We start from the raw sequence: 43426 nt of genomic DNA, 5'->3' as shown, positions 1-43426 counted from the left end.
CTCCGCCACCGCCTCCCCCTCCGCCGGCCATCCCCTCCGCGGCCTCGAACGAGTATCTGCGCAACTACGGGGCGGCCAATACGGGAGCCATCGCAGCCTGGCAGACCGGCGCCACGGGTCGCGGGATCACGGTCGGCGTGGTGGACAGCGGCATCAAGCTGAACCACCAGGATCTGGGAGCGAACATCTCGTCGCTCTCGACCGACATCGTCGCGGGGCGCAATCAGCCTCAGGGCAGCGACACGCACGGCACGCGCGTCTCCAGCGTGATCGCCGCCCCGTTCAATGGGTTCGGCACGGTGGGCGTCGCCTTCAATGCGACCATCCTGTCGATCCGGGCCGACATCAGCGAATGCAACGACCCCGATAACGCCGTCTGTTTCCGCGGCTCGGACCTGGCCAATGCCCTGGACTACGCCGTCGCCAACGGGGCCAAGGTCATCAACCTGTCGCTCGGCGGCGAAGGCCCGTTGGGGTTCGCGTTCGAGGCCGCCTTGCAGCGTGCGATCAACGCCGGCGTGGTCTTCGCCATCGCCTCAGGCAACGAGGCCGGGGCCAATCCGGAATGGCCGGGACGCTACGCCAGCGACCCGCGCTTTGCGGGCGGCATCATCGTCACCGGCGCCCACGATTCCGCCAATCAGATCGCCGACTTCTCCAACCGCGCGGGCGTGTCGCAGTCCTGGTTCCTGTCGGCGCCGGGCGTCAGCGTCGTCGTCGATTGCGAGGACACCAGTTGCTGGCGCGTCAACGGCACCTCCTTCGCCTCTCCCGCCGTGGCCGGCGCTCTGGCCCTTTTGCTGGAGGCCTTCCCCAATCTGACGGGCAGGCAGGCCGTCGAAATCCTGCTCCGCACCGGGCGCGAAGCGGGCGACCTGGGCGCCGACGTCGTCTATGGCCGAGGCCTGCTGGACATCGCCAAGGCCTTCCAACCCGTCGGTACGACCTCATCGCCGCAAGTCAAGGGCGCCCCGGTGAATGTCGCCATCGAACCGGGGGCCTATGTCGGCGGGCCGTTCGGCGACGCCATGGGCCGCACGGGCGCGCTGAGCACCATCGGCTATGACGCGTACGAACGCCTGTTCCGCATCGACATGGGCGCCGCCTATCGCATCGCCCCGCGCCGCAGCTATCAGCCGGAAAATCCCACGCCCATGCGTCAGTCGCAGGTGACGATGGACGGCCCCGGCGGGGCGAAGCTGTCGCTGGTCGCGGCCGTGCCGGTCGAGACGCCCGAGCCGATCCTGAACCGTTACACCCCCTTCGACGCCCCCTGGCTGGGCGACGAGGTTAGGCAGGAGGCCCTGTTCGACGTCACCGCCGGGCGGATGTCCTTCGCCGCCTGGCAGGGCAAGGGCGGGTCGCGCTCGCCCTTCCGCACCGGCTCGGGCGACGGCTTCGCCGCCCTGGCCCAGGCTGACCACGCGGTGCGCGGGGCCATGGTCTTCGACGGCCTGGGCTTCGGCCCGCTGACGCTCAGCGCCGAGACCGGCGCCGGCGACCGCCGCGCCCCGCTGCGTTCGGTCGAGCAGGACGTCTCCTCCTATGCCCGCACGGCCCTGGACTGGCGCGGCGAGCATGGCGGGCTTTCGTTCAGCATGGGGGCGCTGGACGAGAAGATGGGACCACTGGGCGCCTATATGCCGACGCGCTCGGACTTCGCCCTGCCGTCACGCACGCGGTTCGCGGCCTTCGGCGGCGACCTGCCCCTGGGTGGCGGCCTGGTATTGAGCGGCGAGGCCGGCTTCGGCCGCACCGAGATCGAGGGTCGTTTCCTTAACCTGTCCAGCGCCGCCGTCAGCTCGACCTGGCGCATGGCCCTGCAATCGGATTGCCCCTCCTGGGCCCTCGGGTGCAGCCGTCTGACCTAGGAGATCTCCCAGCCGCTGCGCATCGAAAGCGGGACCTTCAGCGCCTTCCTGGCCGACGTGCCGCTGGAGTATTTCGATCACGTCACCTTCTCGGAGCGCCGCTTCTCGGCCAGCCCGTCAGGCCGTCAGATCGACTTCAGCGTCCGCAGCCTGCACCCCCTGCCCGGCGGGTCCATGCTGCAACTGGAGGCCGTGGCAAGCCGCGACGAACAGCATCGCGCGGGCGCGCCTACCGGCTACGCCCTGCTGGGCAGCTGGCGACGCGGTTTCTGATCCCGCAGTTCCAGACATGAGAAAGGCCGGCGGATCGCTCCGCCGGCCTTTTGCTTTTCAGCCTGTCAGCGAGGCGTCACCGCTCGACGCACAGGGCCACGCCCATGCCGCCGCCGATGCACAGGGTGGCCAGGCCCTTCTTGGCGCCCGAACGCTTCATCTCGTGCAGCAGGGTGGTCAGGACGCGGGCGCCCGAAGCGCCGACCGGGTGGCCGATGGCGATGGCGCCGCCGTTGACGTTCACCTTGGCCGTATCCAGACCCAGTTCCTTGACCACGCACAGCGACTGGGCGGCGAAGGCTTCGTTGGACTCGATCAGGTCTAGGTCGGCGACGGTCCAGCCGGCCTTCTCCAGCGCCTTCTTCGAGGCCGGGATCGGGCCGGTGCCCATGATCGACGGATCGACGCCCGCCGTGGCCCAGGAGGCGATGCGGGCCAGCGGTTCGAGGCCGCGCGCCTTGGCTTCATCCGCCGACATCAGCACCAGGGCGGCGGCGCCGTCGTTGATGCCCGAGGCGTTGGCCGCCGTGACCGAGCCGTCCTTGACGAAGGCCGGCTTCAGCTTCTCCATCGCCTCGATGGTGGCGCCGTGGCGGATGTATTCGTCCTGATCCACGACCACGTCGCCCTTGCGGGTCGAGATGGTGACGGGGGCGATTTCGTCGACGAACTTGCCGGCCTTCTGGGCGGCCTCGGCCTTGTTCTGCGAGGCGACGGCGAAGGCGTCCTGAGCGGCGCGGTCGATCGACCACTTGTTCGCGATGTTCTCGGCCGTCTGGCCCATGTGATAGCCGTGGAAGGCGTCGATCAGGCCGTCCTGCAACATGCTGTCCTTGAGGCCCAGCTCGCCCATCTTCTGGCCGTTGCGCAATTGGGCGGTGTGAGGCGACTGGCTCATGCTTTCCTGACCGCCGGCGACGACGATCTTCGCATCGCCCTGAGCGATCTGCTGATAGGCCAGGGCCACGGCGCGCAGGCCCGAGCCGCACAGCTGGTTCAGGCTCCAGGCCGGGGTTTCGTTGGGCAGGCCGGCGCCGATCGAGGCCTGACGCGCAGGGCCTTGGCCCGCGCCCGCCTGCAGCACCTGGCCCAGGATGACCTCGTCCACGTCGGCGGCAGCCACGCCGGCGCGTTCCAGCGCCGCCTTGATGGCGACCTCGCCCAGCTTGGAGGCGGGCAGGCTGGACAGGGCGCCGAGGAAGGAGCCGACCGGGGTGCGGGCGGCGGAAACGATCACTACGTCAGTCATGATATTCACTCCGGGGAGAAATCTGGGCGAGGTTGTGCCGCATTCCGCTCACGGCGTCACCTCTCGCAGTTGCGAAGTACAGCACTTCGTCATCCTCCGGGCGCAATCTGTCGGGAACGATAGCCTCGACTGATGCTTTTCGGAGTGATGCTGGTGCGGCTGAAATCCTTGGCGAGCCGGGTTTGTACGCCCGACGACCTCGACATGATCGAGCACTATCAGACGCGCGCCGAGCGTCTGGCCGATCTGTGGGTTCACTTGGTGGGCCTGGGTCTGGCGGCGGTCGGCGGGATCGTCCTGGCGGTGCTGGCGGGGCTCTACAGCGGCATCGGCGCCGTGGTGGCCACCGCCGTCTACGCTCTGTGCTTGATGGCCATGCTGACGGCCTCGACCATCTATAACCAGACCCACCCTTGCGCCGCGCGGCCCGTGCTGCGGCGGCTGGACGAGGCCGCCATCTTCCTGATGATCGCCGGCAGCTACACCCCCTTCACCACCCAGAGGTTCGAGGGCGCCTGGTCCATCGGCTTCACCCTGGCCGTCTGGCTGATGGCCCTGACCGGCGTCGCGGTGAAGATGTTCGCGCCGCGCATCTCCGACGCCTTCTGGAGCGGGGTCTATGTGCTGTTCGGCTGGGTGGCGATCTTTGCGCTGAAGCCGATGATCGAGACGGTGCATCCGCTGGCGCTCGGCCTGCTGGTCGCGGGCGGCCTGATCTACACCTCAGGCGTCTTCGTCTTCATCAGCCAGAAGATGAAATTCCGTCGCGCGATCTGGCACGGCTTCGTCGTCGCCGGGGCCGGCGTTCACTGGGCCGCCATCCTGGTCGGCGTGGTTCTGGCCCCCGGCGCAGCCTGACCTTGCGGCGCCCTCTGGCGTTCGCGCTCGCAACGCGTGATAGTGCGGCGTTGCAACAACGCGAGAACAAGCGTGGCCGACAAGAAATCCGAGGGCGGAAAAACCCGTGACGGCGTCGTCGTCATCAAGAAGTATGCGAACCGGCGGCTCTATAACACCGCCACCAGCGCCTATGTGACGCTGGAAGACCTGGCGCAGATGGTGCGCGAGGGGGTCGAATTCGTCGTCTATGACGCCAAGACCAATGACGAGCTGACACGTCAGATCCTGACGCAGATCATCTTCGAGGAGGAAAGCCGGGGCGAGGCCCTGCTGCCCGTCCAGTTCCTGCGCCAACTGATCGGCTTCTACGGCAACTCGATGCAGGCGGTCCTACCGTCCTATCTGGAGATGTCGTTGGACAGCTTCAGCCGTCAGCAGGAGCAACTTCGCACCCAGTTCACCCGCACCTTCGCCGGCACGCCCGGCGGCGGGCTGATGGAAGAAGCCGTGCGTCAGAACATGGCCATGTTCGAACGCGCCATGAAAATCTTCCCCGGCATGGCGGGCTATGGCCGCCCCGAAGCCGAAACTGAGAAGCCCTCCGAGCCCGAAACCAAGGCTGCGCCGGCCGGCGCCTCGGCGCTGGACGAAATGCGTCGCCAGATGGACGAGATGCGCGCCCAGATCGACCGCCTGGCCGGCGCCGGCAAATGACCGACAGCGTGCGCCCGGTCGGCCCGATCGAGGGCCATACGGTGCACGAGCGCCGCGAAGGCGACCGGCGCGGGCGCGACCGGCGGGCTGCGGAAGCGAAAGCCGAACAAGCCTCGCGGGGCCTGGTCCCGGCGGGCGAGCGGGTCGATCATGCCGCCTCCTCGGCAAAGCCTGCCGTGTCGCCCCCCAATCCTGTGGTGGCGCCGCCCGCCCTGTTCGCCGCCCAGGTGCTGGGCCAGAAGGGACAGAAGCGCGGCCTCAAGGGGGGCCCGCCCGTGCTGGACGCCGCCCGCTCCACCTATCTGGGCGCGGAATATTCGGGCAAGCACGACCGTCGCCCTCGCGTGGGCAAGGCGAGACAGACCGAGGTCTAGCCGGGCCCCAAGCCTGACCTTGGCCCTGACCGGCTGATGGCATGGCGCTTGCGACGGCTCCGGCGTCTTCGACCGGAGTTTCGCCCATGGCCGTCCTCAACCTCGCCGCCCGCCTCTTCGACGTGACCGTGGTCGCCCTGGTCTTCGTCGCCTTCAGCTAGGCTTCAGACCGCTCAGCGCGGGTTCATGTCGAAGTCGCGCCGCGAGGCGATGATGGTGACGATGAAACCCGCCAGAACGTCCAGCAGCACCATGGTCAGGATCAGGAAGAAGACCGATCCGGCAAACCCCGGCAGCAGCAGGAACTCGACCAGGCAGACGACGAACAGCACCATCGACAGGGCGTGATTGACGATGGCGACCCTCTGGCTGGAGGTCGACTTCAACAGCTCCACGAACAGCAGGATCAGCGACAGGAACAGGATCAGGTCGCCTACGCTGATGCTCCACACCGCGCCCGAGGTCATCGGCACGCGAAACAGGACTTCGCTCAGCACCGACGCCGGCCCCAGCACCGCGTCCGGCGCGCTTCCGCCGAGCAGGATCACCAGATTGTAGATCACCACCGGCACGACCAGCAGCGGTATGGCGATCAGCATGGGCGGTCCCTCCAGATCACCCTGCTTACCCCGGTTTCCGGCGCGCGGCCATATGGCCCCCAAGACCAGAATGGCCGGGTCAGAACTCGCTGATCGCGCCCGGACGCCGTGAGCGCGACTTCAGCCACATCACGCCCAGCAGGTCCGAGAAGGAGGCCCGCAGCCGCCCCCAGTTGGTGTATTTCGACCGACCGACTTCGCGATGGCGGTGATCGACCTCTAGGTAGCGGTTCTCATAGCCCTCGCGGATCGTCAGCGCCGGCAGGTAGCGGTGGATGTGATCGAAGTAGGGTAGGCGCAGGAAGACGTCGCGGCGGAAGGCCTTGAGCCCGCAGCCGGTGTCGTCGGCGTCGTCGGACAGCAGCTTCCTGCGGATACGGTTGGCCCAGATCGAAGCCTGACGCTTGGCGTTCGAATCCTGACGCTTGGCGCGGACGCCGCCGACCAGGGCGACATTGGCGGGCGCCGCGATCAGGGCGTCGGCCAGACGCGGAGCGTCGGCGGGCGGGTTCTGGCCGTCGCCGTCCAGGGTGACGATGATGGGCGCGCGCGCCGCCAGGACCCCGGTGCGCACCGCGCGGCTCTGACCCGCATTGGTCGCATGCGACAGCACCCGCAAGGTCGGCAGCTCCGCCATCGCCGCCTGAAGTTCGGCCAGGGTGGAATCCCGGCTGGCGTCGTTGACGAAGATCATCTCATAGGACCGGCCGGCGAAGGCCTCGGCGATCTCCCGCGCCAGAGGCACGGCCGCGCCGGATTCGTCATGCACAGGCACAACGACTGAGATGTCAGGATTAGAGGCAGGGCTGTCGGTCATTTGTCGCTCTGTAGCGCATCGCCGGGCCTTAGGAAAACCGGGCCGCGCGAAGAGGTTACAAGCTGAAGCTTCCGGGGGGCGGCGTCGGCGTGATACGACAGCGCCATGAACCGCCCGAACCTGGATCACCTCATCGCCGGCTGGCGCGGCCCCGTTCTGGCGGCCCTGCTGACCCTGCTCGCCGGCCTGCCCAGCCTGATGCTGCTGCCGCCGCTGGACCGCGACGAAAGCCGCTTCGCCCAGGCGACCGCGCAGATGCTGGAAAGCGGCGACTATGTCGACATCCGCTTCCAGGACGAGCCGCGCTGGAAGAAGCCCGTCGGCATCTACTGGATGCAGGCCGTCGCCGTCGGCCTGACCTCGGACGTCGAGGACCGCAACATCCAGCCCTATCGCCTGCCGTCGCTGTTCGGGGCCATGCTGGCCGCCTGGGCCGTGGCCTGGGCCGGGGCAGCGCTGTTCGGCAATCGCGCGGGCTTTTTGGCGGGCGCCATGCTGGGCGCCACCTTCCTTCTGTCGTCCGAGGCCGGCATCGCCAAGACCGACGCCATGCTGTGCGGCCTGACGACCCTTTCGATGGCGGCGCTGGCGCGGATCTATATGGTGACGCGGGCCAACGAGAAGCCGATCCGCTGGCACAAGCTGCTGTTCTGGCTGGGCATCGGCCTGTCGATCCTGATCAAGGGACCGATCGGCATTCTGGTCGTGGCCCTGTCGATCATCGCCCTGTCGGTCTGGGATCGAAACATCAAATGGCTAGGCAAGCTGGGGTGGGGTTGGGGCCTGCCCCTGGTCGCCCTGCTGGTCGGGCCCTGGGCCATCGCCATCACCATCGCCACCGACGGCGGCTTCTGGCGTGAAGCCATCGGCGGCGACCTCGCCCCCAAGCTGGCCGGCGCTCACGAAAGCCATGGCGGCTTCTTCGGCATGTACGTGCTGCTGTCGCCCCTGCTGTTGTTCCCCGTCACCCTGATGCTGCCCGCCGCCCTGTCGACGGGCTGGCATCGCCGCGCCGAGCCGGCCATCCGCTTCGCCCTCTGCTGGCTGATCCCCGCCTGGCTGATGTTCGAGATCGCCCCGACCAAGCTGTGGCACTACACCCTGCCCACCTTCGGCGCGATCGCCCTGCTGGCCGCGGCCGCCCTGACCCAGCCGATCGGCAAGGTCTCGCGCATTTCCGGCGCCCTGCTCGGCCTGTTCGCCGCTGTCGTCATCTGCGCCATCACCGTCTATGGCCTGACCGAGTTCGGGCGTTCGACGGCCCAGACCTGGGCCACCGTGACCATCGTCTTCGCCGTCATGGCGGCGGCCGTCGGCGGCTTCCTGCTGGTCAATCGAGCGGCGATCACCGGGGTTCTGGCCGCCATCCTGTGCGGCGTCATCGCCCACGCCGGCCTCGCCGGGACCATCCGCCAGCTGCGCCCCCTGTCCATCGCCCCGCGTCTGGTGAAGACGCTGGAATCGGCCGAGCTGAGCCCCGCCCAGGGCCGCTATCCGGGGCCGGTGGCCATCACCACCTTCCATGAGCCCAGCTTCGTCTTCCTGACCGGACGCGACACCCAGCTGACCGACGGCCCCGGCGCCGCCCGCGCCCTGGCCGAGGGCCGCCCCGCCATCGTCGAGGCCCATGACGACGAAGAATTCCGCCGCGCCCTGGCCGACCTCGGGGCCGCCGGGCGCGCCGTCGGCGTGGTCAGCGGCCACAACTATTCCTCGGGCGACGACGTGCGACTGACCGTCTATGCGCCTGCGGGCGCCGGCGAACGGAGCGCACGCTGATGGGGCGTTTCATCCAGATCGTCGAGGTCGGGCCGCGCGACGGCTTGCAGAACGAAAAGGCCGTGCTGACGCCAGACGTCCGCGCCGACTTCGTCCGCCGCCTGGAAGCCGCCGGCGCCAAACGCATTGAGGCCGTCAGCTTCGTCCACCCGAAATACGTGCCCCAGATGGCGGGCGCCGAAGAGGTCATGGCCGCCCTGCCCCCCGCACCGGGCCGCAGCCGCATTGGCCTCGTTTTGAACGGCAAGGGCTATGACCGCGCGCTCGGCACGGCGGTGGACGAGGTCAATGTCGCCATGTCCGCCACCGACGGCTTCGGCCTGAAGAACCAGGGACTGAACGTCGACCAGCAGGTGCAGATGCTGTCCGACATCATGGCGGGTCGTCGCAACGCAGAAGGCGCGCCCGGCGCGACGCCGAAGCTGACGGCCACCCTGTCCTGCGTCTGGGGCTGCCCCTTCGACGGCGAGGTCTCGGTCGAACAGGTCAGCGAACTGGTCGCCCGCATCGCCGCGCTCGGCGTCGAAGAGATCGCCCTGGCCGACACCATCGGCGTCGGCGACCCGTGGAGCGTGACCAAAAAGGTCGAGGCCGCTCGCAAGGCCGCGCCCGACGCCACCCTGCGCCTGCACTTCCACGACACCCGCAACACCGGCCTGGCCAACGCCTACGCCGGGGTCGAGGCCGGCGTGGACATCCTCGACGCCTCAGTCGGCGGCATCGGCGGCTGCCCCTTCGCCCCCGGCGCGACCGGCAATGTGGCAACCGAGGACCTGGTCTATATGCTGGAACGCGCCGGCTTCTCGACCGGCTACGACCTGAACGCCCTGATCAACACCGCCCGCTGGATCGGCGACCAGATCGGGCGCCCTGCGGCGAGCGCGCTGAGCCGGACGGGGAGGTACTAAGGAATCAAGGCCGCTAGAAAGATTCCTCCCTCCACTTGACCGCGGGCGACCCGCCGATGGTAAAAGCGCTTTTGACCCTCGTCTCAGGCGACGCCGCCTCAGTAACGCCATTCGTCCATCGAGACGAAATAGCTTGGGCAGCCAACGCTCTTGTAGAGAGAGATCATGACAACGATTTGTGTCGATGGATTAAATCTGGCGCTGGCACATGGCACAGGCATCCAGACCTATGCGCGCAACCTGTTGTTGGGGGCGACAACAGCAGGCATCAGCACCCAAGTCCTTTTTGGACAGGACATCCCAAACAGCGTCAAGCCGCTTGAACGCGCAGCTTTGCTAGCAGACCGCGACACAACGCCCCCCGCTCGCTCTCGCCTTGATCGCATTGCCCGACGTGCGACACGCATATCGACCCCCATCGGACGCGCCGCCATGGAAGTCTCGATGGCCGACAAGGTCATGTGGCCAAACGGTGCCCCGCCCCCCGCATCAACCGTCTGGCATTGCTCCAACCTCTTCGCAGACAGCAATCGCTCCTTCAGCAAGCATAACGCCATGGCGCCGCTAATATTTAAGGGCGAGGCACAGAAACCCGATGTGGTTCACTGGACCACCTTCTTACCCATCCATGCTCGAAAGCAAGCTAACGTCTATACGTTGCACGACCTCATTCCCCTTCGCGCGCCTTACACGACACGGCATGATCGCGTAAAATACGCAAAACTCTGCCGGGCAGTTTTCGATAAAGCCGACGCCGTTGTTGCGATATCAGAAACCACGCGACGTGACGCCATTGAAATGTTTGGTATTTCTGAAAATAAACTGACCGTAATCCACCAGTCGGTAAATCCGCCCCCCTCTATAGTCAGTCGATCAGAATCAGATATAGAAAGAGATATAGATACGCAGTTCGAACTTGAGTATAAAAATTTCTTTCTTTTCTTTGGCGCAATAGAACCGAAGAAAAATTTACTAAGAACTATAGAGGCTATACTTACCTCAGATACAACAATGCCTCTAGTCATTGTTGGTCACAGAGGATGGCTAAACGATGCGGAAAAATTTCATCTAAAAAATTTCACGCAAAAGAACACAAATTCATCAAATCGCATTATCCACCTAGACTATCTAAGCGAAACTCAACTAGCCACACTAATTCGCGGAGCCCGAGCCACCGTTTTTCCGTCCGTCTACGAGGGCTTCGGCCTGCCGGCCCTGGAATCCATGATGCTAGGAACGCCAGTCCTCGCCTCCCAGACTCCCGCGCTCGCAGAAGTTTGCGGTGAAGCCGCATGCTATGCGGACCCACTTGACATCACCTCGATCCGCAATGCTTTTACCCTCCTAAGCCGCGAAAGCGCCTATTGCGAAGAATTGTCCCGGAATGGAAAAACAAGGTCCGAAGCCTTCTCTCCTTCGATTTACGCGGAAAAACTAGGACAACTATACGCAAACATAAGCTAGCCGGGCTATTCGAACTTCGGAATTAAATAATGAAAAGGCACCGAGCTGGTTGCTCAACAAATAAATACATCGCAACTCAGATCAATCTTCATAAGGCTGAGGTAAAGAATGAATGAACCAAAGATCTACTTTGATGTAGGCGCAAATGATGGTCGATCCAGCTTGCCCATGGCCGGAAATCCAGACTGGGTGGTTTACGCCTTTGAACCCACACCTGAGCTTGCAGACCATTTGCGCCAACGCGCACGCGCATGCACAAACTATCACGTTATACAGAAAGCGGTCTCGGACAAACCAGGCACCGCTAAGTTCAATATCGCTGGGCAGGGAGACTGGGGAACATCTTCTCTTCTAAATTTTAACGACAATATTGAGACCACCTGGAAGGGCCGAACCGACTTCAAGGTCACCAAGCAAATTGATGTAGAAATAATCACCCTTAGAGATTTCTGCCTAGAGAAAAATATCAATCAGATAGACCACCTACATACTGATGTTCAAGGACTTGACTACCAAGTTCTCATTGGACTCGGCGACATGATCAGCATAGTCCAAGGCGGCGACATCGAATGCAGCCGAAACCATGACACAAAACTCTACAAGGATGAAAAATTCGTCTTTGAAGACGTATGCCTTGGTCTCTACCAGTCGGGCTTCATGATCGAAGCGATTAATCCAAATGACGATCACGGCCACCTATGCACCCCAGATTCAAGGCTATCGGACGCCAATGAACTGAGCATCTGGTATCGTCGCCGTTAAGGCCACACGGACGTCGGTCAGCTGACAACGATCAGCCAACCGACGTTCGAGAGGCGGTGCTTGAACGGAATTTTGCCGTCTGTTATGGGGGGGGCTTAGGATGTGGCGGCCGTAGCTCATGCATCATTGACAGCGGTCATCATCATTTGTTTCAGGCTCCATTCAAAAGTTTGCGTAGACACGGGCGCATCATCGTCGCGCTAATGATGCGCGAGATCATGACGCGGTTCGGTCGGCAAGGCCTCGGCTTCCTCTGGCTTGTTGGTGAACCCCTTTTGTTCTGCCTCGGCGTTGTAGCCATGTGGACAGTTATCAAGCCTCCCTATGAGCACGGCATACGTGTCGGTGCCTTCGTCATGACAGGATACATGTGCCTTCTGCTGCTACGACATCAGATCGCTTACTGTCTGCATGCCGTCGGAGCAAACACGGGCCTACTTTATCATAGGCAAGTTAGGCCTATACATATCTACGCCTCACGCGGGCTTCTCGAATTCGCAGGAAGTACATTAGCATTTGCTATCGTCTACGCCATTCTTCTAGCCATGGGGCAGGTCGGGCTCCCGCAAGATCTGGGCTTGCTTTACACCGGATGGGCGACGCTAGGTCTGCTCAGCTTTGGTATGGGTTTAACTATCAGCGCCCTAGCAATGCGATACGAGACCTTTGAGCGACTAACGCAACTTCTGACATATTTACTGATCCCACTGTCCGGCGCGTTCTTCATGGCGTCAGCCGTCCCCTCCCAGTATCGTGATCAATTTCTGCTGATACCGCTTCCACATACCGTGGAGATGGTACGTGCGGGCATATTCGGCGAGTTCGTTGAAACCCACTACAATCCAATCTATCCACTTGCTTGGGCAGGAGGCCTTATCTTCCTAGGGCTACTGCTCCTTTCCGTCGTGCGGAACCATATAGATGTCGAATAACGCACCACAGTCCCCCTCCCCAAAGCTTACCTATCTCGGAGTGGCCAACAGTACGGCCCAACGGGATCGCAAGGGGATACTGCGACGACTGCCGCTTGGCTTCATGATCGTCGTTATCGCACCGACTATAGCTTCGGCATTATATTATCTGCTGGCGGCGCCCCCCATTTATGTATCTGAAGCGCGCTTCGTGGTGCGATCCCAGAATGACCGCACGCCCAATGCACTGGGCATCGCATTGCAGAGCGTCGGCATGAATTCCTCATCCAGCGACGCCTTCATGGTGCACGCCTACATGAAGTCCCGTGATGCGGTTCAAGATGTCGCGCACGCTGTAAAAATGGGCGCCCTGGTTCCCGATAGCGCGCGCATGTCGAACGAGGACCTTTTCAAAGCATTCCAAAAGCGGATCACCGTTGGGTTCGATTCCACGAATGGTTTGAGCACTATACGTGTACGCGCCTTCGACGCGCACTCAGCTCAGCGCGCAGCCGACACCCTGCTCGACGGAGGAGAACGCATCGTGAACCAACTTAATAAGCGATCCGCCGAGCAAGCCATCCAGGAAGCCAGGCAAACGCTCACACTAGCCGAGCAAGAGAGCCTTAGCGCCCGCGAGGCGATCGCTCGTTTCCGTAATGACAATCGTATGGTGGATCCGGCACGGATGGCGACCGAAACAGGGCAGGTTGTCGGAGCCCTCATGACTGCGCTGGCTGAAACGCGCGCAGAAAGAGCCCAGGTAGCGAGCCAAGCGCCGAACAGCCCACTGCTAGCAACCATGGATGCCCGCATTCGCGCGATCGAGGGGCAAATTGATTCTGAACGTACGAGGACCACGAGTGGCCCCGATGCCTTGGCCCCACAGGTCGGCGCCTACGAGAATCTCGAGTTTCAGCGAAAGATCGCTGAACAAGCGCTAATCGCTGCGCGCGTGTCCTATGAGGAGGCTGCATCAGATGCCCGGCGCCAAAAACTGTATCTTGACCGCGTCGTAGAACCCAACCTTGCTGACAAGGCGATGCTGCCTCGTCGAGGGTTGTCCATTCTTCTGACCTTCCTATCCTGCCTTCTTGCCTACGGCATCGGGGCATTAATCTGGGCAGGGGTACGCGAGCATCGGCAGACGTAGCATGCAATCTGCAGAAGCAAAGGCGCAAAAGATCGCCTTATCTGTCGACTCCCTGTCTAAAGTATACCCCGGGGCACAAGACAGGCAGGTATTCAAAGGATTGAGCTTCGACCTGGAACACTCCGGACGCCTCGCCTTGCTCGGGCGAAATGGCCAAGGGAAATCGACGCTAATCAAGATACTTGGTGGCGCCCTGCAACAGACTAGCGGCCATGTGCGGTGGAACGCTGCACCTTCTTGGCCGATCGGATTCGGGGGCGGCTTTCAGGGCAGCTTGTCAGGATTGGATAACATTCGATTTCTGGCAAGACTTTACGATAGAGACTTCAACACGCTCAAAGACAGAGTCGATGGTTTTGCTGAACTCGGCTCAAAACTTCTTGACCCCGTGAAGCACTATTCTTCAGGCATGAGAGCAAGATTGGCATTTGGCTTATCCCTCGCAATTGAATTCGATTGCTATCTTATTGACGAACTGGTCGCTGTTGGCGACGCGCGCTTTCAACAAAAATGCCAGACAGAGCTTTTTGAGCGCCGATGCGAGCGTACTTTCATTATGGCCTCTCATGACGTTCATCTGATCGCGCGCCTATGTGACCGCGCCCTGATTATCGAGAGCGGTCGAGCCCGCATGTTCGACGACATTGAGGAAGCCTTGGACATCTATTCTTGGCTCCGAGCAGCATGACGATGGGACCGATTTGCGTACTCATTCTTCCCAACCTAGCCGCTGAAGAATGGAGACGCCGCATTTCAGCGGCAGGGCAAGAGGCTGGCTGGAACACGCTCCTCGTCGCCGAAAGCCTTGATGTCACCGTCGATCTATCTCGCTCCATACTTATCAGTGAAAGCACCTCCGCTTTTCAGGCGTTTTCGCCCGACAAGGTGGCTATCATTCATGCTGACGCAGAGGATGTCGTCGAACTGCTTGCGCGTATGGATCCTGCTGGCAGAGAATATGTGGTGGGTCGCGCCTCGATCTATCTAGCTAACGCTGAGGCATTGGTGCGTAACGGCGCACGACACATAAAAATTCCCGGGAGGCTTGCTTTGGGAGGCGGTATACCGCCTATCGAGCTGCCCTCCCCGCCCCAAATATCCGCTGGCTATCTCGGCATGTTCGACATCATGCCCTCGCCAAAGGTCTTTGAAACAGAATGGCCAGCAGGGTTGTTTCGTTATGCGCCCAATCGCACCAAGACCATGGAGGCTGGCGATATCGAACTGATCGGACCACCACGTGTCCTCGCCTTCGGCCCCTATATTCATCTGCCCTGCGGCCAATGGGATTTGACCGTCGACATGGAAGTCGACATCGACGACATGCCCATCACCCTCGATATGGCGTGGGGCGATCACTTCGACCATCCCGCGGCATCGACACGTTTCGAACGTAGCGGCAGGTACAGGGTAGAGTTCTCGTCTATATTCGCTTCAACTCGACCTTCGGAACTGAGAATCAGCCTTCCCAACGCGCTCCTGCATGGCCGAATTCGGGTTGAGAAGGCGATACTGCGTCGTGGCCCCTAGGCCGTTTTAATATCCTGGATCAACCTGACCGGCTTTCGAAGGACCTCAAGGCCTAACGCTTTCACCCCATTAAAGACAGGGCACACATAGTGAAGCCCCCTGTGACGATAGTCCGTGTCGCCGGCCAGCATGCCATGCAAGGCGCCGAGATAGGTAGCCGGACGACGATAGATGTAGACACCAGCGGACGCATGGTTGGACACTACCCGCTTCTCCACCGCCTCTACGAACAAGCCATCTTCTTCGCGGATGTAGCTGTAGCAATCGAGTTGCGATTCGAACGTCAAAGCCAGCGCGCCAACACCGACACCCTCACTGAACAAGCGCTTCAGATCGAGAGCGGGCGCGTCAAACTCAATATCCGCTAGGTCTATAATTAGCGGTTGATCTTGCTGCGCCAAAGCCGCGCCAGCCAAGGCTGAGAGGGCGGCGCCTTCAGTAAAATTGCTTAGATAAATCCGCCGCGCGTGGGGATACCATCGCGCTAGCGGGCCCTCAGCAAAGCTTCGCGAGTTCTTCGAATCTTTAAAGACAAACACATAGCCCCCCCCCCGCTTGCCAGCCAGGCCTGACCAGGGGCGGCTCTCCAAGCAGCGCTGTAACAAGGGCACCCCGCCCACCATCAAGTCTGGCTTGACCCCGCCATCTGCCAGATCGAAATCTGGACCTGCCAGAGGAACGATAATCGTCATGCTGCGGGCTGGCGCATCAAATAGGTCGCAAGATCAGCAGGCGTACCCAATCCATGCATGGCAGAAGCGGGTATTTCATACACCCCAATTCGAGCTCCGTTACGAATCATGTAGTTATAAACTGGGCAAGTATAGAACTCGCCATTTACACGATCATTGTTCGCCATCATATCGACAGCTGCGCGAACAAATTCATCACCGCGCGTGAACAAGTATACGCCTACCGTCGCAAGGTCAGAGATCGGATTTTTCTCGGCGACTTCCGTAACGAGATTTTCGGCATCAACCTTGGCGAACGACCACTTCGGATCTTTATGGGGGTCACGGAAAACTAGAATGGACCCATCCAAACCGCGATCACGGCAGTCTTTCACAAAAGTATCGACATCAAATTCGACATACTGATCCGAGTTCGCCACCAACAGCGGGGCTGAGCTATCGAACGCACGCCTCGCCAAAAGAATCGTGCAAGCTGTACCTTCCGTCAGCCTGTCCACGGCGTGAATTACGGCGCCGCTCGCCTCAACCTTAGCAACAGACTCCGGCTCTGACTGCATGTGCTCACGCCGAAACAGAAGATGCACGTGCGCGCCTTCCGGCTTGATATTGTCGATCACCCTCTCAACCATCGCTTTACCAGCAACATCGATAAACGGTTTTGCCTTCACAAAACCAGCTTCACGAAAACGACTGCCTTCGCCCGCGGCAGGTATGACAACATTCATAGATTGAGTTCCGAAATTGGAGGAAATCGCTCGCCTCAAGTTTTCATCCTCGAACGCACGTATTTTATCTGCCGTATAAAAGCTGTGATACTGAGCTTCAGACACGGGCCAAGAACCAACACGACCACCTTCGAGAATCACTTCATTCAAGGTGAGCGACGTGTAGAATCGCCCATCCACTCGAGCATCATTTCTCATGCACCTGAAGGCGCTCTCAACAAAGTGTCGCGCGGTCTTGAAATAGTAGAAGCCCGCAATAGCATGCCGGCTGATCACACGCTTTTCCGCTGCTTGGGCGACGTACCCATCGCCCTTCAAATCAACGTAAGACCATCTAGGGTGAACGCTAGGGAAAGTAACAACTCCGGCATCATCCCCCCTTGCCCGAAATCTATCTATAATTTTTGAATAATCGCAATCAATTATCTGGTCACCGTTAGCGATAACCAACTCTTCATCTAAATTCAAGGCATCGATCGCCATTAATGCACTGCACAAACCGCCCTGCGTCGACTTTTTTAGCGATATTACAACTGCATCGTCACTCGATAAGAGCCTTAAAACTCGATCAAGAGAGAAGCGCGCGACGTCATCCTGCATCGCAACAAAAATGAAGCGACTATCCTCACCTATACCCTTGAGGTTCTCGACCACACGCTGAACCATAGGAACACCGCCAACATCGATCAGAGGTGTCGGGAAAAAATACTGCTCACTAGGAAAAAAATCTGAACGCCCAGCAATAGGTAGAAGAACTTGCATTAACGCTTCTCCGCCAGTGCAATAAACTCAACAATCCGATCGTAAAGCACATCTTCTGGTGTCCCTATGACCATAACGTGTGCACCCGACGCTCGTGCTGCAGCGATCCCGTGATCATTATCCTCAAGGATCAGCGTTTCTTGAGGGGCCACACCTAACTCCTTCATAGCCTTCAAATACATTTCTGGGTCTGGCTTCGATCGCTCGACGTCTTCGTTCGATACCACGATGTCTAGATAGGATTTTAGTCCAGCGAGACGCATCATCAACTCAACCGACTGCCTCACGGAGTTAGAACAGACGCCGAGCTTCATGCCATCACGCTTCAACCCCGCAAGAGCCTGAGTGTGATTGAACGTGGGACGGCACCGCTGCATCGCAATTTCTGCGGTCCTGTTTTGCTTGAGTTCATTGATGAGCCCATGCAAACCGCGCGGGAAGTTACGCGCCACACTCAGCATCTCAAGTTTTCGACGAGTCGGAAGCCCGTCGTAAGTCGACAGGTGGGCATCGCGATCAATGATCATACCAAAAGCAGCGAGGATGTCGTTGAGCGCCTCGTAGTGCCACTCCTTAGCGTCGATCAAGACACCGTCCATGTCGAAAAGAACCGCCTTAATCATCATTCAAAACCGTATCAGCGCCAAAGCGGTTGAAGAAACGGTCCGCTTCTTCAGGAAAATCTGTGCACAGCATCAACGTGGATCGCCCCGAGGCCCCGCCGATGTCATCGCGCCAAGTCCGCCAGACCTCGTCATGCTGTCGATGATGAAGCTCGGGGGAAACAAGCACACCTGCCTTACCCGACCGGAGCGCCGATCCAGCCAAGAGCGCATCACCCGCCCCCTCAAAACAATCCCACCAAATGCCCGCAGCTTCGGCATCCAGCGAAGATCCGAGCTCATATTCGCTACGGCGCGTAAATGTGGTCAACCCGTGCTTTAAATAATGAAGAGTGTCCGGAACGGACATGTCGAACATGAAATAGCGGTCGATGCCCGCCCCAAGCAAAGCCTCGCCCAAAGCCGCGTGAAGACCGTCGCTCTTCACATTCAGCGCCAGCCAACCCGGCTTCCCATAGGCGTGGTGAATGTCGAGAAAACGCTCAAGCGGCATCGCATCCGTTTGCGCCATGTCATGACTAATCACTAGCCGCCCGTTGAAATCACGGACATCTGTCTCAACCCCATAGCCAGCGGCAAAGGCACGTTCGAAGGCAATGACTTGGTTCTTCTGCGGAGCTTCAAGCCACCACCCTCTGTGAGCGAGGATTTCGACCTTCACGACGGGAGCTCCACGGCCACTTTGGTCGAGCGTGTTTCAGTTCGCGCCTTCAGCTTCGCAGTACGCCCCGCAGCCTTCCGTCGTCGCTCTACCAATATGCGGCAATACTCCACATGGCTCACCATGCGATCAATGCTAGCAAAAGCCTTCATTGTGCGATCAGCAACCTTGTCGAACTCTGCCTTGTCACCGCGCTCAGCCAACTCTCGGATCAGATAGAAGCACAGCTCAAAACCGCGCGCGCCTCGGTCAAAGAGCTTCTGAAGCTCCTCCAGGGCCTCATCGCCCCCTCCCACCAAGAGCTTGGATACGCCCACCAATTCGGCGGCGGCATCAGTAAATGGCGCATCAACTAACGGAGCCGAAGCCACAAGTCCTGAATTTCCGGAAAAATAATTCAGGTAAAGATTATTGTATAGACGCTTTCGTGCCTCAACATCGATATCCGAGACTGAATCCGACGGCATCGAATTAGAATATTTCTCAGACCTAACTAGCCAAGTACGGCAGTACTCGCGCATGTCCCCAATGCGGAAATTCCTAGGAAGCAGACCGAGTTTTTCCAAAACGTCATACTCAGAGCGCTTACCAACAATGTCCGCAGCATCCGACAAGAAGGTCAACTCCTTCGTGACTGCACCAAGATAAAGGCGTACCTGATCTTCATAATGCGGCCCAAAAGCCATGAAGTCATAATCGCAAAATGCCTCACCGAACCCTGCCCGCTGCCGGTAGCGATGGTCATGACGTGCAAACTGCGTATCTACCGCTCCAACAAGCGAAGCATAAAACTGAAATTCTGGGAAAAGATTAAAATAATCAAATCGGTAAGAATCATCAAGCTTCAGATTAGCGAGCCGAACAGCCTGCTTCGGCGACAAAAGAAGCATGCGATCTTCAAAGAAGAATGGAGAAAAGTCGTCCGCCCCACAAACCAAAGCTCGGGAAGCGAGAGACGAGTCCTTCCATACCGCGATCAAAAGATCGATGAATTTTTCAAAATTCTCAATCGACACACAGTCGAAGTCAGCGCGCAAGCGTATAATATGAGCATCTGAGTCCGTAGCAGCGAGCCCCGCAAGGATTTGTCTGTGTTGCGCCACGAAACTAACGACATCACGGTTGCCGATCGTAGCGCCAAAAAATGGGCTGCCCGCATCCACACACTGCAGACCTTCAGGTAGGCACGCCTTAGAGACAAGCGTCGGGAGGCGAGCCAGTTCGTCACTCCAAGTCGAATAGACTATCCTCGCGAACTTTGATCTGAGCGCCTGGACCCCATCCATAAGACGCGCAAAGACGACAGGATCCCTGACCTGGCCGGTCACAAGGATGTTCAACGACATCATTTCCCCCACTGCGCAGCGGCTAACGCCACAACGTCCGTCGCATCCACCGACGCATCTTTTAACATCAACAGCGCCTCGACCGCTGCTGGCGATGCCGCGACTGTCGACAGCAGCTCTACGCGCGCGAGTTCATCTCTGTCACTGTCGCGATACAGCCTGGCAAGTTGCAAATGAGCGTCTGCGTCATGAGGCTGCAGGCGCAACGCCGCCATATAGGCCTCCTCCGCCTCCGCAAACTGCCCTGAATCTTTCAGGCAGTTCCCCATCTGAACTAGGTGCGGGAAACTCTCCGGGCCTTGCGACAACCCACGCCAATAGGCTTTTGCCGCTTCAGCGAATTCCCCCTTGTCACGAAGGGCATCCGCCTGTCGAAACGCCACGCGTGACTGCTTGGTGCTGCGCGGCAGGGCGATTTTCCAGCGCAGGAGACGCAATTTGCGATCGGCGGTCGCGCGCGTCCCCGCTACCGGCGTCACAACCCGCGTCGCCAAATCGACCCCTTGGAAGAACGTGTCAGAGACCCCGGAACGCTTAACTCGCGCACGAAACTCCAGGACTTCGGACTCGCGCAAGACGTCGAAGTCGAGATCCACCCGTTCAGGGCCTGACTGAATCTTGACTTCCTTACGCGAAAGCACAGCTCGACCATCAGAAAAAACATCCAGACGAAGCAAGCCGCCCCCGCTAGCCTCGCCCCTGAAACGGAACGTCGCGCGGTAGCGCCCGCGTGCAACCGGAACATAGGGCCCGAAAACAACATGTCCTCCGTCTCCGGCCGCTGCGGGGATACGGATTTCACCTTCTTCCGCGACCCCACCGATCGTGGCGAACTGCTTGGCCGAAAATTCAAAAGGTCCAGCCAAGCCTACAGCCGGTCGATCTCGTGACCCACCCTGGTCCAGCAAGGCCCGGAATGAAAGAAGATCATGCCGCGTCACGACGTTCTCGCCATACTCGAGCGCCGACGTCAAAGACACCGGCATGACGCTTGTGGCAATTTCTTCCGCACGATCAACAATGCCTCGCCGTAATTCTGCAATTTCCTGCGTCTGGACGACGCCTCCAAAATCGACATGCCCCCCCTTATTCAGGGCTGCTTCGATCTGGGAACGAATAAGGTCCCGACGGTAACTCTTCACCAAATCAAACTGGAGTTTTACAACCTGCTCCGTCGCAGCAGGATCACCCAAAGCCTGGACTGCCGCCGAGAATGAGGCGAGATCAAAATGCTCAAAACAGAGAGGGTGCCCATACAAAAGTTCACCCAAAGCCGTCCGTGACCAAGCAACGACCGGAAGGCCACACCGCATAGCTTCGAATACAGGCAGGCCGAAACCTTCATGCTCCGAAAAACAGACAAATACGCTCGCCTCTTCATAGAGGCGCCGCAGGTCAGATTCGTCGACTTCCCCGTGGAACCGCACCTCCACACCACTCTCGGCGGCGACCGCGGATAGAGTTTCATTAAAGGATGTCGAAGATGTATCTCGGCGACCCGCGAAATCAACTTGTACCGCGATCCCGAAATTCTCTTTGAGGAATTTAGCGAACTCCACAATATGGGTGTGGCCCTTATGGGCCACCACACGCCCCACAAACAGCAGGCGCAAGACATCGCCAGCTCTCGCTTCACGCCGCTCTATCGGCGCAGCGTCTAGGTATCGGCTGGCAGGGAAAACGACCGCCGACGCCATACGACACCCACCCAAAGCATCTAGTTGGCGAGCCGTGAAGGCCGAGTTCACCCAAAACTCAAGTCCTGGGCGCGCCGTCATAGCTAGAACAGCTTCAAATCCCCTAACGCAACGATCCGCCAACCTAAGATTATGAGAAGCATAAAACCAGGGAGGTGTATTATTGTGCCACCGGACAATCGATCGTCGCTTCCTTTTTAAAATATAATTATCAAATTCCGACCAACCGTCGCAGTAATGGTAAACGACTAAATCGTACTCATCACCATCGCCATTAATAAGATAATCTGATGATCTGATATCTAGACCAGGGTAACGATCTGAATCGAATTTTTCAGCGAACAAATTTACAGAATTAGATCCATAAATATTGCAAAGTAACTCGTACTGGAAAACGGCGTCATAGCCAATAGAATCGCTTTTCTCAAAAAGTCCCTGAACGACTACAGCAACTCTGAGCGGGTCGTTCACTCTGCTGGCGCTAGACGGCATCCTGAAACTTCTTTTTGATTCGTTAGGAGATCAACCGCTCCAAGCGAACGGTCACTCCCTGTTAAAGCCATCTCCGTGGGAAGCGCAAACCCTCATAGGTTCAACAGCGCCGGATCGCCGCCCTGCGCCGCGATGTTGACGCTGATGGCCTTTTCGGCGGCGTAGCGGATCAGGCTGTTGGGGCCGCCGGCTTTCGGGCCGGTGCCCGACAGGCCTTCGCCGCCAAAGGGTTGCACGCCGACGACGGCGCCGATGATCGAGCGGTTCACATAGACGTTGCCAGCAGGGACCAGACGCACGACCTCGTCGGCGAAGGCCTCGATGCGGCTGTGGACGCCCAGGGTTAGGCCATAGCCGCGCGCGGCCAGCTTGGCGGCGACCGACTTCAGGTCCTTCGAGTCATAGCGATAGACATGCAGGATCGGCCCGAAGACCTCGCGCTCGAGGAAATCGGGGGTCGGGATCTCGGCGATGGTCGGGGCGAACAGGTCGCCCTTGTCCGAACCAGCAGCCAGTTCGGCGCGGGCGACGATCTTGGCTTCTTTCGACAGGCGTTCGACGTGGGCTTCCAGGTTGGCGCGGCTTTCGGCGTCGATGACGGGACCGATGTCGGTCTTGGGGTCAGTCGGGTCGCCGATCACCTGGGTCGCCAGCGCGCCCTTCAGGCCTTCGATCAGGGCGTCGGCGGCTTCCTTGGGGGCGTAGAGGATGCGCAGGGCCGAGCAGCGCTGGCCGGCTGAACCGAAGGCGGACAGGATGACGTCGTCGATGACCTGTTCCTTCAGCGCCGTGGTGTCGACGAACATGGCGTTCAGCCCGCCGGTCTCGGCGATGAAGGGGATGATGGCGCCGGGACGCGCGGCGAGGCCGCGGTTGATGGCGCTGGCGGTGTCGGTGCCGCCCGTGAAGGCCACGCCGTCGATGCCCGGATGGTTGGTCAGGGCCGCGCCGACCACCTCGCCGCGACCGGGGGCCAGGGCCAGCAGGTCGGGGTTCAGACCGGCCTTGTAGAAGAGGCGGACGGCCTCGGCGGCGATCAGCGGGGTCTGCTCGGCGGGCTTGGCCACCACGGCGTTGCCGGCGGCGAGCGCAGCCGCAATCTGGCCGGTGAAGATGGCCAGGGGGAAGTTCCACGGGCTGATGGCGGCGAAGACGCCGCGGCCATGCAGGACCAACTGGTTGGTCTCGCCGGTCGGGCCCTTCAGCGTCTGGGCGCCGCCGAAGTCGCGCTCGGCCAGCAGGGCGTAGTAGCGGCAGAAGTCGGCGGCTTCGCGCACCTCGGCCACGCCGTCGTTCAGCGTCTTGCCCGCTTCGCGTGACAGCAGGGCGACTAGACGGTCCATGTCGGCTTCCAGCACGTCGGCCATGGCGCGCAGGATGGGGGCGCGCCCCGAACCGCCGATGCGGTCCCAGGCGACCTGGGCGTTTCCGGCAGCGGCGACAGCAGCGTCCACGTCCTCGACCGAGGCTTCGGACACATGACCCAGGACCTGCGAACGGTCAGCGGGGTTCGTCACGTCCTGCGGATTGATCCCGGCGCGCAGCTTGCCGCCGATGATCGGGCCCGAGGTCAGCTTCTCGCTGTCGACACGCTCAAGAGACTTGGAGTGACGCTCACGGTCGGCGGCCTGCGAATAGTCGCGGCCAAGGGAGTTCTGACGATCGCCGTAGATGTTCATGGGAACCGGAATCCTGGGGTGACGGTCGGGCTGGGCCTCGACGGCGGTGATGGGGTCGGCGGCGACGGCGGCCGCAGGCACGCGCTCGTCCAGCAGGGCGTGGACGAAGGAGGAGTTGGCGCCGTTTTCCAGCAGGCGGCGCACCAGATAGGGCAGCAGTTCTTCGTGACCGCCGACGGGGGCGTAGGCGCGGACGATGACGTTCTCGTCGGCCCAGGCCTCGTGCGCCGCATCATAGAGGGCCTCGCCCATGCCGTGCAGGCGCTGATGCTCGATGGTCACGTTGCGATCGCGGGCCATGCGCCGCACCGCGGCCAGGGTGTGGGCGTTGTGGGTGGCGAACTGGGCGTAGATGTAGGGCGAGGCCTCGATCAGGGCCTTGGCGCAGACCAGATAGTTGAGGTCGGTGGCCGGCTTGGTGGTGAAGACCGGATAGTCGGTGCGCCCGTTGACCTGGGCCAGCTTGATCTCGGTGTCCCAATAGGCGCCCTTGACCAGACGCACCATCAGGCGACGCCCCGAGGACCTGGCCAGTTCAGCCAGTTTTTGAACCGTCTCGGTCGTGCGCTTCTGATAGGCCTGAACGGCCAGGCCCAGGCCCTTCCAGTCGCCCAGCTCCGGCTCACGGGCCAGCCGCTCCAGCAGCTTCAGCGACAGGGCCAGGCGATCAGCCTCTTCGGCGTCGATGGTGTAGTTGATGTCGTACTTGGCCGCGATCAGGGCCAGACGCAGGATGCGGGGATAGAGCTCCTCCCAGACGCGGTCTTCCTGCACCGCCTGATAGCGGGGCGACAGGGCCGACAGCTTGACCGAGACGCCGTGCCCGGCCTCCGGCCCCTGACCCTTGGCGGTCTTGCCCACGGCCTTGATGGCGTCGGCGTAGATCTTTTCATAGCGCTCGGCGTCGGCGACGGTGCGGGCGCCCTCGCCCAGCATGTCGAAGCTGCACAGCCAGCCCTCGCGGTCCGAACGTTTCAGCGCCGCCTCGATGGTGCGGCCGACCACGAACTGCTCGCCCATGATCTTGACGGCGGTGGCGACGGCCTGACGGATGACCGGCTCGCCCAGACGACCGGCGATGCGCTTGAGGAAGCCCGACAGATCGGTCTTGGCTTCGTCGTCGGCGTCGACCAGCTTGCCGGTCAGCATCAGGCCCCAGGTCGAGGCGTTGACGAACAGGCTGTCCGACTGACCCAGGTGCGAGGCCCAGTCGGCCGAGCCGATCTTTTCGGCGATCAGGCGGTCGCGCGTGTCGGCGTCGGGGGTGCGCAGCAGGGCCTCAGCCAGGCACATCAGGGCCAGACCCTCGCGCGTGCCCAGCGAAAACTCCTGCAGGAAGCTCTCGACCACGCCCTGTTTTTTCTGGCTGGCGCGAGCCTGATCGACCAGGGCCACGGCGTCGCGGAAGACGTCAGCGCGCTCGGCCGTCGTCAGACCGGGGTTAGCCAGCAGCTCGGCGACCACGGCGCGTTCGTCGCGGAACTTGTTCCGGTCCAGATCGTCCCAGTGCTTGAGGTCGGTCGGCGTCATGCATCTCACCCTGGGATCAAACCCTTCGATTTACGGCGTATATGGCGGACTTTGCCGAATGTGCATTGTATGATGATGGACTGAACCAGAGATCCTTCGGCAATCAGGCTCATTCGCCATGCAAATTCTTGACGATACCGACCGGCGATTGCTGCGCGTTTTGCAGATTGACGGCCGCATCTCCAACGCGGAACTCGCCCGAAGGTGCAATCTGTCGCCCGCCGCCTGCTTCGAGCGGGTCAAGCGGCTGAAGGACCGGAAGGTCATCACCGGCTACGCGGCCCTGATCGACCCGGCCTCGGCGGAGCGGGCCCTGCTGATCTTCATCGAGGTGCTGCTGGACCGCACCACCGGCGACGTCTTCGACGCCTTCGCCGACGCCGTGCGTCGCCAGCCCGAGGTGCTGGAGTGCCACATGGTCGCCGGCGGCTTCGACTATCTGATCAAGGCGCGGGTGGCCGACATGGACGCCTATCGCGTCTTCCTCGGCGACATTCTGGTGCGGATGCCCGGCGTGCGGGAGACACGAACCTATGCCGTTCTCGAAGAGGTGAAGTCGACGACGGTGCTGCCGCTCTAACCCGTCTCGCCTTCGTCATGCGAAGCGGCTAGAACTTCCGGCTCAGCGAAACGGCCCGGGCCCACTCGACTTCATGCGCATTGTTCTGGTCACCGACGCCTGGGAGCCCCAGGTCAACGGCGTCGTCCGCACCCTGACCCGCACCGTGGCCGAATGCCGCGCCATGGGCCATGAGGTCGAGGTCATCGAACCCAGCCAATTCAAGACCATCCCCTGCCCCACCTATCCCGAGATCCGGCTGGCGCTGGGCGCCGAAGAAGAGATTCGCGAACGCCTGCGCGCCTTCGAGCCCGAGGCCGTCCACATCGCCACCGAAGGCCCCCTGGGCATCGCCACGCGCCGCATCTGCGTGGAGTGGAAGCTGCCGTTCACGACCAGCTATCACACCAAGTTCCCGGAATATGTCTCCGCCCGGTTCCCGATCCCGGTTCAGGTCGGCTACGCCTACATGAAGTGGTTCCACAAGCCGTCGGGCCGGCTGATGGTGGCGACGCCGACCCTGCGCGACGAACTGGTCGAGCACGGCTTTCGCAACGTCTCGCCGTGGACGCGTGGCGTGGACACCGACCTGTTCCGCCCTGACCTTGAGCCCATCTACAAGGAGATGGGCGGCGACGCCTGGCCCCGGCCCTTCTTCCTCAACGTCGGCCGCGTGGCGGTCGAGAAGAACATCGAGGCCTTCCTCGAACTGGACCTACCGGGCACCAAGATCGTGGTCGGCGACGGCCCGGCCCGCGCCGAGCTGGAAGTGAAATATCCCGAGGCCAAGTTCCTCGGCGTCCGCTTCGGCGAGGAACTGGCGCGCTGCTTCGCCGACGCCGACGTCTTCGTCTTCCCCAGCTGGACCGACACCTTCGGCCTGGTGATCCTGGAGGCCATGGGCGCCGGCACCCCGGTCGCGGCCTATCCGGCCCACGGCCCCATCGACATCATCCCCGGCTCCAACGCTGGTATCATCGACGACGACCTGACGACCGCCTGCCTGAAATGCCTGGAGCTGGATCGCAAGGACGTGCGCGCCTACGCCGAGAAGTTCAGCTGGCGCGCCTCGGCCGAGCAGTTCGTCGAGAACCTGCAACCCTATCCCGAACCCGCGCGCGGCCGCTTCTGGCGCCGCCTGCGCCGCATCGCCCGGCTAAGGCGCAGGGCGGCGGCCTAACCTTCCTTCTCCGCTTGCGGGAGAAGACAGCTCGCGCAGCGAGACGGATGAGGAGTCTCTCCGCTTCATTCGCCTGACGCGCAAAGAAAAGCGCCGCGATCATCCGACCGCGGCGCTCACACCCCTCATCCGAGCACCTTCGGCGCCCACCTTCTCCCACAAGGGGAGAAGGGTACTCTCGACGCTGATCTCGCCCTTAGTTCGGACGGGCCATGGAGGTCATGGCGGCGGCCTTGGCGCGTTCGGCGGTCAGCTGGTCGGCGGGCAGCGGCACCAGGCCGCGGTCCTGCAGGTAGCCGCCGCGGCCGGCGGAGCCTTCGGACATGAACTCCTGCACAAACTGCTCCAGCCCCGGCGTCACGCCGATGTGGGCCTTCTTGACGTAGATGTAGAGGCTGCGGGCCAGCGGATAGGTGCCGTCGGCGATGGTCTCGGCCGAGGGGGCGACGCCGTCGATGGTCTCGGCCTTCACCGTGTCCATGTTCTGCTCCAGGAAGGAGAAGCCGAACACGCCCAGCGAACCCGGCGTGCGGGTCAGGGTCTGGACGATGGCGTTGTCGTTCTCGCCGGAATCGACCCAGACGCCGTCTTCGCGAAGGGTGTGGGTCAGGGTCTCGAACTTGGTCTTGTCGTCCTTGAAGGCGGCGACGGCTGGGATCAGCTCGCCGCCCGGGGCCATGCCCAGTTCCAGGAAGGCGTCGCGCGTGCCCGAGGTGGGCGGCGGGCCGTAGACCTGGATGCGCTGGTTCGGCAGGGCCTTGTTGACCTGGTTCCAGGTCGTGGCCGGGTTGGCGACGAAGGTTCCGTTCGGACCGGGAACCTCCTTGGCCAGACCTTCATAGAGGTCGTTCAGCTCGAAGTTGAAGCTGTTGCCGGTGCGGGCCGTGGCGATGACGATGCCGTCGAAGCCGATCTTGATCTCGACGATGTCGGTGACGCCGTTGGCGACGCAGCGGTCGAACTCGCCCTGCTTCATCGGGCGCGAGGCGTTGGCGATGTCGGGGGTCGAGGGGCCGATACCGGCGCAGAAGGCCTGGATGCCGCCGCCGGTGCCCAGGGACTCAACGCGCGGCGCCGAACCGCCCGAGGTGCGGGCGAAGTTCTCGGCCACGCGGGTGGCGAAGGGGAAGACGGTCGAGGAACCGGCGGCCCAGATGCCCGCGCGGGCCTTCTGGCTGCCGGGGGCGCCGCCCTCGTTGTCGCCGCAGGCGGCGAGCGCGACCAGAGCGGCGGCGCAGGCTGTAAACTTCAGGGAACGGATCATTGGCCGGACCTCTCCAGACGTCAGTTGAGACGCTTAGAGCAGCGAAGTGTGACGGTCCGGCCAGACCTTTGTGACAGTCAGAGCAAACCTTAGAGCAGGCGCTTGCGCATGATCTGAGACAGGCTGTCGATCAGGGTCACGGCGATGACCACGATGATGACGATGGCCGAGACGGCGCGGAAGTCGAAGGCGTTCATGCTGTCGAACAGCACCTGACCGATGCCGCCGGCGCCGATCAGGCCGAGGACCGTGGCCGAACGGCTGTTGGACTCGAAGCGATAGAGGGCGAACGAGGTCCACAGCGGCGCGACCTGAGGGATCACGCCCCAGACGATCTCGTGCAGCTTGGACGCGCCGGTGGCGCGCACGCCCTCGACCGGGCCCTTGTCGATCGACTCGACGGCTTCCGAGAACAGCTTGGCCAGAACGCCGGCCGTGTTCAGGGTGATGGCGAGAACGCCGGCCAGGGGGCCGAGGCCCACGGCGGTGACGAACAGCAGGCCGATGACCAGATCGGGCACCGAACGCAGCAGGTTCATGACCCAGCGCACCGGCGTCACGACCCAGGCGGGGGCCATGTTGCGCGCAGCGGCCAGACCCAAAGGAATGCCGACCAGAACGGCCAGGAAGGTGCCCCACAGGGCGATCTGCACCGTCTCCCACATCTTGGCGACGAACATCTTCCAGTCGGAGAAGTCCGGGCGCAGCAGGTCGTGGACGAACAGGCTGGTGCTTTCGTTGCCCGAGAAGAGGCGCGAGATATTGCCCAGATCGACGGCGTCGACGCTGTAGAGCAGGACGGCGATCACGCCGCCCCAGACCAGGATGTCCATCGCCCAGGAGACGGCGGACTTTTGCGGCGCGGCCGGAACCGCTCCCGCCGTCGAAGAGGGGGTCGTCAGCGGAGCGGCGGTCAAGGCTGGACCTCACGCAGGCTGCGAAGACGCTGAAGCTCGGCGGTCGCGGCGGCGGCGGCGGCCTTGTCGCCCTTGGCTTCGGCGTCGCCGCGCTTCTGGTCGGCGATCATTTCGCGGATCGGGTTCAGGTAGCTGTCGTCGGCGGCGGCGAAGCGCGAATATTCCAGTCCGGCCAGAACCTTGCGCTGACGCTCGGCTTCCGGGCCGTCACCCTGGCCATAGGTCAGGAAGAAGCTGCGGATCTTCTCCTTCAGCGCCGGGTCCAGATCCTCGCGCACGACGATGCCGCTTTCCGGGATCGGCGGCGACACCCAGATCTCCTCGATCTGATCGGCCAGCTGCGGATTTTCGCGGCGGATGAAGATAGTGTTGACGCTGTTCGAGGTCGCCACGTCGATCACGCCCGTAGCCACGCCGAAGGCGTTGGCCTGATGGTTGGCCGAGCGGACCGTCTTGAAGCACTGCGACGGCACGACGCCGCGCGCGTTGAACAGGAAGGTCATGGGCGCCAGGGTGCCCGAGGTCGATTGGGCGTCGCCGATGCCGAAATTATACTGCTTGCCGCAAGCCAGGACCTTGTCGAGCGTGATGCCCGAGCCCTTCTTGACGATCAGGGTCGACTGGTAGCTGTCCAGCCCTTCACGGTTGACCGTGCGAGCGATGACCTCAGCCTTGGCGCGGTCGATGGCCTCGACCTCGGGCTTGGCCGAGAACCAGCCCACCTGGGTGTGGTTGCCGCGCATGGCCTCCACCAGAACCGTGTAGTTCGAGCCGAAATAGGGCTTCACCGGCACGCCGATGGCCTTGGACATGTCGTCCAGCAGCGGCTGCCACAGCGGGCCGGACGAGGCCTGCCCCTCGGCGGACAGGATCGAGAAGGTGATCTCGGTCGGGGCGGCGCCGGGCGCCTTGTCTTCACCCTTGCCGCAGGCGGCGAGGCCCAGGCTCAGGGAGACGGCGGCGACGCCCAGAAGGCGGCGGGTGATGGCGGTGCGGGTCATGCCTTGGCTTCCCAGAACGCGTCCTCGTACTCAGGACCGTAAATTTCAATCAGGCGCTTGGAGTCCAGGCCGGTCGAAGGACCGTCATAGACCACCTTGCCCTTCTGCAGGGCGATGACGCGGTCGCAGTAGCGAATGGCGTAGTCGACCTGGTGCAGGGTGACGATCACGCCCATGCCGTCGCGCTTGTTCAGCTCGACCAGCAGTTCCATGACCTTGCGGGCCGACACCGGGTCCAGCGAGGCCACCGGCTCGTCGGCCAGGATGGCTTGCGCGCCCTGGACAATGGCGCGAGCGATGGCGCCGCGCTGCTGCTGACCGCCCGACAGGGTGTTGGCGCGCTGGGCGGCGTAGTCGGACACGCCGACGCGGTGCAGGGCCGCCATGGCCCGCTCGCGATCCGTCTTGGGCCAGACGCCGAAGACGCCCCGCCAGCCGGGCAGACGCCCGAGGGCGCCCAGCATGACATTGGAGAAGAGCGACAGACGCCCCACCAGATTGAACTGCTGGAAGATCATGCCCAGCTTGCCGCGCGCCTTGCGCACGGCGCCGGTGATGCGGCCGTTCTGCTGAACGGTTTCGCCGAACACCTGAATCGTCCCCTTGCCGGGGTCGATCGGATGCAGCCCTGTAATAGAGCGCAGCAGGGTGGACTTGCCCGAACCGGACGGTCCGATCAGGGCGACCATCTCGCCGGCGGCCACTTCGACGGACACGCCGTCGAGCGCCTTTCGGGCTCCGTAGGTCTTCGACACATCCCGTACGGACGCGACGGCGGCGGTTGAAGGATTCATGAACCCGTGGGTGGCGGTTACAACAGGGGGCGCCGCATGACGCGCCACGCGCGTTTCGACAAGTCTTAATGGCATGCCTGCGTCGTTTTCGTCCAGTGCGGGGGCGGGATGGCGGCCCTTTCCGCCCTTTCCCTGTGGATCGCGTCACGAAATTACCGCTTTACATGACAGTCCGACATCCTTACATCGCGCGTTCCGGCGGACCCCGTGGTCTAACCGTTAAGCGCTGCTAACGCCGGTCTGGGTTAACAATTAGCAGGGGGCTACGTGAATTGCGCACGTACCAATTTCCCCTGGACCTGGTCCGCGAGCGGTCCCCTGAACGTCCCGTCGCACTCGTGCGGCCGCGTTCAGTTTCCGTAGCGGCGCGCTGGTTCCAGGATAATCTAAAAGCCGACGTCTTCTATGCTGTGAAGGCGAACCCTTCGCGCTGGGTCATCGAGACCTTGGTGGAACAGGGCGTCAACGCCTTCGACGTCGCGTCTCTGGCCGAGATCGAGCTGGTTCGCTCGGTCAGCCCGAACGCGCGCCTGGCCTTCATGCACCCGGTCAAGAGCCGGGGCGCGATCCGTGCTGCCTATGCCGATCACGGCGTGCGCACCTTCGTGCTCGACAGCCATGACGAGCTGCAGAAGATCCTCGAGGTCACTGATAACGCCGACGACCTGAACCTGGTCGTTCGCATGTCCGTCTCGGCGGACGGCGCAGCCTATTCGCTGTCGGGCAAGTTCGGCGTCTCGCCGGATCAGGCCCCCGCCCTGCTGCTGGCCGTGCGCCAGGCGGTTCAGGACGGCCTGATGGGCGTGTCCTTCCACGTCGGTTCGCAGTGCATGCGTCCGTCGGCCTATGAAGCCGCGATGACCCAGGTCGGTCGCGCCATCAAGAAGGCCGGCGTCTTCGTCGACATCGTCGATGTCGGCGGCGGCTTCCCTTCGGTCTATCCGGGCATGGTCCCGCCGGACCTGAGCGAATACGCCGACGCCATCCATCGCGGCTTCAACGAGATGCCGGTTTCCGAAACGACCGAGCTGTGGTGCGAACCCGGCCGGGCGCTGGTGGCCGAAAGCTCGTCGGTGCTGTGCCGCGTGGACCTGCGCAAGGGCGACGCGCTTTATCTGAACGACGGGTCCTACGGCTCGCTGTTCGACGCCACCCACTCGCGCTGGCCCTTCCCGACCAAGCTGGTTCGGGATGCGGACGCCTCGTCGGAGCTGAAGCCCTTCCGCTTCTACGGCCCGACCTGCGACAGCATCGACCACATGCCAGGCCCGTTCTGGCTGCCGGCCGATGTGCAGGAAGGCGACTTCATCGAGATCGGCATGCTCGGCGCCTATGGCGTGGCCATGACGACCGGCTTCAACGGCTATGGCGAGCACGACATCGCCGTGGTCGAAGACGCCCCGATGGGCTCGATGTACGGCCTGGCCCCGCGCTCCATCCCGACCGTGCGCACCACGGCCGAGGAAACCGCGCGCAAGATCGTCCGCCTGTCGCGCCCCAAGGGCAAGGCCGGCGTGCGCAAGCGCAAGCGCTGATCGTCTGAGCCAAAACCGTCTTCGGACGTTGATATGATCTGCAGCGGCCCGTCGCTCCGTCCGGGCCGCTGCTTCTTCTTGGCGACGGGCGCTCAAATCCAGGGTTAACCTCCGAAATGAACGCTCCCGCTCAAAGCAACGCGAAAGCGCAGCTGCTGCAGAACACCGTCGAGCACGTCGACATGACCAGCTTCGACGCGCGCCCGATCATCGACAGCATGCGCAAGATGTCCTTCAGCAGCCGGGACACGGCCCGCGCCGCCGACATCTTCTCCATGGCCATCGAGGACAAGGACTGCTCGCCCTGGCTGATCCTGGCCGGTTCGACCTCGGCCGGCGGCTGCATGCATGTCTACCGCGACATGGTGAAGTTCGGCATGGTCGACGCCATCGTCGCCACCGGCGCCTCGATCGTGGACATGGATTTCTTCGAGGCCCTGGGCTTCAAGCACTATCAGGCGGCCGGCGAGGTGGACGACAACGTCCTGCGCGAAAACTACATCGACCGGATCTACGACACCTATATCGACGAGGAAGAGCTCCAGGCCTGCGATCACACCATCCTGGAGATCGCCAACCGGCTGGAGCCGCGCGGCTATTCCAGCCGTGAGTTCATCTGGGAGATGGGCAAGTGGCTGTCGGAGGGTAACGCCAAGAAGCCCGGCTCGCTGATCCAGACCGCCTATGAAGAAGGCGTGCCGATCTTCTGCCCGGCCTTCGTCGATAGCTCCGCCGGCTTCGGCCTGGTCAAGCACCAGAAGGAACGCGCCGCGGCTGGCCTGCCCTATCTGATGCTGGACGCCATCGCCGACTTCCGCGAACTGACCGACATCAAGATCGCCGCCGGCGTCACCGGCCTGTTCATGGTCGGCGGCGGCGTGCCCAAGAACTTCGCCCAGGACACCGTCGTCTGCGCCGAGATCCTGGGCGTGGAAGCCGAGATGCACCGCTATGCGGTCCAGATCACGGTCGCCGACGTGCGCGACGGCGCCTGCTCGTCCTCGACGCTGAAAGAAGCCGCCTCCTGGGGCAAGGTCCAGACCACCCACGAGCAGATGGTCTTCGCCGAGGCCACGACCGTCGTGCCGCTGATCGGGTCGGACGCCTATCACCGGGGCGCCTGGAAGACCCGCGAGAAGCGCCGCTGGAACAAGCTGTTCGGGAAGTAATAAGGCCGCGTCGGGTCGAGAAGGCGGAGCCTTCTGACCGCGGCCCACAAGAATGCGCCTTAAGCAGCGCGAAGCGCGTCAGGCGCAAAAAGAATGAGGGCCGGCGGAGAAATCCGTCGGCCTTTTTCTTTGGGGGAACCATCGCCCCACCGCGCCGCGTTGTTCCTGCAACAAGGAGACGACGATGGCCGATCCCAGGACCGATACCGAAGAAGCCCGTGAAGCCGCCGCCATGGGCGAGAAGCCCGATCTGGGCCACACGGAAGACGCCTTGAAGAAGGCGCTGGAGGGCAGCGACATGGGCTCCGACACCCGCGCCGGATCGCTGCGCGGCGGTTCGGCCTCGGGTTCGGACATCGACCCGGATCAGGATGTGATCAACGAAGCCCTGGCCGCCGAAGGGCTTCGGTCCAAGGATGAGGGCTCCAAACCGGCGGGCGGCCCCGCCGAGGCGCGCAAGTCCACCGGCCAGCCCGGCGACGATGTGGACGCCCCAACAGGTTGAACCGCCTTGCTGCCGCCGCACGGATGGGCCACGGTGTTCATCAAGTTGAACAGTCTCAAGGACGTAGGCGGGATGAAGCGTAGCGTGGCAGCCGTCGCCGTGGCCCTCACGGTCGGCCTTATCGGGTGCGACGATCGTAGCGAAGCTGCGCCCGAACCCAGCCCGCCTGCCGCTGACGCCCCTGCCGCGGCGGCGGCTCCCCTAGCCGAAGCCGCTCCTGCCGAAGCCGTCCCCGCGCCCGCCGGCGCAGCGTCGATCGACGGCGCCCCGGCCTTCGCCGCCCTCTATCCCGGCGCCCAGGCGGACGGCCCCGCCACCATCGCCACCGGCCCGACCGGCCCCGGCGGCCTGATCACCTTCACGACCGAGGCCGCACCCGAGGCCGTCGTCGCCTTCTATCGCCAGCGCGCCGAGGCCGCCGGCCTGGCCCCCGTCATGGCCATGAACCAGGGCGAGGCCCGGGCCTATGGCGCAGCCGCGCGCAAGGCGGACGGCCCCACGCTGCAAGTCGTGGCTTCGCCTGGAGAGGACGGACTGACCTCGGTGCAACTGACCTGGAGCGCCGGCGCCTGATGCCTAGGGCGACCGCTGGCCTGATCGCCGTCGCCGCCCTGCTCTCGGCCTGCGCCGGCACTCCCGCCGCCCTGCGCCCCCAGGCGGTTCAAGCTGCAGCGCCTGAAGCCAAGGGCTATCTGAGCGGCGCCTTGATTCAGGCTCTGGCCGACGCCACGCCGCCGCCGCCCGTCGTCGGTTCATCGACAGATCTGGCTGACAAGGCCCGCTCAAGCCACTTCAGGACGCTGGAGGACAGCGACCGCTGGCTGCTGGCCACCGCCCACGCCGAACTGCGCCCGCCGTTGGCCCTGCAGCATTTTGACTGCGCGCTCGGCGTGCGGTTGGGGTCGGCGACGGCGCCGAACCTGAACAAACTGATGCAGCGGCTGTTCGACGATTCAGACGCGGCGGCTGAACGGGTCAAGGCGCGCAGCTTCCGCGCCCGGCCCGTCGGCGACGACGCCGAGCGCCGATCCTGCCAGCGTGTGACCGAGGCGGGCCGCAAGAGCGCTTCCTACCCCTCCGGCAGCTCCACGGTCGCCACCGTCTATGGCGAGGCCTTCGCCGCCCTGGACCCGCAACGCGCGACCGAGGTCCGCCGCATCGCCCATGAGATGGGCCTGAGCCGACTGGTCTGCGGCATGCACTATCCCAGCGACGTCGCCGCGGGCGAGGAACTGGGCAAGGCGGTGTTCGAGGCTGCGTCGGCAACGCCCGATTTCGACGCCGATCTGGCAGCCGCCCGCGCTGAACTGACCGCCGCCCGCGCAACCGGCCTGACCAACCCCGGCTGCGCCGCCGAGCGCCGGGCCCTGGCCACGCCCCTGCCCTGATGACCGCTTGGCTGGCGGCGCTGTTGCTGGGCTCCGCGCCCGACGCCTGGGCTCTGCCCGCCGCCCGCCCCTGCACCGCCGCCGAACTGAGCGCGCTGACCGCCGAGGCGACGACGCCCTATCGCCTGACCTGCCGCGCCGTGCTGACGCCCGACCAGAGCATCCGCCGCCCCCTGCTGATCGAGGGCGCCGAGGCTTCCGGCGCCGGGCTGGACTGCCAGGGCGGCCCAGTCGGACGGCCCGGCGTCGCCACCACCACGCGCCAGCCGACCATCGCCATCTGGTCGCGCCGCGTCTCGGCCCAGCATTGGAGCCGCCCCACCGACATCCGCATCGAGAACTGCACGATCCACGGCGCCGTGCGCGTCTGGGGCATGGGCGCGGACGGCAGCTATGACGACCTGCTCGCCTCGTCGCGCACCGCCCCGCACACGGCGACGGCCCAAGGCGCGGCGCCCAGCCACATCGAACTGGACCGCGTGACCATCGTGGGGACCGGCTCCATCCCCCTCTATGTCGGGCCGGGGGTGACACGCCTCAGCCTGACGAACTCGACCCTGACGGGGCGCAGCGACGCGACCGCCGTCTATCTGGACGCCGAGAGCGCCGACAACCGGATTGAGAACAACACCATCGCCGTCTCAACCCGGCGCGAAGTCCTCGCTGTCGACGGCTCGGCCCGCAACCGCATCACGGGCAACCGCTTCGACTTGAAGGGTCGCCCCGGCGTGTTTCTGTACCGCAACTGCGGCGAGCGCGGCGTGATCCGGCATCAGACGCCGTCTGATAATCAGATCACGGACAATGTCTTTTCCGGCGCCGCGCGGCTGCGCCCTCAACTGGTCGTCGTCGGCGCCCGCGAGGGCCGCCGCGCCTATTGCAGCGCGGATCGCGGCTACCCCTTCGGCAGCAGCGCCGACGACGGCGACCGCGCCACGAACAATGTCGTGGCGCGCAACACCCGCCGCTGATTAGACCGGGCGGCCCGTCGCCAGGGCGCCGTACAGTTCCGGCCGGCGGTCACGGAAGAAGCCCCAGGCGGCGCGGTACTGATCGAGGAAGTCGAGGTCGAAGGTGTGGACCAGCACGCCTTCCTCGCCCGTCAGGCTCTCGACCAGATCGCCGCGATGGTTCGCGATGAAGGAGTGGCCATAGAAGGTCTGGCCCGCCTCGGTCAGGGTCTCATGGCCGATGCGATTGGCGGCCACGACCGGCACGACGTTGGACACGGCATGGCCCTGCATCGCCCGCTGCCACGGCAGGGCGGTGTCCAACTCGGCGTCGTGGGGTTCCGAGCCGATGGCGGTCGGGTACATCAGGATGTCGGCGCCCTGTAGCGCCATGGCGCGGGCGCTCTCGGGATACCACTGGTCCCAGCAGATGCCGACGCCGATGCGGCCGAAGCGCGTGCTCCAGACCTTGAAGCCGGTGTCGCCGGGGCGGAAATAATACTTCTCCTGATAGCCGGGGCCGTCAGGGATGTGGCTCTTGCGATAGACCCCCAGGGCCTCGCCGTCGGCGTCCAGCATGACCATCGAGTTGAAGTAGTGCGGGCCTTCCTTCTCGAAGATGGAGACGGGGATGACCACGCCGAGTTCCTTCGCCACCGGCTGCAGCTGGACCACGGCCGGATGCTCTCGCCACGGATAGGCCGAGGCGAACCAGTGCTCCTCCTGCGTCACGCAGAAATAGGGCCCCTGGAATAGCTCCGACGGCAGGATGACCTGCGCGCCCCTGGCCGCCGCCTGACGGATCAGGCCGATGGTCTTGTCGATATTCGCCTGCATGTCCTCGCCGTACGAGGTCTGGAGGGCGGCGACGGTGACGGTCCTCGACGTGGCGAGTGGCGAGTGACGAGTGGCGAGAGAAGTCATTTACGCCGGTCCTCCAGCTTACCGATAAGGGATGCGAGCATGCGGCTGATCTCATCGGCTGAGTCCAGCAGCAATCGGGCGTCTGAAGCCGCCAGATACGACAATCGTTCAGCCAGGATCAGTTGGGTTTCAGCCTCGCCCAGAGAGCCGCGCGCGATAGAGAGGAAGCGAATAAAGTCCCCTGTAGCACGTCGTGCGCATCCCTCCGCGATGTTCGAAGGCACCGACACGGCGGCGCGTCGAATCTGACTAGCCAGACCGAAACGCTCCTCGCTCGGCCAGTCCCGGCTCAACGCATAAACGCTTTCAACCCAGACCATCGCCTTCTGCCAGACGAGCAAGTCGCGATAGTGACGTATCTCGCCACTCGCCACTCGCTGCTCGCCACTCATTCTGGCTCCTGCTGGCTGATGCAGTGGAAGGAACCGCCCCCAGTCAGGACGGCGTTCGACGGCGACAGGACGATTTCGCGGTCGGGGAAGACCGTGGCCAGGGCCTCGCCCGCCAGACGCGCAGCGACATCATCGCCATAGGTCGGCACCACGACGGCGCCGTTGGCGATCAGGAAATTCATGTGGCTGGCCGGGATCGGACGCTCGTCGGCGTCCAGCACCAGACCCGGCGACGGAATGCGCAGGACCTTGAGCTTGCGGCCCATGGCGTCGGTCGTTTCCGCCAGCAGGCGGGCGGTCTCGTCATAGACCTCGGCGTTCGGATCCTTGCGACCGAAGGCGATGGGGCAGGCCACGACGCCCGGCGCGACGAAGCGGGCCAGGTTGTCGACGTGACCGTCGGTGTGGTCGTTCAGCAGGCCGTCGCCTAGCCAGACCACCACCTTGGCGCCGACCGAAGCGGCCAGGGCGGCCTCGGCGTCGGCCTGAGTCCAGGTCTTGTTGCGGTTCTTGTTCAGCAGGCACTGGCGGGTGGTCAGGACCGTACCCTCGCCGTCGTGATCCAGAGCGCCGCCTTCGAGGATGAAGTCATGGCGAGTGGTTGGCACGCCCGAGAAGGCGGCGATCTGATCCGCGACCTCGTCGTCATGAGGATAGTCGTACTTGCCGCCCCAGCCGTTGAAGCTGAAAGCCTGAGCCGTCTTCGAGCCGGCGTTGAAGATCGGGCCGGTGTCACGCAGCCAGATGTCGCCGAAACGCGCCGCCACGACCTCGACGCCGTCGACGCCGTCCAGACGCGCGCGGGCGCCCGGCAAGGCCTCGTCATTGCCGACCATCAGCTTGACGTTTTCACGGCCCGGACCGGCCAGGGCGCGGACCAAGGCTTCGACCTCGTTCTGAGCCTGTTCGAAATCCTCGCCCCACAGCTCGGCATGGCTGGGCCAGCCAACCCACATGGCGCGGTGCGGCGTCCATTCGGCGGGGATAGGTTGGGTCATGGGCGAAGTCGATCCGAATGGAAGAAGGGCAGACCGCGCCAGATAGGCCGAGACGTCCCCCGGTTCAATGTTTGCGGGTCATACGCCGCAGCGGCAGTTCACCAAGGGGCCTCAAGCAGCGCGAATGCGCGATAGGCCCAAAAAAGAAAGGGCGGCCCGTTCCCGGACCGCCCTTCCCTGTCTTGAATGACGTTCGCCTGATTAGAAGGCGTAGGTCACGGTGGCTTGCAGCGTGCGCGGCGCGCCGCGGTAGGCATAGGTGGTGCGCGATGCGTTGGTCGCACCCGAGATCGAACCGAAGTACTTCTCGTCCAGCAGGTTCACGACGCGCAGGGCCAGGCTCGAGTTCTTGTAGCCGAAGTAGCCCAGGTCGAACTTGGCGTCAGCATTCACGACCGTATAGGCCTCAGTGTACAGGTCGTTTTCGTCGGTGACCCAACGCTCGCCCGTGTACTTGACCTGAGCGCCGACTTGCAGCGGGCCGGTTTCGTACTGGACGCGACCGCCGAAGGTCCAGTCCGGGGTTTCCGTCAGCGACTTGCCGCCGGTCTTGATGACCGTGGTGCCGTCCAGATAGTCGTTGGCGATTTCCGAGTCCGTGTACGAAGCCGTGGCGTACAGCGACAGACCTTCAACCGGCGACCAGCCGATTTGCGAGTCAAAGCCGTACAGGTCGACGTCACCCACGTTCGAGTCGAACGACACGCCCAGGTCTTGGTCGTAACGCGAAACGATGCGGTTCTGGAACTGGGTGTACCAGATGTTGGCCGACGCGATCAGGACGCCCGTCTGGTAGCGGTAGCCGAAGTCGTAGGTCGTGGTCTTTTCCGGCTCGGTGATCGGCGAGGTGATGTCGCCGTCGGTGTCGAAGAAGACGGTGTACAGGTTGTCGGTGCGCGGCAGGGTCAGCGACTGGGCGAACGAACCATAGACCGAATGAGCGCCCGAGAAGTTCCAGCTGACGTTCACGTTCGGCAGGATGTCGTCGAACTCAACTTCACGCGAGTAAGGCTTGATGTATTCAAGCGGCTGCCCGCTGTTGTTGTTGCGTCCCGCGAAACTCACAGTGCCGTTGGTGTTCGCTATTTCTTTCTCAGTCGTGCAGACAACCGTACTGCTCTTCGACTGCGAATAGCAGTTCTGGTTCATCTCACGTTTGAAGAAGGGAGCGCGGATGCCGACGCTTACGCGCAGCGTGTCTTCCAGGAAGCGCCCGGAATATTCAAGCGCTAGCTGGTTGAGGGTGGCGTAGGATAGACGGTCACGCGAGCGGATTTCGTAACCGTCGCGGTTGACGATGCGGTGTTCCTTGTCGCGCAGACCAGCAAAAGCGTCGAAGAAGCGCGGCTCAGACGGGTTCGAGAAGTCGATCAGGCTGTTCAGACCCGTCTGGCGGTGACGGGCGTCGTCCAGGGTGTAGGCGGCGCGCAGGGTCTGCGAATCCGACAGCTTCCAGATCAGCGATGAGCTGATGCCGTAACGCTGGGTGTGGGTGTTGTTGGTCGAGTGGACGCGAACGCGGTCCAGGATATCGCCGTCGCCATTCAGGTCCACACCGCCGGTCCCGGCGGAACCTGCCAGCGCTAGCCAGGACGTATCCTTGCTGTCCACCGCTCCGGCTACGGATTCAGCCATGACATACTGGCCCGAACCGCCGGTCGCCAAGGTGTACTGGAACGACGGATCGAAGGTGAAGATGAGGTTGTCACGAAGGGTGAAACGCGACTGAGCACGGATATTGCCCGTGTCCGACGGATTCTGACGCAGGGCCCAATAACGGTTGGTCGAGCTGCTGGTGGATTCAAGATCCGGCACATCCTTACGGAAGGTCGGAGCCTTGTAGTAGTTGTTGTCGAAATCGCTTTCCCAGGTCACGCCATCGGCCAGAGTAGCCGAGCCGTCTGGGTTCCGCTTCAACTGCAGATCAGCATAGTTGTTGTTGCGGTTACGGTTCCAGTGACCCGCCAGAGAGACGAAGTCGCCGTTGTCGCGCAGCGGCTGGAAGAACTTGAAGTTGTACTGCGTCTTGTTCAGGTCGCCCTGACCCTTGAACTTGTCGTACGACTGGTCCGAGTAGGCGAACCAGGCGCTGGTGCCAAAGGGACCGACTTCGCCGGTGTTCACGAGCGCGAAGACGCGACGGAAGTTGTCGTCGCCCAGCGAACCCGCGATGCGACCGCCGAATTCCGACGTCGGATTGATCGAGCTCATGTTGATCGTGCCGCCCGAAGCCGAGGCCGTCGGGGAGTCAACGTCGGTCGTGCCGGTGTTGACCGAAGCGCTGGCGATCAGGTCGCTGTCCAGCTGCTGGTTGGTGTAGAGCGAATAGTTGCCGGAGTCGTTCAGCGGCATGCCGTCGAAGGTCTGCGAGATCCGCGGGCCGTCGAAGCCGTGCAGACGAATGTTGCCGCCCGACGAGCCGTAGGCGTCGTTGTTGGTGAAGCTCATGCCGGGCACGAGGTTCAGGACTTCGTTGATCGTTTGACCGGCGGCCTGGGTCTCGATGAACTCCTGCGTGATGGTCGAGCGCGACTTGCCGACCTTTTCCGCAACAATGGCGCCGTCGATGGTGCGCGGGCCGCGCTGGCCGGTGACGACGACTTCGTCGATTTCAACGGCTGCGGTGCCGGTCGACTGGGCCGAAGCGGCGCCGGCCAGGAAGACGCCGCTCATGAGGGCGGTGGTCCCCCAGAACAGCTGTTTGCGGTTGGTCATCAGTCGGTATCCCCAGTGATGTAATCGGAAGGCCACGCACGGCAGGCCCTACGCCTGTCGATATGGGCTGGGCCATAAGGCCCCTGAGGGAAGTTTGGGCGACAGTCGCGTGACAGTGATGTGACGGACCCCAAGGGTGGCCATAACGCCACACCCCTGTGGATTGTCGGAATCAGTCCCGCGTCGAGGCCGGCCGACCGAAAGCGTCAGCGATAGCCGAGGCCGTCCAGACCATGGCTCGCGGCTCGTGATAATTGCCGTTGATCTGGGTCCGGGCGATCACATGGGCGCGGAACCGTGCGAACAGCGACGCATCGGCCGCAACGGGCGCCCGCCAGAATCCGTCCAACGACTGCTGGTCGGTCATGCCCGCGAAATCAAAGAAGGCTTGCCCCAGAACCTTGACCGGGGTGTGGAAACCCAGCGCCGACAGGGCTGCGCTGGAGTTGTTGACCACCATGCCGCACGAGGCGCGGCACAACTGAGCCAGGTTGCCGCCGTCGATGAAGTCGACCCGCCCCGTCAGACCGCGCTCAGCCGCCAGTCGGCGCGTGACGGCGCCCAGGTTGACCAGACCTGGGTCCAGAGGATGGTTCTTGACCACCAACCGGCGATCCGCCGGTGCATGGCGCGCGAAGCTGTCCATCACCTCTGCCAAGAATGCGGCATTGTCAGCGAAACGGGAATAGCGCAGCAACTGAGCATCCCCCTCGCGCTGAAGACAGACGATGAAGAAGGGACCGCGCGCCTGGATGACATCTGCGTCCAACTGGCGTCGTGACTGAAAGGCCAGCCCCAGATAGCGACCGACGTGACCCAGACACTGAAGCCAAGGCGCGACTGAATAGGGCGACCGATAGCGAGGATAGAGGGGGCCGCCCAGCCATGCGACCAAATGATAAAGACTGATGTTGATCACGTGATGCGGCAGAATCTTGCCGATCGGCCGCGTCACCGGCAGCGGCGGGGTCGGGTCCGCGTAGTCACTGTCTTTACGCGGCAGACCGCTGGAGGCGTTCACGCCGTTGCGCTCAACCGTTACCCAGTCGGGACGGAAGTAGCCGTTTTCAAGCACCCAGACATCAGCCTCCAGGCGATCAAGCTGGACCAACACGCCTTGGTTGTAGATCCCGCCTTCACCGAAGACGATAATGTCGGTGAAATTCCGCGAGAGCTCAATCAGCCGCTCAGGCCAGCGACTGGGGCTGTCGGTAAAGACCACTGCGCCGGACCGCCGCCATCCCGCCGCATCACCGGCGTTGAAAATCATGCGAGCGACGTCAGCGCCCCGACGCTCCAGAGCCTGCGCCAGAACCCGATCGAACCGCCCGAAGGGTGCGGTTACGATAAGGAAACGACGGTCTCTTAGGGACGCCATGACCGCTAGGTCAACGGTCAGCTGATCGGGATCAAATGGCGCGAGCAAACGCTGGGGTTCTTTCCAAGGGACGCGGCCTTTTCCTAGTGCCAAGGCTGTACAGATGACAAGGCTGCTAAGCAGAATCAGCGGTATTTGAACAGCAGAAAAGAGAAAGTCGCCGGCTCGAGACCGGGCCAGCGACTAACTGCGTTCAACAATCCAAAGTCTCAGAGGCCCGAGCGTGGCTGAAGGCCGCACTCGGGCCTCTGACCTTAGAAGTTGATGTCGATGGTGGCGCGACGGTTCAGCGGCTCACGCACGCCG

Annotated in this window: 40 protein-coding genes; 21 read left to right on the top strand and 19 right to left on the bottom strand. The window is 62.9% G+C overall.

Annotated elements, in window-relative coordinates:
• Both DXK21_RS12195 and DXK21_RS16965 read left to right on the top strand, forming a co-directional pair.
• A partial coding sequence (locus DXK21_RS12195; protein WP_245945206.1) for a S8 family peptidase occupies window positions 1-1871 on the top strand: 1871 nt, incomplete at its 5' end.
• A gap of 57 nt (window positions 1872-1928) precedes the next feature.
• A complete protein-coding gene (locus DXK21_RS16965) occupies window positions 1929-2144 on the top strand; it encodes a hypothetical protein (RefSeq protein WP_245945205.1) in 216 nt (71 codons plus the stop codon).
• Between the two features lie 76 nt (window positions 2145-2220).
• On the opposite strand, the gene DXK21_RS12190 is transcribed toward DXK21_RS16965, so the two are convergent.
• Entirely contained in the window at window positions 2221-3393 is a 1173-nt protein-coding gene (locus DXK21_RS12190) for an acetyl-CoA C-acetyltransferase (protein ID WP_114818050.1), read from the bottom strand.
• A gap of 147 nt (window positions 3394-3540) precedes the next feature.
• On the opposite strand from DXK21_RS12190, the gene trhA reads away from it, so the two are divergent.
• The 3 genes from trhA (at window position 3541) to DXK21_RS12175 (ending at window position 5321) form a co-directional block, all read left to right on the top strand.
• Window positions 3541-4251, top strand: a complete 711-nt coding sequence (gene trhA, locus DXK21_RS12185) for a PAQR family membrane homeostasis protein TrhA (protein WP_114818049.1) — start codon at window positions 3541-3543, stop codon at window positions 4249-4251.
• A 72-nt stretch (window positions 4252-4323) separates the two neighbouring features.
• A complete protein-coding gene (gene phaR / locus DXK21_RS12180) occupies window positions 4324-4947 on the top strand; it encodes a polyhydroxyalkanoate synthesis repressor PhaR (protein WP_114818048.1) in 624 nt (207 codons plus the stop codon).
• Window positions 4944-5321 (top strand): hypothetical protein, encoded by a 378-nt coding sequence (locus tag DXK21_RS12175; protein ID WP_114818047.1) that lies wholly within the window; start codon window positions 4944-4946, stop codon window positions 5319-5321. The genes phaR and DXK21_RS12175 overlap by 4 nt, the downstream gene beginning before the upstream one ends.
• A gap of 173 nt (window positions 5322-5494) precedes the next feature.
• Here the strand turns inward: DXK21_RS12175 and DXK21_RS12170 are convergent, their stop codons facing one another.
• A complete protein-coding gene (locus DXK21_RS12170; RefSeq protein WP_114818046.1) occupies window positions 5495-5920 on the bottom strand; it encodes a hypothetical protein in 426 nt (141 codons plus the stop codon).
• A 79-nt stretch (window positions 5921-5999) separates the two neighbouring features.
• Entirely contained in the window at window positions 6000-6737 is a 738-nt protein-coding gene (locus DXK21_RS12165) for a glycosyltransferase family 2 protein (protein ID WP_114818045.1), read from the bottom strand.
• Between the two features lie 105 nt (window positions 6738-6842).
• On the opposite strand from DXK21_RS12165, the gene DXK21_RS12160 reads away from it, so the two are divergent.
• The 8 genes from DXK21_RS12160 to DXK21_RS16560 all read left to right on the top strand — a co-directional run bounded on the left by DXK21_RS12160 (window position 6843) and on the right by DXK21_RS16560 (window position 15244).
• Complete coding sequence (locus DXK21_RS12160) at window positions 6843-8516, top strand: ArnT family glycosyltransferase (protein WP_114818044.1); 1674 nt, start codon at window positions 6843-6845, stop codon at window positions 8514-8516.
• On the top strand, window positions 8516-9424 hold the full coding sequence (locus DXK21_RS12155; protein WP_114818043.1) for a hydroxymethylglutaryl-CoA lyase: 909 nt from the start codon (window positions 8516-8518) through the stop codon (window positions 9422-9424). The genes DXK21_RS12160 and DXK21_RS12155 overlap by 1 nt, the downstream gene beginning before the upstream one ends.
• 165 nt (window positions 9425-9589) lie before the next feature.
• Window positions 9590-10888 carry a glycosyltransferase family 4 protein gene (locus DXK21_RS12150; RefSeq protein WP_114818042.1) on the top strand — a complete coding sequence of 433 codons (1299 nt, stop codon included), beginning with the start codon at window positions 9590-9592 and terminating at the stop codon, window positions 10886-10888.
• A 108-nt stretch (window positions 10889-10996) separates the two neighbouring features.
• Window positions 10997-11650: an FkbM family methyltransferase gene (locus DXK21_RS12145; RefSeq protein ID WP_114818041.1), complete on the top strand. Its 654-nt coding sequence runs from the start codon at window positions 10997-10999 to the stop codon at window positions 11648-11650.
• Window positions 11651-11796: 146 nt separating this feature from the next.
• Complete coding sequence (locus DXK21_RS12140) at window positions 11797-12582, top strand: ABC transporter permease (RefSeq protein ID WP_342766895.1); 786 nt, start codon at window positions 11797-11799, stop codon at window positions 12580-12582.
• A 103-nt stretch (window positions 12583-12685) separates the two neighbouring features.
• The gene (locus DXK21_RS12135; RefSeq protein ID WP_162790663.1) at window positions 12686-13714 is read left to right on the top strand and encodes a KpsE/RkpR family capsule polysaccharide export protein; all 1029 of its coding nucleotides are present in this window, start codon (window positions 12686-12688) and stop codon (window positions 13712-13714) included.
• 1 nt (window position 13715) lies between these two features.
• The gene (locus DXK21_RS12130) at window positions 13716-14402 is read left to right on the top strand and encodes an ABC transporter ATP-binding protein (RefSeq protein WP_114818039.1); all 687 of its coding nucleotides are present in this window, start codon (window positions 13716-13718) and stop codon (window positions 14400-14402) included.
• Window positions 14399-15244, top strand: a complete 846-nt coding sequence (locus DXK21_RS16560; protein WP_162790662.1) for a hypothetical protein — start codon at window positions 14399-14401, stop codon at window positions 15242-15244. The genes DXK21_RS12130 and DXK21_RS16560 overlap by 4 nt, the downstream gene beginning before the upstream one ends.
• Here DXK21_RS16560 and DXK21_RS16555 read toward each other — a convergent pair.
• The 7 genes from DXK21_RS16555 to putA all read right to left on the bottom strand — a co-directional run bounded on the left by DXK21_RS16555 (window position 15241) and on the right by putA (window position 25451).
• Window positions 15241-15936 (bottom strand): glycosyltransferase family protein, encoded by a 696-nt coding sequence (locus tag DXK21_RS16555; RefSeq protein WP_162790661.1) that lies wholly within the window; start codon window positions 15934-15936, stop codon window positions 15241-15243. The two genes, DXK21_RS16560 and DXK21_RS16555, sit on opposite strands and share 4 nt — an antisense overlap.
• Window positions 15933-17423 (bottom strand): glycosyltransferase family 2 protein, encoded by a 1491-nt coding sequence (locus DXK21_RS12115; protein WP_114818036.1) that lies wholly within the window; start codon window positions 17421-17423, stop codon window positions 15933-15935. Before DXK21_RS12115 ends, DXK21_RS16555 begins: the two co-directional genes overlap by 4 nt.
• The gene (locus DXK21_RS12110; RefSeq protein ID WP_281269034.1) at window positions 17423-18022 is read right to left on the bottom strand and encodes an HAD family hydrolase; all 600 of its coding nucleotides are present in this window, start codon (window positions 18020-18022) and stop codon (window positions 17423-17425) included. Before DXK21_RS12110 ends, DXK21_RS12115 begins: the two co-directional genes overlap by 1 nt.
• Before the next feature lie 16 nt (window positions 18023-18038).
• Complete coding sequence (locus DXK21_RS12105) at window positions 18039-18707, bottom strand: PI-PLC domain-containing protein (RefSeq protein ID WP_114818035.1); 669 nt, start codon at window positions 18705-18707, stop codon at window positions 18039-18041.
• Window positions 18704-20047 (bottom strand): hypothetical protein, encoded by a 1344-nt coding sequence (locus DXK21_RS16550; protein WP_162790660.1) that lies wholly within the window; start codon window positions 20045-20047, stop codon window positions 18704-18706. Before DXK21_RS16550 ends, DXK21_RS12105 begins: the two co-directional genes overlap by 4 nt.
• A 5-nt stretch (window positions 20048-20052) precedes the next feature.
• Window positions 20053-22221, bottom strand: coding sequence for a glycosyltransferase family 4 protein (locus DXK21_RS12095; RefSeq protein WP_162790659.1), 2169 nt, complete (start codon window positions 22219-22221; stop codon window positions 20053-20055).
• A gap of 113 nt (window positions 22222-22334) precedes the next feature.
• On the bottom strand, window positions 22335-25451 hold the full coding sequence (putA, locus tag DXK21_RS12090) for a bifunctional proline dehydrogenase/L-glutamate gamma-semialdehyde dehydrogenase PutA (protein ID WP_114818032.1): 3117 nt from the start codon (window positions 25449-25451) through the stop codon (window positions 22335-22337).
• Window positions 25452-25569: 118 nt separating this feature from the next.
• Here putA and DXK21_RS12085 point away from each other — a divergent pair, with 118 nt between their 5' ends.
• The gene (locus DXK21_RS12085) at window positions 25570-26031 is read left to right on the top strand and encodes an Lrp/AsnC ligand binding domain-containing protein (RefSeq protein ID WP_114818031.1); all 462 of its coding nucleotides are present in this window, start codon (window positions 25570-25572) and stop codon (window positions 26029-26031) included.
• Between the two features lie 73 nt (window positions 26032-26104).
• Window positions 26105-27190, top strand: coding sequence for a glycosyltransferase family 4 protein (locus DXK21_RS12080; protein ID WP_114818030.1), 1086 nt, complete (start codon window positions 26105-26107; stop codon window positions 27188-27190).
• A 196-nt stretch (window positions 27191-27386) separates the two neighbouring features.
• Here DXK21_RS12080 and DXK21_RS12075 read toward each other — a convergent pair whose 3' ends face one another.
• From DXK21_RS12075 to phnC, 4 genes are all read right to left on the bottom strand, one after another.
• Window positions 27387-28454, bottom strand: coding sequence for a substrate-binding domain-containing protein (locus DXK21_RS12075; RefSeq protein ID WP_114818029.1), 1068 nt, complete (start codon window positions 28452-28454; stop codon window positions 27387-27389).
• Between the two features lie 89 nt (window positions 28455-28543).
• Window positions 28544-29287, bottom strand: a complete 744-nt coding sequence (gene phnE, locus DXK21_RS12070) for a phosphonate ABC transporter, permease protein PhnE (RefSeq protein ID WP_245945207.1) — start codon at window positions 29285-29287, stop codon at window positions 28544-28546.
• 80 nt (window positions 29288-29367) lie between these two features.
• The gene (gene phnD / locus DXK21_RS12065; protein ID WP_114818028.1) at window positions 29368-30372 is read right to left on the bottom strand and encodes a phosphate/phosphite/phosphonate ABC transporter substrate-binding protein; all 1005 of its coding nucleotides are present in this window, start codon (window positions 30370-30372) and stop codon (window positions 29368-29370) included.
• Window positions 30369-31166, bottom strand: coding sequence for a phosphonate ABC transporter ATP-binding protein (gene phnC / locus DXK21_RS12060; RefSeq protein ID WP_114818027.1), 798 nt, complete (start codon window positions 31164-31166; stop codon window positions 30369-30371). The genes phnD and phnC overlap by 4 nt, the downstream gene beginning before the upstream one ends.
• Before the next feature lie 272 nt (window positions 31167-31438).
• Here phnC and DXK21_RS12055 point away from each other — a divergent pair, with 272 nt between their 5' ends.
• From DXK21_RS12055 to DXK21_RS12030, 6 genes are all read left to right on the top strand, one after another.
• The gene (locus DXK21_RS12055) at window positions 31439-32701 is read left to right on the top strand and encodes a type III PLP-dependent enzyme (RefSeq protein WP_114818026.1); all 1263 of its coding nucleotides are present in this window, start codon (window positions 31439-31441) and stop codon (window positions 32699-32701) included.
• Between the two features lie 116 nt (window positions 32702-32817).
• Window positions 32818-33870 carry a 1,9-bis(guanidino)-5-aza-nonane synthase gene (locus DXK21_RS12050; protein ID WP_114818025.1) on the top strand — a complete coding sequence of 351 codons (1053 nt, stop codon included), beginning with the start codon at window positions 32818-32820 and terminating at the stop codon, window positions 33868-33870.
• A gap of 184 nt (window positions 33871-34054) precedes the next feature.
• Window positions 34055-34375: a ribonuclease gene (locus DXK21_RS12045; protein ID WP_114818024.1), complete on the top strand. Its 321-nt coding sequence runs from the start codon at window positions 34055-34057 to the stop codon at window positions 34373-34375.
• A 72-nt stretch (window positions 34376-34447) separates the two neighbouring features.
• Window positions 34448-34948, top strand: a complete 501-nt coding sequence (locus DXK21_RS12040) for a hypothetical protein (RefSeq protein WP_114818052.1) — start codon at window positions 34448-34450, stop codon at window positions 34946-34948.
• A complete protein-coding gene (locus DXK21_RS12035; RefSeq protein ID WP_114818023.1) occupies window positions 34948-35763 on the top strand; it encodes a phosphatase PAP2 family protein in 816 nt (271 codons plus the stop codon). The genes DXK21_RS12040 and DXK21_RS12035 overlap by 1 nt, the downstream gene beginning before the upstream one ends.
• A complete protein-coding gene (locus tag DXK21_RS12030; RefSeq protein ID WP_114818022.1) occupies window positions 35763-36734 on the top strand; it encodes a right-handed parallel beta-helix repeat-containing protein in 972 nt (323 codons plus the stop codon). Before DXK21_RS12035 ends, DXK21_RS12030 begins: the two co-directional genes overlap by 1 nt.
• Here DXK21_RS12030 and aguB read toward each other — a convergent pair whose 3' ends face one another.
• The 5 genes from aguB to DXK21_RS12005 form a co-directional block, all read right to left on the bottom strand.
• Window positions 36735-37637 carry an N-carbamoylputrescine amidase gene (gene aguB, locus DXK21_RS12025; RefSeq protein ID WP_114818021.1) on the bottom strand — a complete coding sequence of 301 codons (903 nt, stop codon included), beginning with the start codon at window positions 37635-37637 and terminating at the stop codon, window positions 36735-36737.
• Window positions 37634-38029 carry a four helix bundle protein gene (locus tag DXK21_RS12020; RefSeq protein WP_114818020.1) on the bottom strand — a complete coding sequence of 132 codons (396 nt, stop codon included), beginning with the start codon at window positions 38027-38029 and terminating at the stop codon, window positions 37634-37636. The genes aguB and DXK21_RS12020 overlap by 4 nt, the downstream gene beginning before the upstream one ends.
• Window positions 38026-39027: an agmatine deiminase family protein gene (locus tag DXK21_RS12015; protein ID WP_114818019.1), complete on the bottom strand. Its 1002-nt coding sequence runs from the start codon at window positions 39025-39027 to the stop codon at window positions 38026-38028. The genes DXK21_RS12020 and DXK21_RS12015 overlap by 4 nt, the downstream gene beginning before the upstream one ends.
• A 201-nt stretch (window positions 39028-39228) precedes the next feature.
• Complete coding sequence (locus tag DXK21_RS12010; protein WP_114818018.1) at window positions 39229-41742, bottom strand: TonB-dependent receptor; 2514 nt, start codon at window positions 41740-41742, stop codon at window positions 39229-39231.
• 172 nt (window positions 41743-41914) lie between these two features.
• Entirely contained in the window at window positions 41915-43012 is a 1098-nt protein-coding gene (locus DXK21_RS12005; protein WP_245945202.1) for a capsular biosynthesis protein, read from the bottom strand.
• Window positions 43013-43426: the final 414 nt, after the last annotated feature.

The organism is Brevundimonas bullata (assembly GCF_003350205.1).
Taxonomy (GTDB): domain Bacteria; phylum Pseudomonadota; class Alphaproteobacteria; order Caulobacterales; family Caulobacteraceae; genus Brevundimonas; species Brevundimonas bullata.
The sequence above is the reverse complement of the archived record's forward strand: the minus strand, read 5'-3'. Positions and strand labels throughout refer to the sequence as shown.

What these genes read in the sequence shown, in the direction of transcription:
- phnD (WP_114818028.1), bottom strand. Translation starts at nt 30,372, where the DNA reads ATGACCCGCACCGCCATCACCCGCCGCCTTCTGGGCGTCGCCGCCGTC.
- DXK21_RS12010 (WP_114818018.1), bottom strand. Translation starts at nt 41,742, where the DNA reads ATGACCAACCGCAAACAGCTGTTCTGGGGGACCACCGCCCTCATGAGC.
- DXK21_RS12165 (WP_114818045.1), bottom strand. Translation starts at nt 6,737, where the DNA reads ATGACCGACAGCCCTGCCTCTAATCCTGACATCTCAGTCGTTGTGCCT.
- DXK21_RS12145 (WP_114818041.1), top strand. Translation starts at nt 10,997, where the DNA reads ATGAATGAACCAAAGATCTACTTTGATGTAGGCGCAAATGATGGTCGA.
- DXK21_RS12175 (WP_114818047.1), top strand. Translation starts at nt 4,944, where the DNA reads ATGACCGACAGCGTGCGCCCGGTCGGCCCGATCGAGGGCCATACGGTG.
- phnE (WP_245945207.1), bottom strand. Translation starts at nt 29,287, where the DNA reads ATGGACATCCTGGTCTGGGGCGGCGTGATCGCCGTCCTGCTCTACAGC.
- phnC (WP_114818027.1), bottom strand. Translation starts at nt 31,166, where the DNA reads ATGAATCCTTCAACCGCCGCCGTCGCGTCCGTACGGGATGTGTCGAAG.
- DXK21_RS12130 (WP_114818039.1), top strand. Translation starts at nt 13,716, where the DNA reads ATGCAATCTGCAGAAGCAAAGGCGCAAAAGATCGCCTTATCTGTCGAC.
- DXK21_RS12170 (WP_114818046.1), bottom strand. Translation starts at nt 5,920, where the DNA reads ATGCTGATCGCCATACCGCTGCTGGTCGTGCCGGTGGTGATCTACAAT.
- DXK21_RS16555 (WP_162790661.1), bottom strand. Translation starts at nt 15,936, where the DNA reads ATGACGATTATCGTTCCTCTGGCAGGTCCAGATTTCGATCTGGCAGAT.
- DXK21_RS12085 (WP_114818031.1), top strand. Translation starts at nt 25,570, where the DNA reads ATGCAAATTCTTGACGATACCGACCGGCGATTGCTGCGCGTTTTGCAG.
- DXK21_RS12005 (WP_245945202.1), bottom strand. Translation starts at nt 43,012, where the DNA reads ATGATTTTCAACGCCGGTGATGCGGCGGGATGGCGGCGGTCCGGCGCA.
- putA (WP_114818032.1), bottom strand. Translation starts at nt 25,451, where the DNA reads ATGACGCCGACCGACCTCAAGCACTGGGACGATCTGGACCGGAACAAG.
- DXK21_RS16560 (WP_162790662.1), top strand. Translation starts at nt 14,399, where the DNA reads ATGACGATGGGACCGATTTGCGTACTCATTCTTCCCAACCTAGCCGCT.
- DXK21_RS12110 (WP_281269034.1), bottom strand. Translation starts at nt 18,022, where the DNA reads ATGGACGGTGTCTTGATCGACGCTAAGGAGTGGCACTACGAGGCGCTC.
- DXK21_RS12040 (WP_114818052.1), top strand. Translation starts at nt 34,448, where the DNA reads ATGAAGCGTAGCGTGGCAGCCGTCGCCGTGGCCCTCACGGTCGGCCTT.
- DXK21_RS12160 (WP_114818044.1), top strand. Translation starts at nt 6,843, where the DNA reads ATGAACCGCCCGAACCTGGATCACCTCATCGCCGGCTGGCGCGGCCCC.
- DXK21_RS12045 (WP_114818024.1), top strand. Translation starts at nt 34,055, where the DNA reads ATGGCCGATCCCAGGACCGATACCGAAGAAGCCCGTGAAGCCGCCGCC.
- DXK21_RS12135 (WP_162790663.1), top strand. Translation starts at nt 12,686, where the DNA reads ATGATCGTCGTTATCGCACCGACTATAGCTTCGGCATTATATTATCTG.
- DXK21_RS12020 (WP_114818020.1), bottom strand. Translation starts at nt 38,029, where the DNA reads ATGAGTGGCGAGCAGCGAGTGGCGAGTGGCGAGATACGTCACTATCGC.
- DXK21_RS12015 (WP_114818019.1), bottom strand. Translation starts at nt 39,027, where the DNA reads ATGACCCAACCTATCCCCGCCGAATGGACGCCGCACCGCGCCATGTGG.
- DXK21_RS12035 (WP_114818023.1), top strand. Translation starts at nt 34,948, where the DNA reads ATGCCTAGGGCGACCGCTGGCCTGATCGCCGTCGCCGCCCTGCTCTCG.
- DXK21_RS12080 (WP_114818030.1), top strand. Translation starts at nt 26,105, where the DNA reads ATGCGCATTGTTCTGGTCACCGACGCCTGGGAGCCCCAGGTCAACGGC.
- DXK21_RS12155 (WP_114818043.1), top strand. Translation starts at nt 8,516, where the DNA reads ATGGGGCGTTTCATCCAGATCGTCGAGGTCGGGCCGCGCGACGGCTTG.
- DXK21_RS12115 (WP_114818036.1), bottom strand. Translation starts at nt 17,423, where the DNA reads ATGCAAGTTCTTCTACCTATTGCTGGGCGTTCAGATTTTTTTCCTAGT.
- aguB (WP_114818021.1), bottom strand. Translation starts at nt 37,637, where the DNA reads ATGACTTCTCTCGCCACTCGTCACTCGCCACTCGCCACGTCGAGGACC.
- DXK21_RS12150 (WP_114818042.1), top strand. Translation starts at nt 9,590, where the DNA reads ATGACAACGATTTGTGTCGATGGATTAAATCTGGCGCTGGCACATGGC.
- DXK21_RS12050 (WP_114818025.1), top strand. Translation starts at nt 32,818, where the DNA reads ATGAACGCTCCCGCTCAAAGCAACGCGAAAGCGCAGCTGCTGCAGAAC.
- DXK21_RS12075 (WP_114818029.1), bottom strand. Translation starts at nt 28,454, where the DNA reads ATGATCCGTTCCCTGAAGTTTACAGCCTGCGCCGCCGCTCTGGTCGCG.
- DXK21_RS12030 (WP_114818022.1), top strand. Translation starts at nt 35,763, where the DNA reads ATGACCGCTTGGCTGGCGGCGCTGTTGCTGGGCTCCGCGCCCGACGCC.
- trhA (WP_114818049.1), top strand. Translation starts at nt 3,541, where the DNA reads ATGCTGGTGCGGCTGAAATCCTTGGCGAGCCGGGTTTGTACGCCCGAC.
- DXK21_RS12190 (WP_114818050.1), bottom strand. Translation starts at nt 3,393, where the DNA reads ATGACTGACGTAGTGATCGTTTCCGCCGCCCGCACCCCGGTCGGCTCC.